Origin of the sequence: Rhodococcoides corynebacterioides (genome assembly GCF_019834675.1) — a bacterium.
In the GTDB taxonomy this organism is placed as follows: domain Bacteria; phylum Actinomycetota; class Actinomycetes; order Mycobacteriales; family Mycobacteriaceae; genus Rhodococcoides; species Rhodococcoides corynebacterioides_A.
This window is the reverse complement of record NZ_JABUBU010000005.1, coordinates 55,957-113,177: the sequence shown is the minus strand read 5'-3', so window position 1 is coordinate 113,177 and position 57,221 is coordinate 55,957. Positions and strand designations below refer to the sequence as shown.

The 57,221-nt window shown below is 67.8% G+C and carries 54 protein-coding genes and 2 pseudogenes (1 of these 56 running past the window's edge); 20 read left to right on the top strand and 36 right to left on the bottom strand.

Annotated features, from left to right (window positions below; translation table 11 throughout):
• Positions 1-320, bottom strand: partial view of a hypothetical protein gene (locus HQ603_RS18905; RefSeq protein ID WP_261773606.1) — the 5' portion only. Its footprint begins 202 nt before the window's first position; 320 of the gene's 522 nt are visible here — the first part of the coding sequence; the start codon lies at positions 318-320; its stop codon lies beyond the left edge, outside the window.
• 288 nt (positions 321-608) lie between these two features.
• Positions 609-773, bottom strand: a pseudogene (locus HQ603_RS19230) (DUF2510 domain-containing protein); the annotation flags it as partial.
• 291 nt (positions 774-1,064) lie between these two features.
• Between HQ603_RS19230 and nrdH the strand changes: the two are divergent.
• The 6 genes from nrdH to HQ603_RS09255 all read left to right on the top strand — a co-directional run bounded on the left by nrdH (position 1,065) and on the right by HQ603_RS09255 (position 3,288).
• A complete protein-coding gene (nrdH, locus tag HQ603_RS09280; protein WP_222684260.1) occupies positions 1,065-1,298 on the top strand; it encodes a glutaredoxin-like protein NrdH in 234 nt (77 codons plus the stop codon).
• Positions 1,299-1,324: 26 nt separating this feature from the next.
• Complete coding sequence (locus HQ603_RS09275) at positions 1,325-1,942, top strand: DnaB-like helicase N-terminal domain-containing protein (RefSeq protein ID WP_222684259.1); 618 nt, start codon at positions 1,325-1,327, stop codon at positions 1,940-1,942.
• Complete coding sequence (locus HQ603_RS09270; RefSeq protein ID WP_222684258.1) at positions 1,942-2,184, top strand: hypothetical protein; 243 nt, start codon at positions 1,942-1,944, stop codon at positions 2,182-2,184. Before HQ603_RS09275 ends, HQ603_RS09270 begins: the two co-directional genes overlap by 1 nt.
• 61 nt (positions 2,185-2,245) lie before the next feature.
• On the top strand, positions 2,246-2,449 hold the full coding sequence (locus HQ603_RS09265) for a type II toxin-antitoxin system HicA family toxin (RefSeq protein WP_222684257.1): 204 nt from the start codon (positions 2,246-2,248) through the stop codon (positions 2,447-2,449).
• Entirely contained in the window at positions 2,446-2,832 is a 387-nt protein-coding gene (locus HQ603_RS09260) for a HicB family toxin-antitoxin system (protein WP_308126433.1), read from the top strand. The genes HQ603_RS09265 and HQ603_RS09260 overlap by 4 nt, the downstream gene beginning before the upstream one ends.
• Positions 2,833-2,943: 111 nt before the next feature.
• Positions 2,944-3,288 (top strand): hypothetical protein, encoded by a 345-nt coding sequence (locus HQ603_RS09255; RefSeq protein ID WP_222684256.1) that lies wholly within the window; start codon positions 2,944-2,946, stop codon positions 3,286-3,288.
• Between the two features lie 735 nt (positions 3,289-4,023).
• Here the strand turns inward: HQ603_RS09255 and HQ603_RS09250 are convergent.
• Positions 4,024-5,367, bottom strand: coding sequence for a pentapeptide repeat-containing protein (locus HQ603_RS09250; protein WP_222684255.1), 1,344 nt, complete (start codon positions 5,365-5,367; stop codon positions 4,024-4,026).
• 1,126 nt (positions 5,368-6,493) lie between these two features.
• Here HQ603_RS09250 and HQ603_RS09245 point away from each other — a divergent pair.
• Entirely contained in the window at positions 6,494-6,874 is a 381-nt protein-coding gene (locus HQ603_RS09245; protein ID WP_222684254.1) for a hypothetical protein, read from the top strand.
• Between the two features lie 47 nt (positions 6,875-6,921).
• On the opposite strand, the gene HQ603_RS09240 is transcribed toward HQ603_RS09245, so the two are convergent.
• Together HQ603_RS09240 and HQ603_RS09235 are read right to left on the bottom strand one after the other, a co-directional pair.
• A complete protein-coding gene (locus tag HQ603_RS09240) occupies positions 6,922-7,329 on the bottom strand; it encodes a hypothetical protein (protein WP_222684253.1) in 408 nt (135 codons plus the stop codon).
• 631 nt (positions 7,330-7,960) lie between these two features.
• Positions 7,961-8,359 (bottom strand): hypothetical protein, encoded by a 399-nt coding sequence (locus tag HQ603_RS09235; protein ID WP_222684252.1) that lies wholly within the window; start codon positions 8,357-8,359, stop codon positions 7,961-7,963.
• A 213-nt stretch (positions 8,360-8,572) separates the two neighbouring features.
• Between HQ603_RS09235 and HQ603_RS09230 the strand changes: the two genes are divergently transcribed.
• Complete coding sequence (locus tag HQ603_RS09230; RefSeq protein ID WP_222684251.1) at positions 8,573-9,070, top strand: hypothetical protein; 498 nt, start codon at positions 8,573-8,575, stop codon at positions 9,068-9,070.
• Here HQ603_RS09230 and HQ603_RS09225 read toward each other — a convergent pair.
• A complete protein-coding gene (locus HQ603_RS09225) occupies positions 9,064-9,339 on the bottom strand; it encodes a hypothetical protein (protein WP_222684250.1) in 276 nt (91 codons plus the stop codon). The two genes, HQ603_RS09230 and HQ603_RS09225, sit on opposite strands and share 7 nt — an antisense overlap.
• 155 nt (positions 9,340-9,494) lie before the next feature.
• On the opposite strand from HQ603_RS09225, the gene HQ603_RS09220 reads away from it, so the two are divergent.
• Positions 9,495-9,866: a hypothetical protein gene (locus HQ603_RS09220; RefSeq protein ID WP_222684249.1), complete on the top strand. Its 372-nt coding sequence runs from the start codon at positions 9,495-9,497 to the stop codon at positions 9,864-9,866.
• The gene (locus HQ603_RS09215; protein ID WP_222684248.1) at positions 9,863-10,489 is read left to right on the top strand and encodes a DUF6308 family protein; all 627 of its coding nucleotides are present in this window, start codon (positions 9,863-9,865) and stop codon (positions 10,487-10,489) included. The genes HQ603_RS09220 and HQ603_RS09215 overlap by 4 nt, the downstream gene beginning before the upstream one ends.
• A 21-nt stretch (positions 10,490-10,510) precedes the next feature.
• Here HQ603_RS09215 and HQ603_RS09210 read toward each other — a convergent pair whose 3' ends face one another.
• Genes HQ603_RS09210 through HQ603_RS09195 form a run of 4 tightly spaced genes read right to left on the bottom strand, consistent with a single transcriptional unit; the run spans position 10,511 to position 12,636 of the window.
• The gene (locus tag HQ603_RS09210; protein WP_222684247.1) at positions 10,511-10,834 is read right to left on the bottom strand and encodes a hypothetical protein; all 324 of its coding nucleotides are present in this window, start codon (positions 10,832-10,834) and stop codon (positions 10,511-10,513) included.
• Between the two features lie 17 nt (positions 10,835-10,851).
• Entirely contained in the window at positions 10,852-11,397 is a 546-nt protein-coding gene (locus HQ603_RS09205; protein WP_222684246.1) for a hypothetical protein, read from the bottom strand.
• 47 nt (positions 11,398-11,444) lie between these two features.
• Positions 11,445-12,320: a pentapeptide repeat-containing protein gene (locus HQ603_RS09200; protein WP_222684245.1), complete on the bottom strand. Its 876-nt coding sequence runs from the start codon at positions 12,318-12,320 to the stop codon at positions 11,445-11,447.
• Positions 12,310-12,636 (bottom strand): hypothetical protein, encoded by a 327-nt coding sequence (locus HQ603_RS09195; RefSeq protein ID WP_222684244.1) that lies wholly within the window; start codon positions 12,634-12,636, stop codon positions 12,310-12,312. Before HQ603_RS09195 ends, HQ603_RS09200 begins: the two co-directional genes overlap by 11 nt.
• 192 nt (positions 12,637-12,828) lie before the next feature.
• On the opposite strand from HQ603_RS09195, the gene mobF reads away from it, so the two are divergent.
• Complete coding sequence (gene mobF, locus HQ603_RS09190) at positions 12,829-19,062, top strand: MobF family relaxase (RefSeq protein ID WP_261773624.1); 6,234 nt, start codon at positions 12,829-12,831, stop codon at positions 19,060-19,062.
• Between the two features lie 47 nt (positions 19,063-19,109).
• The gene (locus tag HQ603_RS09185) at positions 19,110-19,754 is read left to right on the top strand and encodes a hypothetical protein (RefSeq protein ID WP_222684242.1); all 645 of its coding nucleotides are present in this window, start codon (positions 19,110-19,112) and stop codon (positions 19,752-19,754) included.
• 26 nt (positions 19,755-19,780) lie between these two features.
• On the opposite strand, the gene HQ603_RS09180 is transcribed toward HQ603_RS09185, so the two are convergent.
• From HQ603_RS09180 to HQ603_RS09155, 6 genes are all read right to left on the bottom strand, one after another.
• Complete coding sequence (locus HQ603_RS09180) at positions 19,781-25,417, bottom strand: helicase-related protein (RefSeq protein ID WP_222684241.1); 5,637 nt, start codon at positions 25,415-25,417, stop codon at positions 19,781-19,783.
• A 113-nt stretch (positions 25,418-25,530) separates the two neighbouring features.
• On the bottom strand, positions 25,531-26,142 hold the full coding sequence (locus HQ603_RS09175; RefSeq protein WP_222684240.1) for a hypothetical protein: 612 nt from the start codon (positions 26,140-26,142) through the stop codon (positions 25,531-25,533).
• A gap of 238 nt (positions 26,143-26,380) precedes the next feature.
• Positions 26,381-26,788, bottom strand: a complete 408-nt coding sequence (locus tag HQ603_RS09170) for a DUF4913 domain-containing protein (RefSeq protein WP_222684239.1) — start codon at positions 26,786-26,788, stop codon at positions 26,381-26,383.
• Positions 26,785-28,701 carry a type IV secretory system conjugative DNA transfer family protein gene (locus HQ603_RS19100; RefSeq protein WP_222684238.1) on the bottom strand — a complete coding sequence of 639 codons (1,917 nt, stop codon included), beginning with the start codon at positions 28,699-28,701 and terminating at the stop codon, positions 26,785-26,787. The genes HQ603_RS09170 and HQ603_RS19100 overlap by 4 nt, the downstream gene beginning before the upstream one ends.
• Entirely contained in the window at positions 28,698-29,165 is a 468-nt protein-coding gene (locus HQ603_RS09160; RefSeq protein ID WP_222684237.1) for a hypothetical protein, read from the bottom strand. Before HQ603_RS09160 ends, HQ603_RS19100 begins: the two co-directional genes overlap by 4 nt.
• The gene (locus tag HQ603_RS09155) at positions 29,162-29,878 is read right to left on the bottom strand and encodes a hypothetical protein (protein WP_222684236.1); all 717 of its coding nucleotides are present in this window, start codon (positions 29,876-29,878) and stop codon (positions 29,162-29,164) included. The genes HQ603_RS09160 and HQ603_RS09155 overlap by 4 nt, the downstream gene beginning before the upstream one ends.
• Positions 29,879-30,538: 660 nt before the next feature.
• Here HQ603_RS09155 and rplL point away from each other — a divergent pair.
• Both rplL and HQ603_RS19225 read left to right on the top strand, forming a co-directional pair.
• Positions 30,539-30,934 (top strand): annotated as a pseudogene (gene rplL / locus HQ603_RS18895) (50S ribosomal protein L7/L12); the annotation flags it as partial.
• 365 nt (positions 30,935-31,299) lie between these two features.
• Entirely contained in the window at positions 31,300-31,863 is a 564-nt protein-coding gene (locus HQ603_RS19225) for an RES family NAD+ phosphorylase (RefSeq protein WP_222684234.1), read from the top strand.
• Between the two features lie 278 nt (positions 31,864-32,141).
• Here HQ603_RS19225 and HQ603_RS09140 read toward each other — a convergent pair whose 3' ends face one another.
• The 18 genes from HQ603_RS09140 to HQ603_RS09055 all read right to left on the bottom strand — a co-directional run bounded on the left by HQ603_RS09140 (position 32,142) and on the right by HQ603_RS09055 (position 49,347).
• The gene (locus HQ603_RS09140; RefSeq protein ID WP_222684233.1) at positions 32,142-32,768 is read right to left on the bottom strand and encodes a TetR/AcrR family transcriptional regulator; all 627 of its coding nucleotides are present in this window, start codon (positions 32,766-32,768) and stop codon (positions 32,142-32,144) included.
• Between the two features lie 9 nt (positions 32,769-32,777).
• On the bottom strand, positions 32,778-34,130 hold the full coding sequence (locus tag HQ603_RS09135) for a lipase family protein (RefSeq protein WP_222684232.1): 1,353 nt from the start codon (positions 34,128-34,130) through the stop codon (positions 32,778-32,780).
• 727 nt (positions 34,131-34,857) lie between these two features.
• Positions 34,858-35,460 (bottom strand): hypothetical protein, encoded by a 603-nt coding sequence (locus HQ603_RS09130; protein ID WP_222684231.1) that lies wholly within the window; start codon positions 35,458-35,460, stop codon positions 34,858-34,860.
• Complete coding sequence (locus tag HQ603_RS09125) at positions 35,457-37,127, bottom strand: peptidoglycan DD-metalloendopeptidase family protein (RefSeq protein WP_222684230.1); 1,671 nt, start codon at positions 37,125-37,127, stop codon at positions 35,457-35,459. The genes HQ603_RS09130 and HQ603_RS09125 overlap by 4 nt, the downstream gene beginning before the upstream one ends.
• Complete coding sequence (locus tag HQ603_RS09120) at positions 37,124-37,426, bottom strand: transposase (protein WP_222684229.1); 303 nt, start codon at positions 37,424-37,426, stop codon at positions 37,124-37,126. The genes HQ603_RS09125 and HQ603_RS09120 overlap by 4 nt, the downstream gene beginning before the upstream one ends.
• Positions 37,423-39,225, bottom strand: a complete 1,803-nt coding sequence (locus HQ603_RS09115) for an ATP/GTP-binding protein (protein WP_222684228.1) — start codon at positions 39,223-39,225, stop codon at positions 37,423-37,425. The genes HQ603_RS09120 and HQ603_RS09115 overlap by 4 nt, the downstream gene beginning before the upstream one ends.
• A 61-nt stretch (positions 39,226-39,286) precedes the next feature.
• Complete coding sequence (locus HQ603_RS09110; protein WP_222684227.1) at positions 39,287-40,786, bottom strand: SCO6880 family protein; 1,500 nt, start codon at positions 40,784-40,786, stop codon at positions 39,287-39,289.
• Positions 40,783-42,357, bottom strand: coding sequence for a hypothetical protein (locus HQ603_RS09105; RefSeq protein WP_222684226.1), 1,575 nt, complete (start codon positions 42,355-42,357; stop codon positions 40,783-40,785). Before HQ603_RS09105 ends, HQ603_RS09110 begins: the two co-directional genes overlap by 4 nt.
• A complete protein-coding gene (locus tag HQ603_RS09100) occupies positions 42,354-43,187 on the bottom strand; it encodes a hypothetical protein (protein ID WP_222684225.1) in 834 nt (277 codons plus the stop codon). Before HQ603_RS09100 ends, HQ603_RS09105 begins: the two co-directional genes overlap by 4 nt.
• Complete coding sequence (locus tag HQ603_RS09095) at positions 43,184-43,822, bottom strand: hypothetical protein (protein ID WP_222684224.1); 639 nt, start codon at positions 43,820-43,822, stop codon at positions 43,184-43,186. The genes HQ603_RS09100 and HQ603_RS09095 overlap by 4 nt, the downstream gene beginning before the upstream one ends.
• Before the next feature lie 27 nt (positions 43,823-43,849).
• Positions 43,850-44,143 carry a hypothetical protein gene (locus tag HQ603_RS09090; RefSeq protein WP_222684223.1) on the bottom strand — a complete coding sequence of 98 codons (294 nt, stop codon included), beginning with the start codon at positions 44,141-44,143 and terminating at the stop codon, positions 43,850-43,852.
• On the bottom strand, positions 44,140-44,424 hold the full coding sequence (locus HQ603_RS09085) for a hypothetical protein (RefSeq protein ID WP_222684222.1): 285 nt from the start codon (positions 44,422-44,424) through the stop codon (positions 44,140-44,142). Before HQ603_RS09085 ends, HQ603_RS09090 begins: the two co-directional genes overlap by 4 nt.
• A complete protein-coding gene (locus HQ603_RS09080) occupies positions 44,421-44,636 on the bottom strand; it encodes a hypothetical protein (RefSeq protein ID WP_222684221.1) in 216 nt (71 codons plus the stop codon). The genes HQ603_RS09085 and HQ603_RS09080 overlap by 4 nt, the downstream gene beginning before the upstream one ends.
• On the bottom strand, positions 44,633-44,917 hold the full coding sequence (locus HQ603_RS09075; RefSeq protein ID WP_222684220.1) for a hypothetical protein: 285 nt from the start codon (positions 44,915-44,917) through the stop codon (positions 44,633-44,635). The genes HQ603_RS09080 and HQ603_RS09075 overlap by 4 nt, the downstream gene beginning before the upstream one ends.
• A gap of 48 nt (positions 44,918-44,965) precedes the next feature.
• Entirely contained in the window at positions 44,966-45,613 is a 648-nt protein-coding gene (locus tag HQ603_RS09070; RefSeq protein ID WP_222684219.1) for a DUF6668 family protein, read from the bottom strand.
• A gap of 29 nt (positions 45,614-45,642) precedes the next feature.
• On the bottom strand, positions 45,643-47,283 hold the full coding sequence (locus HQ603_RS09065; protein WP_222684218.1) for a cutinase family protein: 1,641 nt from the start codon (positions 47,281-47,283) through the stop codon (positions 45,643-45,645).
• 20 nt (positions 47,284-47,303) lie between these two features.
• A complete protein-coding gene (locus HQ603_RS09060) occupies positions 47,304-48,158 on the bottom strand; it encodes a hypothetical protein (RefSeq protein ID WP_222684217.1) in 855 nt (284 codons plus the stop codon).
• 97 nt (positions 48,159-48,255) lie between these two features.
• Positions 48,256-49,347 carry a hypothetical protein gene (locus HQ603_RS09055; protein ID WP_222684216.1) on the bottom strand — a complete coding sequence of 364 codons (1,092 nt, stop codon included), beginning with the start codon at positions 49,345-49,347 and terminating at the stop codon, positions 48,256-48,258.
• Positions 49,348-49,926: 579 nt separating this feature from the next.
• Here HQ603_RS09055 and HQ603_RS09050 point away from each other — a divergent pair.
• From HQ603_RS09050 to HQ603_RS09030, 5 genes are read left to right on the top strand one after another with little or no spacing between them, the layout of a single operon-like run.
• Positions 49,927-50,559 (top strand): XRE family transcriptional regulator, encoded by a 633-nt coding sequence (locus tag HQ603_RS09050; protein ID WP_222684215.1) that lies wholly within the window; start codon positions 49,927-49,929, stop codon positions 50,557-50,559.
• Positions 50,556-50,981 (top strand): hypothetical protein, encoded by a 426-nt coding sequence (locus tag HQ603_RS09045; RefSeq protein WP_214504271.1) that lies wholly within the window; start codon positions 50,556-50,558, stop codon positions 50,979-50,981. The genes HQ603_RS09050 and HQ603_RS09045 overlap by 4 nt, the downstream gene beginning before the upstream one ends.
• A gap of 24 nt (positions 50,982-51,005) precedes the next feature.
• Complete coding sequence (locus HQ603_RS09040) at positions 51,006-51,488, top strand: hypothetical protein (RefSeq protein WP_261773605.1); 483 nt, start codon at positions 51,006-51,008, stop codon at positions 51,486-51,488.
• Complete coding sequence (locus HQ603_RS09035; RefSeq protein WP_222684214.1) at positions 51,485-52,606, top strand: DUF6545 domain-containing protein; 1,122 nt, start codon at positions 51,485-51,487, stop codon at positions 52,604-52,606. Before HQ603_RS09040 ends, HQ603_RS09035 begins: the two co-directional genes overlap by 4 nt.
• The gene (locus HQ603_RS09030; RefSeq protein WP_222684213.1) at positions 52,603-54,003 is read left to right on the top strand and encodes a cytochrome P450; all 1,401 of its coding nucleotides are present in this window, start codon (positions 52,603-52,605) and stop codon (positions 54,001-54,003) included. The genes HQ603_RS09035 and HQ603_RS09030 overlap by 4 nt, the downstream gene beginning before the upstream one ends.
• A 213-nt stretch (positions 54,004-54,216) precedes the next feature.
• Here HQ603_RS09030 and HQ603_RS09025 read toward each other — a convergent pair whose 3' ends face one another.
• Together HQ603_RS09025 and HQ603_RS09020 are read right to left on the bottom strand one after the other, a co-directional pair.
• Positions 54,217-55,164: a YncE family protein gene (locus tag HQ603_RS09025; protein ID WP_222684212.1), complete on the bottom strand. Its 948-nt coding sequence runs from the start codon at positions 55,162-55,164 to the stop codon at positions 54,217-54,219.
• A 433-nt stretch (positions 55,165-55,597) separates the two neighbouring features.
• Positions 55,598-56,140 carry a restriction endonuclease gene (locus tag HQ603_RS09020; protein ID WP_214504360.1) on the bottom strand — a complete coding sequence of 181 codons (543 nt, stop codon included), beginning with the start codon at positions 56,138-56,140 and terminating at the stop codon, positions 55,598-55,600.
• 612 nt (positions 56,141-56,752) lie between these two features.
• On the opposite strand from HQ603_RS09020, the gene HQ603_RS09015 reads away from it, so the two are divergent.
• Positions 56,753-56,959, top strand: a complete 207-nt coding sequence (locus tag HQ603_RS09015) for a hypothetical protein (protein ID WP_222677266.1) — start codon at positions 56,753-56,755, stop codon at positions 56,957-56,959.
• Positions 56,960-57,221 lie beyond the last annotated feature (262 nt).

Below are 57,221 nucleotides of genomic sequence, written 5' to 3'. Positions count from 1 at the left end.
AAATCGACGATGCTCCAACCATCGGTCCCGCGTATGACTGCGTACGGGTGGGTTTCCGGACGGTCCAGGTTTACGATGAAGCTATAGTTCAACCCGACTGTAACTGGGTTCTTGGCGGTGCCGGAGCTCGTCGGCAGGGGCGGTAGTGGACCGGTGAACTCCAGCTTCAGGAGCAGCTGGTTCTCGTCGATCAATTCCGCCGTGCCCCCTTTGGCCAGTATCGACGGCGGAACACCGTTGACGGTCGCGCGCTTGCTCAAGGGCTCGGACGTCGACTGGATCCGGCAACTCAGAACAGAGGGCAGGGCGCTGGTGTCCATAGCGTCACGTGAGCTTCGGACGAACACCACGAGTACAGCAATCACGGCGAGAACCACCAAGGCAGCGGCCCCCGTGATCCACCACATGTGCGCAGGCCGCCCGCGTCGAGGATTGGGTGTGACGCCAGAATCGACGGACCGGGCGAGATTGCTCGTCGAGTGTGCCTCCGGCGTCTGAGGAGGGCCGGTGTTTCCGACGGGTGGCCGAGGTGTCGGGACGGACGCGGTCGGTTTGCGCAGACCCATCGATTGCCGGCCGGGGGCTTTGGGTGCGGCAGGTGAGGTGGTCACCGGAGGGTCGACTCGATCGGTCCACTCTTGTCCATCCCACCAGCGCAACCGCGGTGACCGCGGAAGCTGCGACCCTGGTGGTTCCGGATCCGGGTACCAGCCGGCGGGGGGAGACCCATTTGAGAACGTCACAACGCGACCGTATCGCCCATCCGGGGGCATGGGCATGCAAGTCGCCAATTCCGTTTGCCGCGGTCTTGACGCGCGGAAAAGGACCGCCGCGTCACTACGCATTTCCGATAATCGTGATTGGCCGGTAGGGTAAACCGCTAACGTGCGGTATCGCCGCGACTTTTCCGCGCGAGTCCGCAAACGCGATCTGGTGAGAAGTATTGCGAACCAACGGTATGCGCAACAAAATCGTTACCGTGAAAAGGCCTCACATTATTGCTCGATAGAGAAATGGGGGATAGGATAGAAGTAATCTCAGTGAATACCGAAAGGGCCCGAGCTATGTCTGCGGTGACCGTCTACACCAAGCCGAATTGCTACCAATGCAAGGCCACCTTCCGTGCATTGGACAAGGCCGGCATCGACTACACCGCCGTCGACATCAGCCTCGACGCCGACGCCCGCGACTACGTGATGGCCCTCGGTTACCTCGCCGCCCCCGTCGTCGTGGTCGACGAGAGCACCCACTGGTCCGGATACCGCGACGGCCGCATCGCCGAACTCGCCGCCGCTTGACCACCACACGAGAGCAGGTGAGAGCCGTGAGCGCACTCCGAGCCGTCCCCACCGAAGGCCCCGACGACGATGCGGCCGGCCACGACGCTGCGGTCCGCGACCTCGCGCCCGACACTGCGCCCGTCGCCGCATCGGCCGGTGACACCACCGTCGACGAGCAGGGCGAACTGGACCCGCGGACCGACCCGGAATCGCTCACCCTCTGCGCCCTCATGTGGTCCACCGAGCCCGCCGACACGACCCGCGTCGCCACCGCGCTCACCCCCGGCGACTTCGAGAACCCGACGCACGCCGAACTGTTCACCGTCGTCGCCGCCCTCGTCACCGAGGACCGGCCGCACGACCCCGCCTCCGTCGCCGCGGTGATCCATCGCGCCGGGGGAGGGCAGAAGGACGCCCCGCTGCGGCGGGTGCTCGCCGACGTCGTCACCGCCGACGCCCCCGCCGTCTCCGCCGTGCACTACGCCGACATCGTGCTCTCCCAGTCCTACCGGCGGTCGTTCCACATCGCCGGACAGCGGATCACCCAGGCCGCCGAACAGGGACCGGAGGAGGAGTTGTTCGACTACATGGTTCAGCTCGGCCGCGAGCAGCGCGCCGCGTGGAACCGCCTGAATGCCTTTCGATCAGGAGGAATGCAGTGATGACGCAGCACCAGGACGCGGCCGTCGCGGATCCAGATCGGTACCTCACCGCCGACGGGACGCTCACCGCAGACGGAGTCGACGCCGGCCGCTGGCTCGGCACCGAACTCGCCCGCAACGCCGACTGGGCCACGCTCGCCGACGACCTCGGTGTGCACTCCCGCGTCGCCCGGCACCTGCATTCCCTGTGGTGCGCCGACCGCGACCGAGCCGCCGCCGACGCACAACACGTCCTGTTCTGACGTCGCCTGCATTCGTCTAGCGCGATTGACTAGAAACAGTCCAGTAGGCTAGACTAGAATCATGGTCGCGGATCAGCCCACTCGCAAAGTGCAGAAGGAACTCCGCGGCGCAGGGTTCTCCCCGCTCCGCACGGTCGGCTCGCACACGATGTGGGTGTCCGCCGACGGGTCGGTGAAGATCACCGTTCCGGATGGGCACCGCACCATCTCGCCGGGTGTGTACCGCAACATCGTCAAGGCCATGAAGGAGGCGCGAGAGCAGTGAGCACGACCTACACGGTGTCGGTGACCCGCGACGGCAAGTGGTGGATGGTCGCCGTGCCCGAACTGGACGCCCTCACCCAAGCCCGCCGACTCGGCGACGTCGACACCGCCGCCCGTGAACTGGTGGCCCTCGAGACCGGCACTGCGCTCGACGAGGTGAGTATCGACGTGCACGTCGAACTCGCCGCCGGGGACGGTGACCTCACCGCCCGCGTGGCCGACATTCGCGCCCGCCGCGATCGCCTCGAAGCCGAGGAGGCGAAGGTCCGCGCCGACACCGCCGCGTTCGCCCGCGAACTCGCCGCCGCCCAGGTCCCCGTCCGCGACATCGGAACCCTGCTCGGGGTGACCTTCCAACGCGTCAGCCAGCTCGTCAACACCTGACCAGCGCAGTTCTCCACCCCGACGGGCGACGTGCGCCGCCCACCGGCTGACGGCTTCGTGTTGGTGCCCCCTGGCGCCGTCCGACCCACCAGACAAAAGAGGTCCTTCCCTGTGCCCGACTTCCGTAAGGCCACCAGTTCGATGCCGCTGCTGACCAAGCTGACCCTCGCCCTGCTCGTCCTGGTGATCGCGATGTGCTCGGTAATGCTGATCGGTAACGCGACCGCCGACCGCGGATTCGCATCGGGGGGGAACCTCACCGCCGCCGACGGCGGACTGATGCTGACCGTGGTGTTCGCCCTCATCGCGATGACCATGCTGATCCGCGGACACAGCCAGTCGCAGCGACCAGCGGCCACCGACCGGCCGGAACAGTCGCAGCAACCGTGGTCGCTCACCACCGCCGTCGCCGACGACGACCGCGCCGACCGCCCCTGGACGACCGACCCCCGCTGAACCACACCGCGCACACACGCCGGCCGTCCCGGCCGACGACACCGGAATACCTTTGCCGCCCCCGTCGTTGGACAGGCCGACGGTGTTCGGTCCCAATGCCCCGGGTACCACCCCTTTCGCCGCTACGAGCGGCCACCTGCCGAGAGGCGCACTGGCGGGCACCGTCCCTTGCACGTCGAGAGCCGCAGACCACTGGTCTGCGGCTCTCGTCGTCTGACGGCCGCGGCACCAGAACCGGCAACTCACGACCGCAGCCTCGGTCCGTCACGCTCACGTCGTCGTCCACCCGAGAAGAGATGCGCGGAGACGGTCGAAATCGAGCAGACAAACCGCTTCGCAGGTACGTCGCCGCCGGGGTCACCGGCCGACGCGGTCCCGATACGAACGGTGTGCGGTGCGTTCGGCGTCAACGAACGCCTCGACGTCGGGCATCCCGCTGGTGTCGCGGTGCGGGTAGGTGGTGGGGGTGTACCCGCACCCCGGCAACGCGACGGTGGCGAAGGCGTAGTCGTAGAGCGGTTCGAGATGGGTGCGGACATGGAATGTGGCCTTTTGAGACGGTCGGTCCCGGTGAGTCACCGCACCCGGTTGCACGCTGACGCGGCACCGTTGCTCGACTCACCTGTGGAGTGCTGGGAACGACCGAGGCGACCCGCACGGCGTCTCGATCCGCTTGCGAATGTAGAAGACGCCTGCGGCAGCCGTCCAGCCCGAAACCGGGCGCGGTCTTACTGATTAGTTGTCAGTCTTCGGTTCGGTTGCTCCACGTGCAGCAGCGTCTCGCGCATCGCTCTTGGCAGCGCCGTCTGTCTCGGCGGGAATCGGCGGCGGCCACCCGGAGTCCATGAACGATGGCACTTCACCGTCTTCTGACCAAGGAAGGGTCGGCGGCACATCCCAGCTCTTCGGTGTGCGAAAGCTGAGCGTGCTGACCTCGGCAAAACTCGCCAGTGACAGCTCGACCGCGCCTTCGAACGTTCCGGACGTGAACCGAACTGCCCCCGCGAAGTCGGCCGCATTAAACGTTGTCCCGCTCCCGGTTTCGAAGGTCATCTCGTGGAAATTGGTCCGTAGACCACGGAACGAGGCCAGGTCGAATCTGAGCGTGCCCCGGTTCGTAGCCCGAGCGAAGTCCACGCTCACAAAGAACCTTGCCCACTCGAAGTCCGCCTCGGTGAACAGACAGTCCTGGAAGCGAACGGTAGTCGGCGAACCCTCTTGTTCGGAACCGAACCTCGCGTCTACGAACGAGACACGCTCGAAAACGCAACTGCTGAAATCTGCGCCAGAGATGAAGTGCGCACCCGACAGATCGAGAGCCCCGAGAAACTGGCAGTGACTCCAGTCTATGTTGGTCAGTCGAGCTCCCCTGAGGTCGAAGTCGCAGTTTTTCCACGGCGCTTTCAGCACTTGGGCTGTACGAGCTCCGACGCGGCGGGCATCGCGAGTGTGGTCGGCGATGACACGCACGATGGTTGATCGCACCTGCTCTTCTTGAGCATTCAGCCCGGCGGATGTGCCTGAATCTGCGTCAGTGGCTGACGCGAGATCCCTCCCCCCCCCGGTCGGTGTGCGGAGATACGCGCACAGCACGTCGATACAAACTTGTCTTTCCGAGGTGTTGCCGGCCTCCGCCCAGTCGTCGGCGAGGGATGCGAAGGCGTAGACACCGGCGAGCCGGATGGCGAACGAATCTGACCCTAGTTGCTCAGCTGCCGAGGTGTAGCGCTCTCGGAGTATGCGTACTTCATCGTGTGTGAACTGTTGGCGGCTGAGTGTCACTGCCTGACTGCTGAGCGCTGTGCTTCGCTCGGTTGTGCGCTGGCGGCGGTAGGCGAGCAGTGCCGCGCCGCCGAGTCCGATGACGCCAACGAGAGCGACCGTAGTGCGAGCCGAATCGAAAATTTGCTGACCAGTTGTCTCGCGTAGCGACCAGTTCCACACGTGACCGCCTTGCTGCCACGCGAACAGGTAGAAGAGCGCCGCGCCGATAACCGTGGTTGCGATGGTGCCGGCGATGACCCACCGCCATAAGTGTTCTGGTTTCGGTTCATCGACCGGTGCGTCGCCGCTGTTCATCCTGCTATTGCAGCAGTCCGCGGCGACCGGAGGCGGGAGGCTCACCAGACGGCTGCCCCCAGCCGTGGACCGACCGTGTTCCTCGTGTGGATGCCCAAGATTTCCCGGCCGCTGCGCTCGATCTCAGGCACCCACAACCGGGGTCGGACCCACCACCGGGGACAACCGCCGGCCGCGCAGCTCACGCGGCCGAACTCACCCCGAGCAGGCCCACCAGCAGCTCACCGCCGACACCGCCGAGGAGTAGCACCCCCTCACCCGGTGCGGGTGCCCCCACAACAGGGGGCGCCCGCACCACCCGAGGTGCACCGCACCGGAGGGCCGCACCAGTGGGGAGCCGTCCCCGACCGGGCCGAGGGGGAGGTCCCCCGTTATCTTCTTCGACCACGTCACCCACCCCGGTGACCTGGTCGTCTTCGGTCGGTATGGCTCCGAGTCCCCTGGCGTTTCTCACGTCTCCCCGAGTGTCGCCGCCGACAGGAGAAGGCGTCGGATCACCGCTGATAGAGGCATGGCCGAGCGCGACACCCGCCACGTCACCGCCGACGGCCGCGTCTTCAACGGTCATACCGGAACGTGGACACAGGTAGAACTGCACCCGGTGAGGCAAGATCGGGGTGGCAGGTGACTACTCGGCTGCATAAACCGAGGTCAGAGGCCTTGCGTCTAATGTGTTGCTCTTGTAAGCGGGGTGTGCGTAAAATCCTCTGATCGAGAGGCGAATAGTGCCCTGAGCACTTATGTTTCTCGTATAGGTCAGCCGCGAGGCGATCTATATATAAACGGTTCCTTGCCTGGGAGCCCATTGGGTGCGCGGTGTTGGCGCGCCACGTACTCCGCCACTGGCCGGACCCCACAGGGGCCCGGCTTTTGGTGACTCTCAACTATTGACGGCCCAGTCGGTCTGTATTAACTTCCCTTGTTACTGAATCGTTCAGGCCCCCTCCGCATCGGCGCCAACCGGCGCGGGAACCAGGGGGCGCTGTCGAGGAAGTCATCCCGCGAGTCAGATGCTCGCGAAGATGGGATCTCCCAGGCAAGTCCGCGGAAGCCAATCTCTCCGGTTCGATACCGGTGGCTTCCGCGGACATGAGGGCACAACGCCCTCGACGAACCGGAGGAACAGATGTCTCTCTTCGCTCTGAAACGAGCCGTCGGCACCGTTCTGGCGACACTCGCCATGGTCGCCGCAGGACTCACCGTCATCGCTCCCGCCGCCTCTGCCGGCCCTGTCCACAACGGCGGAGTAATCGAGTACTACCAGTACTGTTACGACCGCACTCCGGCCCAGCAGATGACTAGCCCGAGGGGTGCGTCGCCGAAGCACTACTACAAGACCGCTGTCGACAGGAAGAACGGCGTCGACTGCAAGTACCTCTACGCGGCGGGCAACATCAAGCCGACGGAGAAGACGATCTACCACTCGTACTCGCAGGTCTGCAAGAACATCGGGTTCAAGTCCGGCAAGTGGTACCGGACGCCCACGGGTCTCGCTGCTTGCCGCTGACGAGCCCCGCGCGAGGGCCCCACCCTGAGGGTGGGGCCCTCGTCGCGTTAGAAGGGGTTCCGAGGACGACGCTTCTGGATTGAGGGGGGTTCGCCTGCAGCACGCTCAACACCGGATTCGCGTCGACTGTGCTTGTTGCGAGCGCTGGCGGCGCGATCTCGATACGAGCGGCTTGCGGTGCGTTCGGCGTCGACGAACGCCTCGACGTCCGGCATCCCGCTGGCGTCGCGGTGCGGGTACGTGGTCGGGGTGTACCCGCACCCCGGCAACGCGACGGTAGCGAAGGCGTAGTCGTAGAGCGGTTCGAGATCCCCGTCGTCGTAACTCTCGGTGGCATCGGTCGACAGCAGCACCGGCACATCGTCGGGCAACCCGAGGTCGCGGGCCCGCGACGTCGCCGCCGCGATCCACGTCGCCACGTACGTCTCCACGTCTGCCTCGCAGAGCGTCTGCACCGCCGCCAGCTCCGCATCCAACTCCTCCCGCGGCGCACCGTCACGGTCGGCGGGCGCAGCTCCGCCCTAATCGCGACGGTGTCCCGCGTGCACAGTTCGCGGATGCCGTAGTCGTCGAGCTGTTGGTCGCGCGTTTCGGAATAGAGCACCACCGGTTCGGTGCGCCGCAGTAGCGGCAGTTCCGGATCGGTGCCCAGGCCGGCCAACGCGGACACGTGGTGCGCCGCCACTGATTCCGGTGAGGCTGCGAGCAGTAGGTCGGCGCCGCCGACGTTCGCCGCCGCGGTTGCCGCCGCCCGTTCGAGGACGGCGGCGACGTCGACGCGGCGACTGCGGGCGGCGCGGGTCAGTGTTGCGGCGAGGTCCCGTTCGACGGCCGGGGGAGTGTCGAACTCGGCCGCGACGGTGGCCACCGCGCCGAAGACGTCATGCAGCGGCCGCGCGGTGTCGTCTCCGCCGAGCGCGGTCAGGCTCACGTGCACGTCGGTGACCCCGCGAGCGGGGAGGGCGACGAGCTGGTTCCGCACGAAGCAGGTCGCTGCGGATTCGTCCGGGAACACCCCGTGTGTGTGCACACTGCGTGGGCCGCTGCCGTCGCCCCGCCGGTCGGTGATCACCGCCTCCACGACCGTCACTGGTGGACCTCCGCACCGCCCGCGGCGCGAGCGTCGACGGCGCCAGTCGAGCCGTCCCCGTCGCCGACCGCGGTGTCGGCGGGTGTATCGATGGCGGGGCGGATGCGTCGACCCGACGCGCGCCGCGACGGCTTACGCGGGGAGGCCGGTGCGGGCAGGCCGGCGGACTTCAGTTCGGCCGGCGTCCAGCCGGCGTCGACGGCGTCCTTGTACGCCTTCGCCAGTGCGGTGTCGGCGTCCGCCGCCGCACTGCGGGCGGCTTCGGCCGCGGTGTGTGCGGCGGAGGCGGCGGCTGCGGCGTCGAAAAGAAATTCGACGTAGCGGGTGCGGGTGTCGATCGCGGCGCGAGCGCGCGCGAGAACGGTGTCCTTGTCGAGCGTGGTGATCGAAGACATGAGGGCCTCTCGTGGGAGCGTCGACGGCCGCACAACAGGTACGCGAAAGGTGCACCCCCGCAGCAGCGGTGGTGTGCACACGCGGTGTGTGACGACCGGTGATGGACGCTCGACCGTGACCCTCATCGACGGTCGAACACCGACGACTGTAAAACACGACACCGACACACGCATCACCGACGACACCGCTCGGCGACGTGGGAGGCTCGAGGCGTGCCCGACCCCGACGACCCTCGCTATCGACGCACCGGGCTGAGCTGGCGGGTGCAGGCGATGCTCTGGCCGGCGCTCTGCACCATCGCCACCTGGGTCGTCGTAGTAGTCATTGACATCTCCCAGGATGGCCTCAACCTCTTGGGCCTCGTGGCGTGGATTCTCATCGGGGTTCCGATCACCGTGGTCGTGGTGTGCACGTTGCTCGGGGGAACGGCGGTTCTCGTGGCCCTGGCGGTGCGGGCGGTGATGCGTGTCCTGGCCCCGATCGCGCCGGGGTGGGTGCGGGCCGTGGTGGTGGCTGTCCCGACCGGGGCCGGTGTCGCGGCCACTTTCCTGACGTTCATGGCGTGGGTCGGTGTCGAGGAAACGGCGGTGGCCGACTACTGGCGGTTCGCCGCGGGTATCGGTGCGGTCGCGGTGATTGCATCCGCGATCTACTCATGGGACCTGTTCGACAAACGCCACCTGGTGGGGTGGCGGCGCGAGGGTCAGTAGTAGCGGCGCGGGTAGGTGCTCTTGCTGCCGTTGCCGACCGACCCGCCGAGCAACGCGAGCGGAATGGCGAACAGACACACGGCCGCGATCAACGCGAGCACGGCCGCGCCCGCGACGAGTGCGCCGATGACGACAGCACCGACGGCGAGCGCGCCGATCACGACGAGCGCGTTGGCGACGAACCCGACGACACCGCGGCGGGTATCGGCGAGATGGCGGACGAGGAGGATCAGCAGTCCTCCGCCGGCGATGGCGAGTGGAGTGAGCACGAGCGGTCTCCCGTCGGTCAGGTGATGCACCACGAACGGCGGATCAGCGCGGCGCCCACGAGGTGTGTGCCCGCTGTTTACACCGGGGGTACGACACGCGACCGTCGCGGCGCCGCAGCATGGTCGCACGTGTGGGTCGCTGGATTGTCGGCGTCGTGTGGGAGCCTCCCGCGATGGCAGATGACAGCGCATCAATCGAGCCGCGGATTCGGGTCCACGATGTGATCGACGGGAAAGCCGAGAACGGAACCCATGCCGTGTTGGTCGGGTCCTTTGTCGAGGTGATGGTCAGGCGGCACGAGCAGTCGGGACCGTGGGCGCGTGGACTGTTCGTCGACGCCACCGGTTCGATCCCGTTCTGGCTCTTTCCGCGTGCGTTCGCGCGCACCGACCGCGCCTGCCTCGACGGGGCGACACCGGTCGTCGTGAACGCCTGCGTGACGGTCTCGGAGTCGTTGACCGCGCTGGTGGTCAACGAAGTTTCGCGTTCCGAGTCCGCGCACGACCTGACAGAATTCGCATCGTGAGTGTCACCCTCCCACCACCTCTCACAGCCCCGACCGACGACGACGCGGTAGCGCTTCTGCGTGAGTATTACGGTCAGACGTACCTCGACAGCGGGTGCTACACCGGCGCATTCTTCGACAGCTGGGCGCCGCAGAATCGCCAGGCCGATGCAGATCGGTTCACCGCAGACGACCTCGTCGCGGTCACCTTCCTCTCGGTCGACATCGGTGCACGAGCTGCACGCGAGCTGCTCGTCACCCGTGCCGACGAGTTCGCGGAGCTGCTTGACGCTGTCGGTCCCGATCACGACCTCGTCGACGATGCCGACGCTCTGAACCGCGACTCGCCGCTGTGGCGTCTCGAGACGGAACTGTTGAGCATCAAAGACATCGGCCGGACCAAGGCGACGAAACTGATGGCCCGCAAACGTCCTCGCCTGGTTCCGATCTACGACGTCGTCGTCGGTGAGATTCTGGGTACGACGCTCTCGCATCACAACCCCATTCGCGAGGCGCTCCGCGCCGACGGCGGCGCTCTCGATGCCCGGCTGCGTTCGATCAGAACGCTGGCGGATCTACCCGACGACATCAGTGCGCTGCGCGTCCTCGACGTCATCAGCTGGATGTGGGGCAAATCCAACTGAAAGCGCCGGCGGCACGCCTCGTCAGATGCGCGGCGGCGCGGTCCAATCATGGTCGAACACGCGGCGCACTTCCGTATGCCATTCGACACCCACACCGTCGGTCCATCCGGAGCCCGGTCGACCGGTCTGGCCGTTGACGACCAGTGCGGCGAGCGACGGTTCATCCTCGCTGCGATTCTGCTCGGAGAGATGGTCGAGTATGTGGCGCGCCTGATTGCGAAGGTCGACACCCCGGACACCGATAGCGGCACCGAGCTCCCCGTAAGTCAGCAATGACTTGCGCAGTGCCGCCACCACCAACGCTGCACGTGCACGCGATACGTCCGGACCCCAGTCTTTGGCCATGCGAAGAACGCTAACGTTCAGAACAGCGTCGGGGCGGCAATCGCGTTCGCGTCGGTTCCACTGAGGGCGGCGCGTAGTCGGCCGGGGTCGTACCCATCGAGCAACGCGTCGCGGATGGCGACGGCACGCCCGTACCGGCCACGCGGGTCGCGATAGGCAGGGGTCGGTCCGAGGTGCCTGCCAATGGCGACGGCGTGCGCGAGGTTCGCCGCTTGGGTGCCGAGTTTGAGGTGCCCGTCGCCGACGCGCACGCACAATGACTCGTCGCAATCGTGCTCGCCGATGACACCGTCACCGAGGTCTCCATGCACGATAACCAACGCCACCCGATGCGCGGACAGCGTGCGAGGGGTGCCACCGTCGGTGAAGGTGAAGCGGCCGTAGCCGTCGGGGTAACTGACCGAGCCGCGCCAGAGGTGACACGTCGGCGTGACAACCACTTTCGCCCAGAACCGCGCTACGGTTCTCGCCGGCAGCGGTTCTCGCAGCGGCCGCCAGGCCCGTGTGGACGCGGGGACGGCGGTGTCATCACCGAACAACGCCAGTTGCGATATTTCGCTCACCTCGCCGTGCCTACAGGCCGTTTTCGTTCGTGCCGGTGCACTGTCGTTCACGCGCTCGGCGGAATGTGTGACCCGTCAGGCCACGTCGTCGTTTCGTCGTAGCGGGGGTCGAACGAGAGGTCACTCAAGTCGAGTGCAGCCCGAGTGAGATCAGAGCCGGTGAAGTCGGCGTACGTGATTTCGGCATCGGTCAGATCAGCTCGCCTCAATGTTGCGTCGCTGAAGTCTGCACGGGTGAGATCCGCACGGGTCAGGTCGGCGCCAGTGAGATCGGCGTCGGCGAGGCACGCGTCGGTGAGATCGGCACCGGTGAGGTCGGCGCCAGCGAGACGCGCGTCGGTGAGATCGGCGTCGGCGAGGCACGCGTCGGTGAGGTCGGCACCGACGAGAGTTGCCCGAAGGAGATCAGCCGCGAAGAGGCCGGCGCCGGCGAGATCGACACCGGTGAGGTCGGCGTCGGTGAGATCGGAATCGGAGAGGTCGCTGAGGCTGAGGTCGGAGTCGGCCAGGCTAGCGCCGGTGAGCCGGGCTCTCGTGAGATCGGCGCTGGCGAAGCACACGCCGGTGAGGTCGGCTCCGGTGAGGTACGCGCCAACGAGGTCGGCGCTGGTGAGGTCTGCGCCGGTGAGGTCGGCGTCGATGAGGTACGCGCCGTTGAGGGTGGCGTCCTGCAAGTTGGCGTCAGTGAGGTCGGCGCCGATCAAATCTGCACCTGAGAGATCAGAGCCGCTCAGATCGGTGTCCTTCAGCTCCGCGCCTCTGAGGTAGGCGCCGCGAAGGTCCGCGTCGACGAGGTTGTCGTCTTGATCATCCTCGCCTTCGAGAGCAGCGCTGGCGAGCAGCTCGACGAGCCAGTCGTCTTGTGCTCGATCGGTGTAGTGGTCATCGGCCGACGAATCGATCGACCGTGAGTCAGTTGACATATGCCGCTGCGTCGGAATCGTGGTTTCGAAAGCTCGTGTCTGGATCGGCGGAGAGCAGGGCGACAAGCTTGCGTGCTTCCCCGAGGGGGATCCCAGTCAGCGTCGCGGCCGCGGAGAGTGTTCCCTCTCGTGCGCGGATCTCGTCGAGCGCCCGGGCCATCGTCAGACGGGCCGCGTCGATTTGTTCGGCAGCAGCGAAGAACGTGGTCAACGTGACGATATTCGCCTCGTCTCGCCGCTTGCGATCCGCCAAGACCTTCTGTTGCGCCGCGCGCGCCCGGGCGCGCGCGGTCATCCGGGCCTGAGTCGCTGCCATGCCGACACCCTAGCCCCACGACCCGACAATCTCGCCATTCCTGACACAACCTCCTCCCACATCGCCGATCCGCCACCGTTACCCAGCCCAGCCGACCAACGTTTGTCCGTCGCCCCGAATCAGCCCAACCGCAGGCCCAAAATCCCACACACCTCATGCATTTAAGTCACCTGCGGTACGGTTCGGTCTGTGATGGGTCTGCACAAGCTCACTGCCGGGGACGGGTACACGTACCTGACCAGGCACGTTGCAGCAGCAGATTCCACCGAGCGAGGCGCCGCCACACTGTCGGAGTACTACTCGGAGAAGGGTGAATCGCCCGGCCGGTGGACCGGCACCGGTCTGGCCGAGCTGGGCTCGATCGCCGAGGGCTCCCGGGTGTCGGAGGCGCACATGAAGGCGCTGTTCGGCGACGGCCTGCACCCCGAGGCCGACACGATGTACGCCGAGACGTTCGCCGCCGAACTGACCGCGGGCGCATCGGCGAAGACCGCTGCGCGCACCGCGGCGGCGTCGATCCGGTTGGGGCGGGCGTTCAAGATCGACAACGGAGCCTCGGACTACCGCATCGCCTGCGCGAAGGCGTTCGTCGAGCACAACCTCGCCGGCGGCGAGAAGTGGAACGCCCCCATCGACGCGGACGAGCGCGCCACCATCCGCACCCGGGTGGCGACGGAGATGTTCGCCCGCGAGTACGGACGCGCACCCGCCGACGAGCGTGAACTGTCCGGGTGGGTCGCGAAGTCCGGCCGGCAGAACACCAAAGCCGTCGCCGGATTCGACCTGACCTTCACCCCCGTCAAGAGTGTGTCGGCGCTGTGGGCGGTCGCACCGCGAGAAGTGGCCGAGCAGATCGAAGCCGCCCACGACGCGGCGATCGGTGCGGCGCTCGAGTACCTCGAAGAGCACGCCTGCTTCACCCGGCTCGGCAACGGCGGTGTCGCCCAGGTCGACGCGAACGGCTTGATCGCGGCCGCGTTCACGCACCGCGACTCGCGTGCGGGGGATCCGAACCTGCACACCCACGTCGCGATCAGCAACAAGGTCTCCACCACGCTGCCGGACGGCACCGTCAAGTGGCTCGCACTCGACGGCGCGGCGCTCTACCGCAACAACGTGCCCGCCTCCGAGGTCTACAACACCGCACTCGAAGCGCACCTGCGTGAGCGCATCGGCGTCGAGTTCGCCGACCGCCCCAGCGAGGACCGCAGCAAACGTCCCGTGCGCGAGATCGTCGGGATGGACGACCGCCTCACCGAGCGGTGGTCCTCGCGGACCGCTGCGATCACCGCGCGCACCGCGGAGCTGTCGCGGCAGTTCCAGCTCGACCATCACCGCGAACCGACGGCCATCGAAGCGATCGGCCTCGCGCAGCGCGCCACCCTCGAAACCCGCGAGGCCAAGCACGAACCGCGCAGTCACGCCGAGCAGCGCGGTGGGTGGCGCGCCGAGGCGATCGAGGTCCTCGGGTCACCGGAGTCGCTGTCGGAGATGGTCGCCGGCGTCACCGGCCGCACCCGCACCTCGGCGAGCGTGGACGTCGACGATCCGCGGTGGGTCGAGCAGTGCGCCGCCGAGGTCGTCGAGGTCGTCTCCCGCGCACGCTCGCGGTACCGGCGGCACAACATCCGCGCCGAAGCGATCCGCCGTGTCCGGTCGGTGAACCCGCCGGCCGAGCGCATCACCGAACTCGTCGAGGCGGTCACCGACCGCGCGTGCAGTACCGATCTCGCGGTGTCGTTGGGGGAGGAGGTCGGCGACGACGTCGCCGCCGACCTCGCCCCTGCGGTGATGCGTCGCCGCGACGGACTCGACGTGCACACCCGCCACGAAGCGACGTTGTTCACCACCACCGACGTCCTCGACGCGGAAGCACGCATCGTCTCCCTCGCCGCACGCACCGACGGCGTCGCCATCGCCGACGAGCACGTGGAGATCGCGCTGCTCGAATCCGTCGCCAACGGCCGCGACCTCAACGCCGGACAACGCTCCCTGGTGCGCGCGATGGCCACCTCGGGGGCGAAGGTGCAACTCGCCCTCGCACCCGCCGGCACCGGCAAGACCACCGCGATGACAGCGCTGACGCGGTCGTGGCAGAACGCGGGCGGCCGCGTCGTCGGGTTCGCCCCGACCGCCGCCGCCGCCGCGGTGCTGCGCCAGGACATCGCCACCACGACGGACACGGTGGCGAAGTTCGTCGACATCACCCGACGCCTGCGCGACGGTGCACCGGTGTCGGTGCCGCAGTGGTACACCGACATCGGACCGGACAGCCTCATCATCGTCGACGAGGCCGGCATGACCGGCACCCGCGACCTCGACGAAGCGGTGTCCGCACTCGCCGCGCGCGGTGCGACGGTGCGGCTGATCGGCGACGACCAACAACTCGCCGCCGTCGCCTCCGGCGGTGTGCTCCGCGACATCGCCGACCGCGTCGGCGCGCTGACCCTCTCGCAGGTGGTGCGCTTCCGCGACCCGGTCACCGGCGCCGCCGAAGGCGCAGCCTCGCTGGCGTTGCGCGACGGCGACGACGCCGCGATCGGCTTCTACATCGACCACTCCCGGCTGCACGTCGGCTCCATCGCCGCCGTCACCGACGACGCCTACACCGCCTGGAGCGCCGACCGCGCCGCCGGCAAGGACGCACTCCTGCTCGCCCCGACACGCGAGTTGGTGGCCGAGCTGAACACCCGCGCCCGCACCGACCGCCTCAACGCCGCGGGCGGCCCCGTCGGACGCGAAGCGTTGCTGTCCGACGGACTGTTCGCCAGCGTCGGCGACGTCGTACGCACCCGCTCGAACGACCGCCGCAACCCGCTCTCGCAGACCGACTGGGTCCGCAACGGCGACCGCTGGCAGGTCGAGGACGTCACCGCCGCCGGTGACCTGGTGGTGCGGCACCTCGAACTCGGCCGCACCGTCACCCTCACCGCCGACTACGCCCGCCGCGCCACCGAACTCGGCTACGCCGGAACGGTGCACTCCGCGCAGGGCTCGACCGCCGACACCTGCCACGTCGTCGCCACCGGCGAGGAAACCCGCCAGCTCGCCTACGTCGCGCTCACCCGCGGCCGATTCGCCAACCACATGTACCTCGCGACAACGTCGGACGGTGACCTGCACACCGCGATGACCGAACGCGGCATGCTGCCCCCCACCGCCGTCGACGACTTCCGCGCCATCCTCCGCCGCGACGGCGCACAGATCTCCGCGCACTCCACCCTCGCCGCCGCCGCCGACCCGCACCGCGCACTCGCACCTGCCGCCGCCGCTTACGACCACTCCGTGGCCACCGCCTGCGAAGCACTCGCCGGACCGACGGTCATGGCCGAGATCGACGCCGCCGCTTTCGCCGCGGTCGACGGCCTCACCGACGACGCCGCCTGGCCCGTTCTGCGGGGGCACCTCGCGGTCCTCGCCGCCCGCGGCGACGATCCCGTCGCTGCGCTGAACGCCGCTGCCGCCGGCCGCGACCTCAGTGCCGCCGCCGACCGAGCCGCCGTACTCGACTGGCGACTCGACGCCACCGGACGCCACCACGGCGGCCGCGGACCGCTGCCCTGGTTGCCGTCGATCCCCGACGCGCTGGCCCGCGAACCGGAGTGGGCGAGCTACCTCGACGCCCGCGCGGCCGCGGTCACCGCGCACCGCGACGCCATCGCCGCCGACGTCGCCACCTGGACACCGACCACCGCACCGGTGTGGGCGCGCCCGTTCCTGAGCGCCGACGACACCGCCGAGCTGCTGACCGACCTCGCGGTGTTCCGCGCCGCCCACGAGGTCGACCCCGCCGACCGCCGTCCCACCGGTCCCGATCAGTACGCCGCCACCTCCGCCGCCGCCCAGCGCCGCCTGGACACCCGCGCCGACGCCGTGCTCGGCAGCGCCAACGACGCCGTGACACGGTGGCGTCCGTTCGTCGACGAGCTCGACCGCCACATCGCCCGCGACCCGTACTTCCCGGTCCTCGCCGATCGCCTCTCCGCCGCCGCCCGCGCCGGCATCGACGTGCACGCCCTGGTGCGGGACACCCTCACCCGGGCGCCGCTGCCGGACGAGTTGCCCGCCGCCGCACTGTGGTGGCGACTGTCGGGTGAGCTGTCGGCCGCTGCCCTCGACGCGGCCGACACGAGCGGTGACCTGACCCCGGTGTGGGCACCGCTGCTGGCCGAGCTGGTCGGCGAGAGCACCGCGCGGCGCATCGTCGCCGACGCGGCGTGGCCGGCGTTGGTGGCGACCGTCGACGCCGCCGACCCGAGCATGTGGACCCCCGGTGAGCTGCTCGGTACCGCCTACGAGTGCCTTCACGGCGGCATCGACCCGGTCGAGCACGGCCTCACCGTCCCCGCGCACGAGCTGACCCGAGCCTTGACGTGGCGCGCCGAGATGCTGGTACGCGAGAACCACCTCGCCCGCACCTATATCGGCCCCGACGTCGAACCCCTCTCCGTCGAGGACGAGGAAGCACTCGCCCCCGTCGACGACGCGGTCGGTGACCGCGCCGGTGATGTCCTGCCGTCCGAGTTCGCCGACCCCGACCGGCTCCCACCGCCGGTCGGCCCGCCCGCGGCCGCAGCGCAGACAGACGCCCGTGTTGCGGCGGTTCCTATCGAGCTGGACGCCGACTACCTCGCCTCCCTCGACGCGCTGGACGCGCCGGCCGAGTACGACGACGCACCGCCGCCCCCGGAGTACGACCACGGTGGCGACGACGTCGAGCACCGGGCCGAGCCGGATGCCGCGCAGAACGGCGACGACACCGCAGCCGGGGACGACGAGATCGACCCGTTCGAGGCGATGCTCACCGCCGCCGACCGCATCGCCCTGCCGTATCCGACGGTCACCCGCGACGAACGCGTCCGACTCCTGCGCGCCGACCTCGACGCTGCGCGCGCCCGTCGCCGCGAGCTGCGCGCCGCGATCACCGCCGGCACCAGCCCCGCGCTCTCCGCCGCCGCACCGATGATCGCCGAGATGAGTGTGCGCGCGGACCGGCAGAAGCCGGCGTTGGTGGCGATGCTCGACGCCCGCCAGGACTGGACCGACGCCGCCCTCGCCGCCGAAACGCAGTGGCACCACATCGACACCGTCCTGCGCCCCGCCGCCGCATCCGCAGCGGCAGCCGCCGAGGCGGGGGAGGACGACACCGTCGTCGACGCGCGCCGCGAGTTGGACTGGGCGATCTGGCAGGTCGGGTTCGCCGACGAGGCAGCGGATCGGGCGCGGGCTCGCGCTCACGACGCAGCACGGGCCTACGAGGACACCGTCGCCGCCGACGGGGGAGCTGTCACCCGCACCGACGTCGACGCCGCCCGCCTGGCAGCGGAAGAACTCGACACCGCGGCATGGTTCGAGCAGGACGCACTGTGCCGCACCCTCGACGGGCAACTCGTCCGCGCGGAGAACGCCGTCCGCCGCGCCGCCCTCACCACCGACACCCCCGCACCCACCGCAGCGACAGACGTGGACTCGGGCGACGTCGAGGCGGTGCCGACCGGCGTTGCCCCCGAGAACGCCGTGGGCATACCGGAGCACACCCTGTATCCCGCCGACCCGACGGAGACGGCCCAGTCGGTCGAGCCGCGGGTGTCGGCATCGCCGCCGGCCGATCCGGCGGCGACCGGCGACGTCGATGCCGAACTACGTGCGGCAATGCGCCGAGACTCGATTCGCCTACTTCCCGACGCGGATCTCCTCATGCTGGTCACTCGCGCCGGAAGCCGCACGGAACCCACCGTTGTCGCGGACACCGAGGCACTACACGCGCGTCTGCACGAGCAGGCCTCCGCGATAGCCGCCTGGCGCGACGTCGACAACGAACGTCGCCGCCTCGACACCGAACTCATTGACGCCCGGACTGATTTCGCTTCGCTCACCGCGCGCCTTGGTGGAGCCAAACGGCGAGATCGCAAACCCCTCGAAGTGGCTATCGCCGCCGCACGAGCGCGCACCGAGCAGCTTGCTCAGCAACTAGACGGCGCGCGCCGCGCCGCCGACGCAGCCGCCGGTCGAGTGCGCGCCGATCGCGCCGACTGGGCGAAGATCATCGACCGTGTCGCGGAGGGGCGCCGAACGAGCGACCTCACTACCGCCGCGATATTCGACGACGTCATCGCCGAACACGGCCGCCGGCGGCGCCTGATGCTGCTGCACCCCGAACGCGCGAGTGCCGAGCAGCGAGTCAGAGCGAGCGAGACCCGTATCTCCACGGTGAACGTGTCCTCGGTCGCAGGGGTCACCGACCTGAACCCCACCCGTACACCGGATACCGACGTGAAAGAGCGCGAGCGGATCCAGTCGGTCACTGGAGCCGGGGGCGCGACACCCAGCGGCGCGACCGAACACGGGCAGGAAACGAGTCGCCCATATGGGGTGCAGGCGGACTTCGACCGGGCACCTGACCAGGGCATCGACCCAACTAGCTGACGGCTGCTCTACTCCAAGACCGACTCGACTGTCGATACGCTGCCGCTATGGGTTCCGGCTTCTTCGATCAGTTCCAACCGACGGACCACCGCAGGCTGATCATGCGAATAGGTCGGGCCGGAATGTTCGAGTACTCCATGTTCTTCCGCGAGGCCGCTAATCGACTGGCTGCGTCGTTCACGGGTGTCCCGTTCGATGACACCATCCTGATTCCGTGGCTCTACCTGCATCGACACGCGGCGGAGCTGACGCTGAAAAGTGCCATCGTCGAAGCGACCCGACTGAGGCGCGCAGGGGGCGACCACGACCCATCGCTGTCGGCGGACGAGACGAAGGACCGACTCAGGAAGACGCTGGGCCACAAGTTGGTGCCACTACTCGATGAACTGGACGACCATCTTCTTGCCCTTGATCTCACCGTCACTGACGCCAAGACACGAAAGGCTCTCGCGCGCCTCGCGCAGCTCGACCCGGCAGGGGAATCATTTCGCTACGCCGGCACGCTCAGCGAAAGGGACGACCGCGCCGATTTCCTTGCCCTCGACGCGGCCATGCGCGAGATGTCTGACTTGCTGGCCGCGACGATGGACGTACTCGATCACTATGCGGACATGCAGCGAGACATGGCTGAGTTCTACTACGACTACAACGCTGATCTAGCCCCCGATCTCGCCGACTACATGGACCTGTAGGACCTCATCAGGGGCCCTTTCCGTCCTCACTCCACCTCCGGTCCGTTGTCGAGGTCCGGTCCGCTGGGGGCGTCGGGTCGAGATCGCGGTGGCTCTCGGTCTGATCTGCTGTCGGGGGCGGTGTCGGTCGGGGTCGGCGCGTGGTGACGGTACGTACTGCCAGCGCCGCTGTCAGGGTCGGTTCCGGGGGAGGCGCTGATACCGGTGAGTGCGTTTCGTTCCAGCTCGCGCATCATTGCTCGGACGGCGTCGGCACTGCCCAGGCCGGTTTCTTCGACTTTGGCCGGGGTCGGGTTGAGCAGCAGTGACCATCCGGGTTCGCGGCCTTTCGCGGCGGCTCGTTCGGCGCGGGCGTCGTTGCGTGCCAGCGCCTCCGGGCTCGTTTCGGCTTCTTTGATCTCCCGCCGGAGTTGCGAGACTTGGTCGGACAGGTCGGACAGTTGCGCGGCTTTCGGGAAGTCGGACAGTTCGGTCGCCTCCAGGGTTTCGAGTCGGTGTTCGTCGCGGTCGAGGGAGCTTTGGGCGCGGGCGAGGTCGGTGTCGACGGTGAGGGCCATGTTCTCGATGCGGGTGAGTAGTCCGAGTGCGTGCTGGGTGCGGTCGCCGTCGCCGATGCGCGGGTAGAGCGTGTGCGCGTCGAGGGCTTTGGTCGATGAACCCAACCCGGAGAAGGACAGGTAGAGCGCACTGTCGGACGCCGGTCTCGCCGCTTCGATGGTGAATCCGCTCATCTCGACCACGGTCAGTGTCTTGGTCAGCCCCGCCCCCTTGAGGGACTGGTAGGCGTTCTGCAGGGCCGCGGCGAGTGCGGGTCCGGCCTCGGCGCGGGTGGGGTGGAACTGGCCCCGCACGGTGATGCCGGGCCAGGTTTCCTGTTCGCGCCGTTGCCGCAGGACGGGTGCGGCGGCCGCGAGGGCCGCGATCCGAGCTCTCGTCAGGGGCACTTCTCGCCGTAGGCGGTCTCGGTCGCGTTCGATGGAGCGTTGCTCGGCGAAGTGCGAGTCGGCTTCCGATTGCAGCTCTTGCAGTTGCGCGTCGAGCTCGATCTGGCGGATGTACCGGTCGTCGCCCGTGGCGAGCGCTTTGGTCATCGCCGAGTTCTCCGCGAGGGAGTCCGAGTCGAGGTCGACGACCCGGCGCATGGAGCGGTCGGCTTTCTTGAGCTGTTCGATGAAGTGCGCTTTGCGGTGCACCGTCTGCCACATGACGGTGTCGAAGGTCCTCTCCGCGACGTAGTTGAACACCTGGACGCGGGCATTCTGGTTGCCCTGACGGATGATGCGACCTTCTCGTTGTTCGAGGTCGGCCGGTCGCCACGGCACGTCGACGTGGTGCAGGGCGATCGCCCGGTCCTGGATGTTGGTGCCGGTGCCCATCTTCTCGGTGGACCCGAAGATCACCGACACCCGTCCGGTGCGGCACCGCTCGAACAGTCGCGCCTTCTCCGACGGTTTCGGGTAGTCGTGGACGTAGGCGATGCGGGAGGGGTCCATTCCGCCGTCGATCAGCTCGTCGCGGATGCCGTCGTAGATCGACCAGGAGCCGTCGGTCTTCGGGGTGGAGCGGTCGCAGAACACGATCTGCAACGCCCCTGGTGTCGGATGCGGTTGACCGGCCGAGTCGAGGTAGACGGTGTCTCGGGATGCGCGGTGCACCGCGAGGATGCGGTCGGCGACGATGTGGGCGCGGGAGTGCTGCGGCGGCGCGGGGTCGAGGTGCGCCGCCCGCGGGTCGAGGGTGGCGTTGCGACCATCGCCGGCGATCTTGAGTGCGTTGTCGAGGTCCGCCCGGTCGCGTCGGAGGTTGTCGGCCCGGTACCCGAGGTCGGCGATGAAGTCCTGCACTTCCACGGCGGGGGTGAACAGGACGTCGGTGTTGCGTCCACCGTCTTTGACGGGCAGGTTCGCCGGCACCTGGTCACGGGTGACGGCGTCGGTGAAGACGCTGGTCATGCCGATCAGGTCGCCGACGTTGGTGAACTCTCCGACGCGGCTGACCGCTCGCAGACGCGAGCCGGAGGAGTTGAGTTCGACCCGTTCGACGGTGTCGGTGAACGTGGCGCCCCAGTCGTTGATCGACGCCACTCCGGCGTCGTCGAGCAGGTCCGGTCGCAGGTAGTGCTGCATCACCCACAGTTCGGCGAGCGAGTTCGCCACCGGGGTGCCGGTGGCGAACGTGGCCACCCGCTCGATGTAGTCGTCGGCGGGGATGCCGTTGGTGACGGCGTCCTCTCGGCGCATCGAGCGCAGGTAGGCCAGTTTGAGGTCCATGTCGCTGGCGCGGTTCGAGCCCAGGTTGGACAGCTCGACGATGCCCGAGGTGCGGGCGAGGTTCTTGAACTCGTGTGCTTCGTCGACGAACAGGTAGTCGCATCCGGACGCTTCGAAGGTCAGCCCGAGGTCTTTTCCGGCCTGATCGAGCGCGGCGTTCAGTTTTTCCTCGAGTCGCGCTTTTGCGGCCTCGATGCGCTTGCGGGTCGCGTCGCCTTCGACGGTGCTCAGTGCGGTGTCGAGTTCGGCTACCTGGTCGCGCATGTACTCGGCTTTGGTGCCGGGGTCGACGCCGATGGCGGAGAACGCCGATCGGGGGACGATGACCATGTCCCAGTCCTGCGAGGCGGATTGGGCGATGAGCAACCGCCGGCCCTCGGCGTCGGTGGCGGCGGATCCGGAGAGGATGCGCGCGGCCGGGTACCACTGCCCGGCCTCGCGGACGACCTGGTCGATGATGTGGTTGGGCACCACGATCCACGGTTTGGTGGCCAGTCCGAGCCGGCGCAGCTCCATCGCCCCCATGAGGATGGTGCCGGTCTTCCCGGCGCCGACGACGTGGTCGAGCAGCACCGTCGGCTCGGAGACGATGCGGGCTGCGGCGTTGCGCTGGTACGGGTACGGGGCGTACTTCTCCCCGAGGCCGGGGAAGCTCATGTGCGCCCCCGAATGCGTCGGCGCGACGAGGGAGTTGAACCGGTCGTTGTAGATGTCGAGCAACTGCTCCCGACGAGTTTCGTCGGCGTGCAGGGCCCACTGGGAGAACTCCTGCCCGAGCCGCCGCGCCTTCGACTGAGCGGCGCGGGTGGCGGCGTCGTGAATCGGTGGGGCACCGGCGGTATCGCGGAACTCCTTCGAGGTGGCGATTTCGATGGGGTCATGGTTGAGCAGGTCGGTCAGCAGGTCCTGCCAGTCGTAGTTGCCGGCGCGGACGCCGGCGTTGGAGATGCCGCGATCCTCGGCGGGGCGGTGCTCGAAGTTGTAGGACGTCGACCACGACCCCCGTTTGGGAACCAGTGCCCATTTGAGGGTTTGTTCGTGCTCGCCCTTGTAGGGGTCCACGTCGACCTCCCACCGGCCCTGGACGCGCTCGATGGTGACGGTGGTGTCCTCGGGCACCTCGAACGTCTCACGCACGAACTGGACGTAGGTCTCGATCGGCACCCACGGAGCCCCGAGTGCCACGTCGACGTCGGTCTTTCGTGGTGGCACCACCGCGGTGAGCGCGTCGACGTTGGCGCGGTAGCGCGGGTCCAGTGCGGCGACCTCCTCGGCTTCGGCGAGTTTGCGGCGCACGTTGCCCGACAGATACGTCGACGCGCCGACCCACCGGGTGGGGTCGGACAGGGTGCGGAAGGCGTGCCCCTCCATCGCGGTTTCCGCTTCCTCGGTGGTGACCGCGAGCAGCTCGGCGATCCGGGGGACGTCCAGGCGCGCCGACTCGTCGAGGCTGATCGCCATCGCTTCGACGACGGTGTCTGCGTGGGTGCGGACCTGCCGCGGATGGATCACGTCGGTGTGGAAGATGGCGGCCTTGCGCGCGGTCATGGTCTCGTCGTCGAAGTGTTCGAGCGCGAGGACCGGGGCGAACGTGGGATCGGTGCGCAGCGTGCGGCCGAGGTGGTTCTGCAGCTTGGTCGGGGTGCGGGGATTGACCCACGCCCGCTCGGAGAGCTGATCGAGGACGTCCTCGGGGACGTCGCCGGCGAACGGTGCACCGCCGGTGCCTTCGTCTCTGCGCCAGGCGTCGATCAGCGCGGCCAGGGCCTTCTCGTGCTGGTCGTCGGTGAGGTCCTTGGGCACGGTCATGGTGAACCGGTTGATCGGGCCGTAGCGGCCGACGTAGGCGTCGTACTGCTGCGCGAGGATCTCGCGCAGCGCCTGGCGCTGACCGGTAGTGGTGGCGGCGTCGCGTTGGGCGTCGATGAGGGCGTGGGTGGTGTCGCGCAGCTCAAGCAGTTGGGACCATTCGGCGACCTGCTTGGGGCCGCGGGTGTTCACCGTCTCCCACTCACCGTGGCCGTAGCGTTCGATGGTGCCGGCCGGCCGGTTGTGCCGCAGGGTGCCCACTGCCAGGTCGTCCTCCGCCGGCAGTCGTCCCGCGGCGAGGAGTCCGCGGTCGAAGTCCTCGCGGGTCGGGCCGAGGGTGTCGCGCCAGGACGCGGTGTGTCCGAGGCCGCGCGCTCTCGCGGTGTCGACGATTTCGGTCAGGCGCTCGGCGACCAACGCGGGGAGGTCGTCGCCGTCGCGGGCGTCGACGGACAGGGTGTCCTGCCCGTACATCCCGTGCCCGATGCGCAGGTCACCGAGCACCCAGTCGGGGTGTTCGGTGAAGACGGCGTTGATCGGGACTCCCTTGTCCTCTCCGGTGTCGTCTCGGGCCGTGGCGTTGGCGAGCTGGAGGAACTGCGTCGTCAGCGTCGACGGCTCGCGGCCCTCCTCCCGGCGCCGGAGAACGAGGACGTCGGTGACGACCTCGGTTCCGGCGACACGGCGGAACGCGGTGGAGGGCAGGCGCACGGCACCTACGAGGTCGCCGAGCGCGGCGATCTCGCGGCGCGCCCGCTGGTTCTGCGCATCGAGGGTGTACCGGGAGGTCAGCAGCACCGCGTACCCACCGGGGGCGGTCAGCGCCAGCGACTTGACGATGAAGTGGTTGTGGATGGAGTGCTTGGCCTGGTTGTGCACCGGGTCGTAGAGCCGGTAATCCCCGAACGGCACGTTCCCGATCACCGCGGTGAACGAACTCGCCGGGACGGAGGTCCGCTCGAACCCTTCGGCGCGGATCTGCGCCGACGGGGTCAGGGCCGCGGCGATCGCGGCGGTGGTGGCGTCGAGCTCGACACCGACCATCTGCGCCGACGGCGGCGCGTGAGTGATGAAGGTGCCCGACCCGCATCCGGGTTCGAGGACGCGGCCGCCGGAGAAGCCGGCGTTCTCCAGTGCCGCCCACATCGCGTCGGCGATCGCCGGATCGGTGTAGTGGGCATTGAGGATGGTGCGCTGTGCCTGCGCGTACGCGGTGTCGTCGAGCAACGCCCGAACCTGAGCCCGTTCGGGGGCCCAGTCGCTCTGCCGGGGGTCGAACACCTGCGGTGTCGCACCCCAGCTCGACCATCCCGCGAGAACGGCCTGCTCTGCCGGGGTGGCGTACCGGTTCTGCTCGGTGACCCGGGCGAGCACGCCGAGCGCGTCGATGTTCGCCCGCACGCGGGCCCGCGCCCCCGACGGCACCAGCACCTCGCGGCCGGGCCGGAAGTCCACCGGCTCGACCGCGCCGTGGATCGAATCGTCAGCGACATCGGCGGCGGGGGAGAGATCGGCGGACTCGACAGGACCGGTGGCGTCGGCGGGGCCGACGGCCTCGACGTTCTGCGGCGGGGTGGGGTCCACTGCGGGAGGGAGCGGAGCGCCGCCGATGTCGAGGGAGGCGGGGTCGATCGGCGCAGCGCCGTCGGCGTCGGCGGCGAACAGGTCCAGTTGCGCGTCGTGCGCCGCGCGGCGAGTTACGTGCCGCTTGCCTCGGCCACCCGCGCGTCGAGCTGGCTCGTGAACGAGGGAAACAGCGGGTGGTTCGGCGACGTCGGGTACGGCTGGTCGTCCTCGATCCGCGCCGCCAGCAGGTGCACCGCGTAGTACCGGAACGTCGGCGTCCGGTCCGCCCAGAGCTGCTTCATCAACTGCCGGGTCGGGCGATCCGGGTCCGCGCAGTTCAGCGGGTTGCGCCACCGTTCCGGGTCGGACCGGTGCACCTGAATCCTCGCCGCGTCCCGCTCCGCTTCGCGGTCCGGGCTCTCCTGATCCGGTGGGTACGCCTCCATCTCCTCCGGCAGATCCTGCCCGTAGATCTCCTCGGCGATCACGTAATCCGTCGCCTGCGCCCACGCCTGATTGATCAGACCGACCTGCTCCATGTACGGGGCCGGGTGTCCGTTCTCCCGCACGTACCGGGCCAGCACCTGCTCCTGCAGGTGGACCTTCATGTTGTCGATCCGCTCCGCGATCCGCTCGCTCTCCCGCTCCGCGAACTCCTGCTGATCTTCCGGGCTCAGCTCCGGCGGCAGCCCCACGTGCTCGAGGTAGAGCTTCATCACGTCCTGCACCGCTGGGTCGATCATGGCTGTCACTGTCCTCTGCGTCGGCGAACAAATCGAGTTGGTTGTCATCGGGTGTGGTGGCCACGGGGTGCGCTCCTGGGGGTCGGACGAGTCGACCGGGCCGCCCACGACGGGGCGGTGGTCGTTAACGTCGTCGTCGGCCGGAGCGCGAGTCCGGCCACATGGCCCTGGTGGGTCTTGCAGGACCCACCAGGGTCTCTCACGGTTGGTTTGTGTCAGGGACGGTGCGGCGGGTCTGTCAGTCGAGACCGTCGAACCATCCCGGCGGCGGGGCGACGAGAGTCGCCTGCAGGGGCCGGGTATCGACGTGGTTGTCGCGGGTGCACTGGTACATCGGGCCGGCTTCGGCGTCGAGCAGCACCCGCAGCGTCGGGTCGGCATCGTGGAGCCACCACGCCGACCCTGCGCCGCGGTCGTCGCTCGCCTTGGCTTTCTCCCAGGCCAACCACAGGTCACGCAGGCGTCCCACCACCTCGTCGTGACGCCACCACTGCGGGCAGAACACCCGACCCCGACCGGCGGTCCCCGACAGCCGGCGGGCAACGGTGACCGAGAACCATCGGTCGAACCACACCGCCATCGACTCGAACACCAGGGTCGGCGGTACGGCCGAGTCGTCGTTGTCGTGCTCGTGCTCAGTGGTCACAGGAACGGCTCCTTCGGCTCGTCGTTGCCCGAATGGTCGACCACCGCGTCCTCGTCGCCGCCGAGGGCGACGGGCAGGACACCGGGGATGCCGTAGCGGGTGTTGGAGTCGGCGATCCGGTCCTTGTAGGGGCCCTCGTTGCAGTAGAGCTTCTCCACCAGCACCGGGTGGTTCGCCGAAATCTGCACCAGCGCACGGGTGTTGGGCAGTGCTGCCAGGTCGTCGACGGGCAGGATCGGCTCACGCGACCAGGACTGGCTCTTCGAGCTGGACCCACCGCCGAGACCGCCGCCGCTGCGCGAGGTCGTCCAGCGTTCGACGTCGTGGTCACCGACCAGTGCGGACAGATCCGCGAGGGTGTTGCGTTCTTTGATGCCGCCGCCGTACCAGAGGAAGTTGGCGGCATCGAGGAGCTGCTTGACGCCCTCGGGGCCCCACACGTTCTGCGCTTGGGCGAGGTTCTGGATGACGGCCATCATGCAGATGCCCTGCGAGCCGAGGTGCGAGTACCAGGCGGGCAGCTCCGGCAGGCGGCACACGTTCGCGGCCTCGTCGAGCACCACCAGCATCGGCACCGGCAACCGTCCACCCCGACTTCCCCTCGCCCGCCGCTGCGCGGCGTCGACGATCGATCCGATCAGCGCCGTCGTCAATGCCGCCGAGGAGTCGGGCCCTTCTTTCGACAAGGCGTAGAGGGTGTCGGTGCCAGCGACGAAGTCGTCGATCACGAACTCGGGCATGGCATGCGGGTACTGCACCCGACCGATGTCGGTGTCGCGCAGGCCGGGCCGCGTGAGTTCCGCTCGCACGGGAGGGACCACGCTCATCGCGTAGGTGCGTTCTTCGAGCAGGCCGATGAACCGGCGGGCCATGTCGTACAGACCGTCACGCTGACGCTGGTTCAACCCGGCGGTGGCCCGCAGCCGCTTGGCGACGACGAGGTGGCCGTGTTCTTCCAGGATGCGTTGGGGCAGTTCGTTGTCTTCCTCCGACAGCCACCCGTAGACGTGGAGCAGATCGCCGCCTCCGGCCGCGGCAGCCAGGATCATCTGCGCCAGCAACTCCTGCGCGCCGCCGTCGAAGTAGGAATCGACCTTCGAGCCCGATTCCCGGCCGGCCGCAGCGAAGTACGAGGCGAGCTTGCGGGCGGTGACGATGCGGTCGATGCCGTGTAGCGGGTTCCACCAGAAGCCGTCTCCGGCTGCCCGGTCACTGTCGGCGATGTTCTGCAGGTCGTATCGCCACGCTCGCCCGACCTGCTCACGCACGCCGCGGGTGAGGTCGTGGCCGTCGCGTTTGTTCGAAGTGAACAAGGCGGGGCCGGGTGCCGAGCACAGGGCGTTGATCGCCAACGCCGCCGTCTTACCCATGCGAGGGCCGGCGACGGCGAGCAGGACGTCCTCCCACGACATGAACACGTCCTTGCGGCCGACGACCGTGCGTCCCACCACGACTCCGATGTCGCGGGCCTCGAGATTGCGGTCGGTGACCTCGGCCAGCTCGGGCCGCAGTCGCCGCGCCTTGTCGCGGGCCTGTTTGCCGGTCACCCCAGTCAACTGCGAGGGCGAAGCCATCAGCTTGGCTCGGGCGTCGATCGACGCACTCGGTCCGCGCCGTTGCCGGCGCAGGTACCCGGCGAGGAACACCAGAGCGAGGACAGCCAGCGTGCCGAGAACCAGCAGCACTGTGGACACGGTCGGCCACACCAGTTTCCCGGTGGCGACCTCGATCAGCGCTTGGAACGGGTTGCCTGGGATCGATGCGCCGGTGCTGGTGAGGGCGTGCCCGGCGCGCAATGCGCCGTAGGCGGCGGCGACCAGGGCGATGAACCCGAGGACGAGGGCCAACTGGATCGTCGACGAGCCGCCGGAGGTTCCGGCGCCTTTCGAGGTGGGGGTGCGGGTGGCGTTCACGCCGCATCACCGCCGTCGCGGCCCGCGGTCGGGGTCGCGTCGAGGGAGAAGACGGCACCCGGCGGGCGTGGAAAGGCGAACGTTTTACCGGTGACCGGTGCGGACAGGGCAACCGCTGGGCCGTCGATCAGCCACCGCTTGTTGGCAGTGGTCGTCGGTCGGGGCGCGCGTCGACGAGTCGGAGTCAGACCGATGAGAAACAAGACCAGGACGGCCGCGGCCGCGATCAGGACGAGGGTCGAGGCGAACGGCCACACCAGCGTGCCGTCGGCGACCTCGATCAGCGCCTGGAACGGATTGTCGGGGACCGGCGTTTCGGTGCCGCTGAGGGCATGCCCGGCGCGCAGTGCGCCGTAGGCGGCGCCGGCCAGGGCTGCGAAGCCGAAGACGAGGCTCAACTGCAGCGTTGCCGAAGCGCCGGGGGCTCCAGCGTCTGCCGAGGTGCGGGTGCGGGTGGCGTTCACAGCGACACCTCCTGGTCGATGTGGGTGGCGTGATCGAACGCAGGTGCCGGCAGGGAGCGGCCGTGGTTCGCGTTCTGCGCGGGTGCAGCGTCGGCGACCGGCCCTGGGGAGGCGAGCTCGGCGGTGGTGACGTCGGTACCGGGACGCACTCCGGCGACGGTGTCGGCTTGGGCGTCGGCCATCACTGCCGCTTCCTGCTCGGCGTCGACGGCGGGGTCGGAGACGAATGCATCGACGCCGGGATCGTCGGCGGTGTCGAGGTCGAGTTCCTCGTGCAGCTCGTCAAGGTCGATGCCGGCGTCCTCGAGAACCGAGTTCCAGGCGTCGGCGTGCGCGATCGCGGTGGTCCAGGCGTGCATGGCCTCGCCGGTGCCCTCCGCGTTGTAGTGGGCTGTGGCGGCGGCGGACACCTCGCTGGCGATGCCGGCCCGGATCGCGGCGCGCAGCAGACGATCCGAATCGAGGTCGCTCTCACGAGTGACGTCTCGACGAGCGCGTCGGTAGGCGGCAGCGGGGCGTTCGATGCGGTGTGCGGCGTAGCGGCCGGTCTCGGCGGCGCGGGCGTGTGCGAGGCGGTCACCGATGTCGCGGCGTGTCAGTGCGTCGATCGCAGCCTGCACGCCGATGCGGTAGCCGACCCGAGTCAGGGTGCGGCGCTGCGCCGCCGACAAGCGGGGCGAGGACGAAGGACGGTCGAGAAAGGGGAGCGTCATGAGACGGGGCCTTGTCTGGGAGCGTCGGCCAGCCCGCGACACCACACCGAACACGCAGCCCACGACAAAACCGTGGGCGGCGACGGTGGTCGCTGCTGGGTGGACGCTCGACCGTGACCCTCATCGACGGTCGAACGGTCAGAGCATAACGAACTGCGTCGCGGACCGCACGACTCGTTGGCGCCGGCTGTAGACCATCGGCGATCGACGTCAGAGCCCAGGCCTCAGGGCTGCTGCAACCGATGGTCTACACCGTTACAGATTCGCGGATGCTTTATGACCTGTGTTCACAGCTGCCGCGTACCGGACCGGAATGCGCTCTACCTGTTCACCAGCGCCACGTCCGGGGTCCTCGCAACCCGCCCAGTCAGCGAGTACGGCCAGCGACCGTCGAGTCATACGGCCGCGATGGTTCCGAATGGCGAGCACCAGCCGTCCAACCAGGTGCGACGGGCACCAACACCGGCTGATCTGTCGAACGGGCGCTTTCCGTGAGCCAAACCGACCGCTTCTCAAAGCCGCCTAAGGTCGTCTTCACTGAACGCGCCCTCGAATGCCATGGCCGGGTCGAGGAAGCCCGAATCGCCACCCAAGCCAACGTACCGGCCGTCGGATGGTGATTCCTCGGCCGCAGAGTCGACCCAACGCTATAATCTCGGAATGACGGACTGGCGTTCACGCATTCAGTCGGACGAACTAGTGGATCAGTTCAGGGAACTGACCCTCTTGGAGCTCAGCGAATTCGTGAAGGCATTCGAGGAGACCTTCGAGGTCACCGCAGCTGCCCCCGTCGCCGTTGCTGCTGCCGGCGGAGCTGTTGCTCCCGCCGACGCGGCTGAAGAGCAGGACCAGTTTGACCTCGTCCTCGAGGGCGCCGGCGACAGGAAGATCCAGGTCATCAAGGTCGTTCGTGAGGTCGTTTCTGGCCTGGGCATCAAAGAAGCCAAGGACATCGTCGAGAGCGCTCCGAAGGCCTTGTTTACGCGAGTCGATAGAAAGGCAGCCGAGGCCGCTAAGGTCAAACTTGCGGAAGCAGGCGCACTGGTCCGTGTAAAAAAATCTTCGCCCGCCAACAGGGCGGCAAGATCCGAGACGGTCAACGCGCAATTAACAGCTGTGCTGGGTCAATTTGTCGAATTGCTTGGAAGCCCCGCTGCCGCGGCGGCGAGCCTAGGCATCGAAAGCAGTCAATTATCACCAACAGGGATCCGGGCCGACCACGACCGCCTATCTCAACTGGGTCGGATCCAAATAGTAGGTTCCGAATTTACTAAGTACTGGAACCGTGCACTCTTCAGTGACTGGCTACGAACACCAAACGGCCATCTAAATTTTAGTTCACCATTGCAGATGCTCGATCTTGGCGAAACCGAAACGGTAATTGCCGCCATACGGTCAGACGCATATGGAGTCTACGCATAGTGCTACTCTATCGGATTGCACCTTACTCATCCGCTGCCGCGGACTCGTCGCAACCTGGGCACCCCTCTTACCTGCACAAACCAGCGCAAGGGTACGGGCGAGTGGACAATGCCGGAATTTACGACGTCTGGTACTTATCGCGCACCGAAGCTGGTGCGGTCGGCGAAGTATTTGCGAGGTATACAGAGTGGCAGGAGGTCATGTTCGACTTCCGGGCTATTGCTGGTGCTCGTTATGCACTACACACTTATTCAGTTCACGATGACTGCAAAATCATTGATCTAGATGATGCGCAGGCGCTAGTTGACGTCGGGCTTCGACCAACACAAGTAGTCACGCGCAACCGCACGGTAACCCAGCGGTGGGCTCAGAAACTATACAACCAAACGACAATGACAGGAATGGCTTGGGACGGAGTTCAATGGTGGTCGCGACACCATTCCGACTGGCCGGTTCTTGGCCTATGGCGAACAGCACCTACCTACGTGCGAACATCCGAACTATCTATGGCACATAGCGCCGTCGTGGACGCCGCCGGAACTCTTAACCGAAGAACCAAGTAGCTCTCTCGTTCAGTGGAACAACCAGAAAGCTGCTGACGGGGTCGGTTCGCTCGATAACCCGAAATACGGAGGTATGCGGAGGATTTACTAGAAGGTGGGCTTGTCCCGCGCGAGGTGGCGCGAATGCAGGCGATGAGCCGCCGGCACACATGTGCCTGCGCCCCGGGCTACGCGGCCCTCCCTCGGCGGTAGTTCGTCGACCAAGTAGTGCATTTATCGGGTCCGTACATTCCATGTTCGTCGACCGGCTCCTGCTATGTCGGTCCACAGGAAAGACGTCAGCTCAGCACCCCGGTGCGAGCAAGGCGTACCAGTTCGGACACCAAATCGTCCACGCTCGTGCGAGGTGACTTCGTGGTGCGGTGAACGACCAGGGCGTTCACGGAACCGATGTACCCGATCCAGGTCAATCGATAGTCGCGTGCGGGGAGTTCCCCCGTGTCGACTTCGGTAGCAATCAGAGAATTGAGCAGATCGATCCACGCATCGACCCTCGATTGTCGTTGCACTTCCATGCTGTCGCTGACCCCAATGACCTCGACGAAGGCTACTCGGGCGTGGCGTGGATCGCGGAGAATGTTCGTGAGGTAGGCCCGGATGATGGTGGTCAGGCGAGTTTCGAGCGGTTCCGCCGAGACGGTAGCGGCAGCTTCCGCCACTGCAGTCTCGGCGTTGCGGTTGACCTCACCGTAGGCCGCACTGAGGATGTCTTCTTTCCCCGTGAATTCCTCGTAGAACTGTCGGGTCGAGAGGTTCGCCTTGCTGCAAATCTCGGAGACGCTGCTGGCGGCAAACCCTGTAGTCGCGAAAACGGTGAAGGCCGCATCGATGAACTTCACTCTGCGTTCGATTCGCCGATCGTGGGCGGAAAGCCCGGCGTACGAACGTTGAGCGGTCTTGGCCATACATTCATTCTACGAGCCCCCGAATGTCCCGGCTCCGATGGCGCGCCCGCTCGCTGCTCCTGCGATGTCGCCGAGGACGTCGCCGACCTGCTGCAGTGCGCCGTCGGCGGTGAGCGTGGAGATGGGTGAAGTGATCGCGCACCCGTTCGGGGCCGGGTCACCGTTCATCCGCTGCTGGATCCACATGAAAGCGGTCGGCAACGATGAAATGAACCCACTGATGTGCTCGGCCAGGACCTCCCGCACGTACGTGATCTGAGCGTCGCCGTCCTGGCAGTACTTGTCGACCAGTCGGTCGGTACCTGCACTGGGAATGATCTCGTCGTTTTGTGCGTGGTAGATGAACACCGGCATCGTCGGTGTGTGATGACCCAGGCTGACCTCGGCAATAACCGACTTCACCTCCGGAATTTCCAATGGATCTTCGTCACCGATGTAGGTCCCGAGGTAGTCGTAACCCGGAAACAGATTCGTCCCCTGTGGGTGACACAACGCGCTCTTAACCGCATTGACGGTGCGCCCGAAGTCATTTGTTCGAGCGTCGAGTACACGTTGCACCTCGGGATACTCCCGGCCGATTCCGATCAACGTCGGCGATACCAGACCTGCCCACACGCCACCGGTGTTGTGCCGCACCACTCGTTCGACATCGGCAAGTGCGACACCGCCGCTGGCTGTGCCGACGATGTTGAGTTCGGGTGCATAAAGGTGAGCGTTCTCAGCGACCCATGAGGTGGGAATGGTTCCGCCGGAGTATCCCCACAGCGCCGTCGGCGTGGCAGTTCCGTTTAGCTGGGCCGGTTCGAAGCTTTGCACGGCACGGATGCCATCGAGCGTGGCCTGTCCGGCGATGACCGGTGCACCGTAGGCAGAGTTCGGGCCCTGATAGTCGGGCAGAGCCACAGTCCACCCCTGGGATACCCCGGCCGAGATCGCCGTCAGGGATTCCGCGGAGTTGACGAAGTCTGCCGGAATGGACCCGTGCTGGATCACGTAGGAGGGTGCGCAGTATTGAGCGGTCGAGTCCTCCTGGATTTGGTAGGACAGCAACTTCCGTCCTCCCGCAGGTGCATCGCCGCGCGGCCGTAAGACGGTCGTCACTGTGGCGATCGCATTGCCTTGACTGTCCGAGGTGCGGTAGAGCAGTTGCCACGCTTCGACGTTGATCGGCAACGCACTCAGGGCAGCAGGAGTGATCGTCCGGGCACGCAGAACCTGACCGAGCGCTGCATCGGCAACAATCCCGGACGGTGGTGAGTAGAACGGATCCAATTCCGGCGGCAATGTGACCGCGGCAGTTGGCTCGATCGGGACGACCGACAACGGTGAGGCGATCGCTACCGCATTCGATGCGAGTGCCATTCCGACTACGACAGCGCCGACACCGATTGCGGCAGAACAGCGACCGATCGCCGTTGCCCGTGGATTCAAGTGCACGTCAAACTCCCCTAAGTTAAGTGGCCGCCGTCACAGTATGTGAAACGACTGCACTTCACAACAGGCTGCGGCGTCCTCAAGTGGGCCCGACGGAGGCCGAGGGGTGTGAGCGCTCGAATGATTGCTGCCCGGGCACTGTCTTCAACGGGGCCCGCGCCGGCACCCGCACCAATCCCCCTCGACGATCAGCGTCGTAGACAACGCCCATGCAGCGCAACGGATGACGGGATACGCGCTCGCAATAACGACCCTTGACCCATATCGAGCTCGTCGGCATAGATCCCAGTTGAGTTTGAAACCGCGCCCCGCGGACACTGCTCAGTTGAAACGCTCTGTACAACAGGGACTTAGCTCCAAGCAGTCCAACCTCGGCAAGCCAGCGGGCGCACGTTCAGCGCGTACTCGACTCACCGTCATGTTCAGCTTGCATGCTCGCTGACCCGAACTCGTCGCTCTCTAATACGTCGCGTTACCAGTGATTATCGTTATCGTCAAGGTTTGGTGGCTAGCCCGTTGTTTCCTCGACGTCGACGAGGCGTACAACGCCGCTTGCTGACCGATAGGGCGAGACCCGTCAGTTCATCTGGTCGATGACGACGGACTATGCCACAGCTGACGGTCATGGCGCCGACGGACAGCTGCCACGGTGTTCTCATCGAACGGTCATCGCGGACACGGCCCAGCCGGTGAGGCGGTTGGCGCGGGTGGCAGTCATGTACAGCGCGATCGGTGTCAGCTCGCCGATGGTGGCGCCGCCGGCGTCGACGAGCGTCTGCTGCACGGCGACGACGCGGCGGACGAGGGTGTCCGTGTCGGCCGGGTGGTCGTCGGAGGTCACGTTCGCGTCGGCGTCGACGGTGATCCCGCTGGTGGCCCACCGGTCCCACTCGGCGCCGGTGACGGGCGCCAAAGCGGAGGAGGACTCCCCGACTTCTTGCACCCAGAGAGGGTTGAGAAGGGTCGCTGCGGCGTCGAGGTCCACACCTTTGCGGGGCTGCTCGGTGGGTCGGTAGGAGTACAGGGCGGCTGCGGCGGTGGACAGGACGGCCTCGACGTCGCAGGTGTCGACGCCGGTGGCCTCGTCAATGCGGTCGGTGCACACCGTCGGAGGCGGTGGCGCCGTGGACGTGGGCGGGGTGCCGCCGTCGGGGACAGCAGGTTCGGTTCCTCCGCAGCCGGTTAGAGCGAGTGCGGCCGCAGCCAGTGTCGCTGCAACGAGGGTGCTCAGACGGGCCGTGTGAGTGGTGGGTGTCATCCGAATCTCCTGACGTACATCTGTTCTCCGGCCCAGCCGGAGAGTGGTTGAACGGAGACCACGTCGCCCGATTGCGGTGCGTTGAGCAGCATTTCGGTGCCGTTCTCGACGCCGTAGTAGATGCCGACGTGGTGGGTATTGCCACCGGAGCCGAAGAAGATCAGGTCGCCGGGTTGTTTCTGGTCGAGCGGGATCTCCTGGCCTCGGGGGTCGTAGAGCTGTCCGGGGTTGGAGGTGTCGCCGGTGAAGTGCGGCAGGCTTATTGCGCCGCCGGAGGCTTGGAAGACCGCGTGCAGGGTCAACCCGGAGCAGTCGAAGCCGACTTTGCCGGTGTCTCCGTGCGCGTCAGCGGCGCCGCCGCCGTCGCTGATGCCGTTGGTGGGTCCGTTCTGGTCGCCGCCGCCCCAGGCGTAGGGGGTGCCGAGCCAGCGCATCGCGGCGGCGATGACGTTGGCCCCGAACGGGCCACCGGGGGTGAAGGTGGGGCCGTTGGTGTTCGGCGTCGCATCCGCGCAGTCGGCGGTGGCCGCTCCGCTCCCGACGGTGGCGGCGGCCGCGGCGCCGGCGAGGGCGGCGCGGTCCGCGGCGGGGAGGTCGCGGCCTGCGCCCTTGAACTGCGCATACAGGGTGCGGGCGAGGGGTTCGTGTTCGGCGTAGGCGCCGGGTAGGCCCGAGTTCTGCACGGCCTGCGCGGCGGCGGTGACGGGCATCGACTCCCACCCGGGGACGGCCAGGAGGTGCTCGTAGAACAGGCGGTTGGCGGTGACGGGGTTCATCAGGGTAGCGGTGTCGCCCCAGATGGTGACCTGCTGCTGGAACTGGTTGACCGACAGGTGATCCGAGCCGACGGCGTCGTGGGGGTAGTTCAGCGAGTCCGGGACGTTGGAGCTGGCGTACATCTGGAAAGTCGACTCCCGCGACACCGTTGCCAGGGCGACGACGATGCCCTGTTCGGGGACGTTCATCGCCTCGCCGATGGCGACGGTCTGCTTGGAGATGGCGAGCTGCTTGTCGTTCAGACCGCCGACGCTGCCACCGGGCCCGGTGGACCCTCCGACGGTGCTGCTGTTTCCGCTGCTGCCGGGTGCGGGCGGGGGCGGCGCGGTACCGGGCGCGCGGGCGCTGTCCACCCACGACGCGGGGTCGACCGCCGTGCCCGCTCCGTCCGGTAGTCGGCCACCGTCCCAGACCTCAAAATGCAGGTGCGCCCCGGTGGACTGACCGGCGTTGCCGATCCGGCCGATTTCCTGGCCGGCAGTGACCTGCTGGCCGGTCGTGACGAGTACTCCGTCGCTCTCCATGTGGCCATAGACGGTTGAGTAGGGCTTTCCGTCGATGACGTGGTCGACGATGATCCAGTTGCCGAAACCGTCGGCCGGTCCGGCTTCTCGCACGGTTCCGTCGGTGAAGGCGTAGATCGGTGTGCCGACCGGTCCGGCGTAGTCGACGCCGCGGTGCTCGGTGCCCCACCGCGGACCGAATCCGGACGTCAACGTGGTCGCAGCCGGGTCGGTCGGCTTGACGTGCGTACCAGCCGGGACCGGGGCACCGGGTGTCGAGCTCGTGGGACCGCAGTCGATCCGACCCCCGATGGTGGTGACGAACAGCACCACGAACAGTGCAACCGCGAGGGCGGCGACCAGCGCGATCGTCCCGCCCTTCTTCACTGCGCTGCGATCGTGCGAGGCGAGGCGGCGGCGAGCCGGTCGGACAGGTCACGGTTGACCCGCAGCAGGCGTTCGATCTCGGCTTCGGCGGCGCGGAGCTTGGCGACCACCTCGTCCGCCGCGGGCTCGCGGGAGGGCCCGAATTCGAGCTTGATCCACCGGTTCACGGTGTTGACGTGCGCGCCGATCTGACCGGCGATCGCGGTCACGCACTGATCCCGCGATGGGTAGTTCGGGCGGGAGGAGCGGTACGTCTCGAGCGCCCACTCCTTGACCTCGGCGGCGTATTCGGCCCTCATCGGAGCACCTGCCCGGTCGAAGCGTCGCCGGCGGCGGTGTCGAAGTAGTCGGCGAAGCGGGCGTTGGTGTCGTGGACTCCGGAGTCGATCTCGAGGTCGGTGAACACCGTCTGGATGGGGATGCCGGGGGTGTTGTCCTTGGCCACTTTGATCAGGAATTTCCCCCGCCCGATCGGTGAGCGGGCGGTCCGCCGCTCCGCCGACCGCAATGCTGCCCCGCGGGACCAGGAGGTCACCATGTCCTGCTCGGCCGAGGTGAACTTGAGCTCGCCGGAGAGTCGTTCGACCTCACCGATGGGAAGGCCGCCGCAGACGACCATGCCGGCGCGGTCGATGAACCCCTTGGCGGTCTTGATGTCCGCTTCGGTGGGCAGGGTTTCGAGGTCGCGGCCGGTGTGGGTGATCATCAGCAGCCCGGTGGCGTCGGTGCGGTTGAGGCGGGAGATCTCGTTGACGCGGGCGACCATGCCGGGTCCGGCGCCGATGACTTGCCACAGCTCGTCGAGGGCGAGCAGGAACAACCGCTGCCGGTCCAGGCCGGCGTCGGCCAGCAGGTGCGCCGCTTCCACGGTCCCGTAGGCATCGGCCCAGCAGGAGAGCATCACCGCGGCCTTGAGGGCGGTATCGCCCCGGTCGAGGGAGGAGACGTCGATGCAGATCATGGGGGCGTCGAGGTCGAGCGGTTGGGAGGTGTGGTCGGCGAAGATCGTCCCCAACGGCCCCGAGATCAGCGCCCCGAGCGCCTGCATCAGGTCGGTAATGTGCGTCCGGTAGCCCTCTCGGGTGGTTTGGTACGTCGCGCGCAGCATCGCCTCCGAGCCGGTATCGATGCGCTGGTAGAGGTCCCGGATCAGCGGCGGGTGCGCGTAGTTGAACCCGCCGTGTTCGGAGTAGAGCTCGTCGAGGGCGATACCGATGATGGAGTTCTCGAACGCCCGCACCGAGTGGGTGTCGTAGCGAATCAGCTCGATCAGCGCGCACACGGCGTTGACCTGCCGCGTTCGCACCGTCAGCTCCGCCGTGCCGAGCAGTTCGTCCAGGTGCTCGACCCGCGCGGCGTCGCCCGCTGCGGCGGCGTCGGTGCGGGCAGCCCGCAGCCGCACGACGGCTTGGCCGAGAGTGCCGGCGGCGAGGGGGTTGAGATGCCCACCACCGTGGCCGAGGGTGACGACCTGCCCGCCGAGCATCGTGGTCAGGGCGACGTATTCGGCTTTGATGTCCCCGGCGACGATCGGTGTCTGCCCCCACGCGGTGGCCCCAAGCAGGACCTTGCGGATGAGCGACGACTTCCCCAGCCCGGGGAGGGAGAGGACGAACATCGACGGGTTGGCGATGTGGTTGTCGCGGAAGTAGGCGAACGGATCGCACGCGACCGCTTCTCCGGTGACGGCGTGCTGGCCGACGATGGTGCCCGAGTTCGGGGCGGCCGCACCGATGGCCCACGGGTTGAGCCCGCAGAGCTGCACCGACGATGCCTCGTACTCGATCGGGGCGGGCACCGAGGTCATCCGCCCCCCGCCGGCGCCCCGCGCCCCGTCCGCCGTGGTCGCCAGCGCCGACCGCCAGTCCGGGTCCGCGCGGTGCTTCCCCTGCGGTGAGCCGGAACCGGCGGCGTCGCGGTGGGTGTTGCGCCAGCGGGCCAGTCCGATCCCGACACGGCTGAGCTTCGCCGGTTCGGCCGTCTCGCCGGTTTCGATGCGGGCAGCGAGGTCGGCGTAGTCGAGATCCGGGATGAACCCGCGCCGCCGCTGCGGCTGGTCGGAATCGGTGGAGGCTCTGCGGGTGTCGGTGGGTGTCACGAGGGCGGTCCCTTCGAGTCGGTGGAGCCGGGGGCGTCGGCCGAACGGGTCGTGGCCCGGTTCAGCTGCGGCGGACGAGGGCGGAGGTGGTGATGTGGTCGGGCAGCAGCACCCCGAGCCCGAGGCCGGCGGCGAACCCGGCGTCCTGGAAGCCGTGCGCGCGCCGCAGCCGCAGGCGGGCGCGGGCGGCGAGCGATTCGGTGACCGCCGCGGCGTTCCCCACCTCGGCCGGGTCTTGGGCGGTGATCGTGAGCAGCGCCGAGTACCGGAGCTGCCCGGCGCCGGAGACCATCTCCTTGCGGGCCTGGGAGGTGATCTCGAGACGCTTCTCCGCTTCGGCGGAGCTGATCTTGGCGCCGCGGGAGTTGATGGCGTGCAGGGCGTCTCGGTGTTGCTTCTCGACCTTCTTCGCTGCGTCCCCGGCCGAATAGGGCCGGTAGATCAGGGTGAGGCGTTTGCGGGGCAGGTCGTCGTGCGGGGCGAGCAGCGGTTTGAGGACGGTGTCGGTGAACACCGACTCCGGTGGTGCGGCCATCTCCCACACCACCGACGTCGCCCCGTCGTGCCGGTAGTGACCCCACTCGGTGCGGGCCCGGCCGGGTCCGGCGTCCTCCCACGCCACCCCGTGCGGCTGCCCGGCGATGTCGAGCTCTTCGAAGTCGTTCTCCGTCGACGGGTTGTAGGAGCGGTGCGCGGTGGCCACGATCTCCGCCGCCGTCATCGGTTGGGCGTCGACACCTGCGCCGGCGAGGTTGCCGTAGAGGTCCGGCAGCCGCCGCGCCAGCTCCGCGGCCATCTCCTCCGGTTCCTTCTGCCGCTCGCGGGTGGTGGCGCGGAAGGTGATCGACAGCCGCGCCAGGGTGCGGTGCCGACCCGAGGGCATCCGCACCGACGACTGCCGCACGAACTCCGCAGACAGTCCCGGCGCGGCCGCGGCCATCTCCCGTTCGACGAGGCGAGCCAGGCGCAGGCCGGTGGCGGGGATGTTCTCCACGACCACGGTCGCGCCGACGATGTCACTGGCCAGGCCCAGGTCGGCGAGGTAGACGCCCCAGTCGGCGGTGTAGAGGTCCTTCTCGCTGCGCACCACCGCTTCGTCGCCGCCGGGCAGGCAGTCCACGATCACGGTGTAGCGGTGATCGGCGGGGTGGTGGATCATCCCGAACTCGTTGCCGTGCCGGTCGGTGCCGACGTGCAGGGTGGTCGTGGCGAGCAGGCCGGGCAGGCGGTACCGGCCGCCGGGGATCTGCGAATGCGGTCCGGCGTGGTACTCGGTGGAGCGGGAGATGTGCTTGCGGTGAAACCACTGCATCGCGAACTGTCCTGTCTCGTAGAGGGATCGACCGTTCGGGGCCACCACCAGCGGCACCAGCAGCACGGCCATGACGGCCATGAGGGCCAGGCCGGGGATGACGCCGCCGAAGATCAGCACTGCGAACGAGACGGCGAATCCGGCGGCGGCGTAGCCGACGGCTTTGACCGACAACCCGAACGCGAACGTCGACTTCGGGCGGGTGCCGGCGGAGAAGATCGCCGGTTCGTCGTGCACCGTCGAGGTCATCGGGGGATCCGTCCGTGGTAGTTGCCGACCGCGCCTTCGGCGGCTGCGGTGAGCCGTCCCGCGGCCTGACCTGTCGCGCGAGCTCCGGACGCCGCCGTGCGCACTGCACCGGCCGCGCCGCCGAGCGTCGCGGCAGTGCCGCCTCGCACTGCCCCGGCGACGCTCGACCCGGCCCGAGTGGTTCGCCCCACCGCACCGGATGCGGTGTGCAACTTCCCGAGCACGGGTGCACCGCCGGTGTACTGACCGCGATACCCGGCCGGTGCCTTCGCTCCGGTCCCCGCCGCGCCCATCCCCGGGCCGGGACCGGACCCACCGCCGGTGCCGCCGAGCGCGCGGGCACCGGTCGACAGGGCGCGGGCACCGAGCGCCCCGGCTCCACCGGCGAGGGCGCCGCCCGCGGCGGCCAACCCGGCGGCCTGGCCACCGCCGGCGGCGATGGTCTCGGCCGCGGGGGCGATGATCCGCACCAACGTCGGGAGCGCGAACCCGACGACTGCGAGCAGGACCGAGCCGATGATGACCGAGGCCACCGGGTCACCGGAGGACGAGGACTGCGCCCAGAACGCGAACAGATACAGCAAGGTCGCGACGGGCTTGAACAGCAACGCCCCCAACGTGAAGGCGATCATCGACTTGTAGGACGAGCGCCCGGTGGCCGTCGCCGACGACGCCGCCGCCAGCGGGATCACCGCCACCACCACGCACAGCACCGCCTCGCGGATCAGGAGGGCGATCAACTGGGCGACGGAGCCGAGGAAGGCGAACCCGGCGCACGCGAGCGCGAACACCGGCCCCAGACCGGTCTTCTCGTCGAAGGCGGTGATCGCGGTGATCTTCTCGTTCAGATCACCCCCGACGAACCTCTCGAGCGCGTACGCCGAGGCGGCGTCGCCGCCCTGGTGGAACATCAGCACCAACACCGGCAGCAGGGCGACGGTGAACACCGTCCGCACCAGCATCGACGCCGTCTCCGTCGCTCCTTCCATCACCGCTTGTTTGCGGGCGACGGCGAGTTTGGTCGTCGCAATGACCAGTGAGGCGAACAGGGCGGCGACGGTGAAGCCGGTGACGATGTTCCGCAGTCCCGACATCGCCGTTTCAGCGCCGAGGCCGGGAATGCCCGCGGTCATCCAGAACGTCATCACCGTCCGGAACGCTTGGGCGTTGCCTTCCATGACCGCCTTGGCGAAGTCGCCGACCGAGTCCCCCCAGAACGCCGACGCCGCCGACGACGCGGCCGTGGCCAGGGCGTCACCGGGATGTTCCGTAACCGCAGTGTCCAGGCAAAGAATCTGATCGGCAGCTCCTCGACTGTTGAAGAAGTCGAGCAGCCTGTCGGCGGCGCTGCCATCGCGGATAACGTCCGACCCGTCGGCCAAGCACTCCCGACGGGTTTGTTGGAAGTCGTTGCCCTGGTCCACGATGCCGGTCACCGGTGATGGATTGGGCGCAGTCGGTTCCTGCGCGGCCGCGGGGCCGGCGCTGGTGACGAGGACTGCAAGTGTGGCCAGGACGGTCAGAACAGCTTGTCTCATCAGCGTGAAGGCGCTGGTGCCTCCGGCGCTCACAGCGCCCACCGCGTGAAGCCGTCGAGGGACGAGTACGGCCCAGTCGATCCGGGTCCTGTTGCCTCACGCCCCTTCCACGTCCCGTTGTCCCAGACCATATTCAGCCGCATGCCGTAGTACTGCGGTTGCTGCAATCGCTGCCCGGTGTCGTCGACATCGCGAATCAGTGCCAGCTCAACGACGACGAAGTTGCTGGTGCACGAGAGGATCTTGAAACCCATCGGCGCGCGCAATGCGACGATGTCGGTGTTGACCGGGCCGTCGACGTCCTCCTGACCAGCCTCGGAGTCGACCAAGGAACCACCGTCGAGAACGAGCTTGTTGACCGCTTCGAGAGCAACCGGGCCGCGGGCGAGAGTCCGCGGAAGAATGTTCGCGGCGGCCAGCGCGGCACCTTGTGGGGTGCGGCTGTAGCCGGCGAGGACCAGGCCGTCGAAGCGGGAGGGCCCGTCCGTCTCGGAGTACAGGGTGGAGACGCCGAAGTTGCGTTGGATCATCACCCCCTCCGGTGAGGTCACCGGTGCCCCGTCGGGGGTGCATTCGGTGCGCGGCCCGGCCGGGTCGCGCTGCGGGAGGGGTTGCCCGGCAGGGTTGTTCGGGACCATCACGGTGCGACCGGACAGGTCCGCGTCCGGGATGCCGAATCCGGTGGCGCCGGTGTTCAGCTCGCTCATCCCGGGGCCGGGGGTCGGTTCGGCCGAGGTCGGCGGGGCGGCGGTGTCGGTGTCCTCGTCGCCGCGCAGGTTCGGCACGACGAAGACAAATGCGCCGACGACGACCAGGACAACGAGCGCTGCGGCGGCGACGATCAGGGTGCGGGTGCGAGTCACGATGCCCCTTCCAGGGTGGTGTAGCCGGTGAGGTCGGCGATCTCGGCGGCGTCGATGTTGTCCTCCGGGGTGGGCAGAACGATGCGCCAGTCGTCGTCGATCCATTGCAGGGCAACGGGATAGGCGTAGAGCTGCGGGTCGGTGCCGATGGTTTGTGCCACCGACACCGCCGCGGTCGGTGGGTCGAGCTGGTAGTCGGTGACCTCGAACCCGACGAACCGCGGCGCGGCCGCGTCGGGGACGGTGCCGGCGACGGTGACACCGGCGCGGGCGACGGCGAACGCATCACGTCCCGGTCCCGGTGTGGTGACGGTGTTGACGACCTCCGGCCAGGTGCGGTCGTCCGCGACGGCGAGCGCGGTTTGCCCGTTGATCGCGGCGAGCACCGCGCCCTGCGGGGTGCGGTCGTACCCGTGCCGAGCCGCTCCGGTCCCGGCGGTGGGTCCGGCGGTGCGGGAGGTGGGCACGGAGACACCGGCGACGGTGCGCCACTGCAGGTCCTGCGGCGCGGAGGTGGTGTCGACCGCCGGGCTCGGGGCGGCGGTGTCGGAGGTGTCGTCGGTGCCGCATCCGGCGGCCGCGAGGATCACGGCGACCGCGGCGGCGGTGAGGCGGGCGGTGCGGGAGACGGTCACGGGCGGGGCACCTTTCGGATGGGTGGGTCAGGCGAGGACGGCTTGGGCGATGCCGGCGGCGCCGCCGATGACGGCGGCGCAGACGAGGATGCGGCCGAGTGTGGCGTCCTCGACGACCTGCGTTCCGGTGGATTTGCGCTGGTTGACGAACACCGCACCGCAGACGAACAGCGCGGCGATGCAGGTGCAGATGGCGAACCACAGCAGCCACGACAGGGCCGTCATGAGCGGTCCCCAGACCTCGGAGGGGAAGGTCACCGGGGAGGTCGGCGGCTGCGCCAGCACCATCGCCGCGGCCGCGAGGGTGACGGTGGTGCTCATGTGCCGACCCCCGCCAGCGAGGCGTGGCCGATGATCCAGTCGATGCCGCCGGAGAGTCCGACGGTGGCCAGGACGACGCCGGTGACGCTGCCGAGGATCGTGCCGATGGCGCGGGAGCTGCCCGAGACGAGCATGACCACTCCGACGGCGATGCCGATGGCGGAGACGATCAGTGCCCCGCGGGCGAGCAGTTCGAGCAGGCTCACCGCGGAGTCGAAGGCACCGGTGGCGGTCTCGTTCAGCTCGTCGACCCCGGCGGCGGTGTGCACGGCGGCGGTCACAGGACGAGTCCGTTCACCAGGCCGGCGAGCCCGCCGAGGACCACGGCGACCACCAGGATCAGCAGCAGGCGGGGCTCGGATACGTCGGAGAGTCTCGTGTGATGCACGATCAGCAAGGACGCGCCGCACGCGACGGCGGTGCTGGCGATGACGATTCCCCAGGTCGACCACCCCAGCACGGTGGTCCCCAGTGCTGATGCCGGGGCGGTCACAGGATGAGTCCGTTGACCAGGCCGGCGGCTCCGCCGATGATGACCGCGCCGACCAGGCCGCCGACGAGTTTGCCGGTGCTGTCTCCGCCGCCGCCGGTCATGCGCTGGTAGCCGAGGGTGGCGCCGCAGATCATGATCGCGGCGACGGAGGCGAAGATGCAGCCCCACATCAGCCAGGACATGAGCATGTTGATCTTGTCGCCGAACTCCCCGCTCGGCGCGGTGGGGTCGACGTCGCCGATGTTCTGGGCCAGGACGACGGTCGCGGTGGTGGTGAGCATGGGTTTCCTCCGGTGGTGTGAGCGGTGGGGTCGGGGTTGGGGTGTCGGTCAGCGTGTGGCGGCGGCGGTGCGGGCGGCGTCGAACGCGGCGTGCCCGGCGGCGACGAGTCCGGGGTGCGGGGATGCGGCGGAGGTGACCTGCGCGCGTAGTCGGCCCGGTGGGGTCGGGTCGGGTTCGGCGGGTGACCACGGCGCGAGGTCGTCGGCGGTGTGCACCCGTAGGTCCGGCACCCACGGCAGGTGCCACACCACGGGTGCGGCGGAGGCGACGACGTCGGCGCTGCGCCGCAGCGTCTTCGGGAGTTTGCCGGGGGCGTCGGGCACCAGTGCGAGTCCGATGACGGTGCACCCGCCGACGAGGCCGGCGGCGGCTTGCAGGAGGAGGTCGTGGGCGGCGGCGAGGCCGGTGCGGTGGGTGCGGGCGACGACGATCACCGACCGGTACCGGTCGGCGGCGGGCCACCCACCGAGCGCATCCGCCGCGGGTGCCCATACCCGGGCGAGGGTGGAGACTCCGGCGCCGCCGTGCGCGCCGAGCAGCCACATCACCGGCGGGCGTCCCGGCCCGGCGACCGGGTCAGGATGGATCGGTGCCTGCCGCTCGACTGGGGGGATGCGGAGTCCGGCGGGGACGGGGGTCGAGCCGGTGGTGTCGTCGGTGTAGAGCTGGTGGTCGTCGATCGGCTGTGCGGCCATCTCCGTCCCTCCTGAATCGTGTGTATCGGTCACCGGGTTCCGGTCGAGGACGCCCCGGCCGGTGTAGTGGTGGTGGTGGCCGACGGCGTTGTGGTCGACGAGGTGGCCGTGGTCGACCTCGCCCGTGCGGACGCGGTACCGGCGCTGAGGATCTGGCCGGCGGGGCGGACGGTGTCGGTGGTGGCGAGCAACTGGGCGCTGCGGGTCAGAACAGCCCCGACCTTCTCGGCGAGTGTGTTGTCGCCGGTGAGGTCGGCGGCGAGGGCGACGATCCACCGCACCGTGAGCTGCACCGGGGTCTCCCCGCGAGTCCCGACCGGGACGCTGTCGTAGGAGCCGTGCTTGGCCGCGGTGTTCCAGTACGAGGTGTCGGTGACCAGCTTCGCCAGGCCCGCGTTGTCGTCGACGGTGCGGGTGACCTCGTCGAACGCGGCGGTGACGGCGGAGTCGATCGTCGCCGGGGGTACCAGCTTCACCGCCGCGGCACCGACCTTGGTGGCGAGGACGGCGAGCGCAGCCGGAGGGTTCGCCAGCCCGACGGCGGCGAGCTGGCCGATGGTCTCGGGGGTGATGACGTCCTTGGCGACGGTGATCGCCGCCCCGATCGCCATGCCGGCGATCTTGGTGACCGCGCCGACCGCTTCGTCGACTGCCTCGCCGTCGGTGACGGCGGTGGGGTCGGAGTATTTCGCCATCTTCCCCAGCACCGTCTCCGATGCGGGGGTGACCTCGAACCGGCCTGCGCGGGAGTCGAAGTCGATGTTGTCGTTCACGACCGAGGCGCTGGTGAGCAGGGCGGATCGGCCGACGGCGGTGGAGACGTCGGTGAGGATGCGCACGGGGTCGCGGGTGTCCATCGAGGACTGTCCGGCGATGTTGGCGACCAGCTTCGCGGCGGGTGCGTCGGCGGGGGTGTCGCACGCGAGATCGCCTGCGGTGCAGTAGGAGGCGACGCGGTCGGCGACGGCGCCGAAGTCCGCGTCGGCGGGGTCGGGGGCGATGCCGCCTCCGGTCGGCGGTGACGCGGCGACCGCGGGGGCGAGCTGGACGGACTGCACCGCGTCCCCGGTGGTGCCGGGGGCCGGTGCCGGTGCGCGGTCACCGCCGCCGAGGACGGGTTCGCCCTGGCCGCGGGTGGGGTCGGAGAACAGGGCGCCGCCGGCGAACCGGTCGGCGTCGATGGGGCCGGTTCCGGCGCCGATCTCGCGGATGACCTCGGAGGCGATCTGCCCGCCCTGGGAGTAGCCGGAGACGAACACCCGCGTGCCGGGGCACTTCTTCGCGATGTCGCCGATCATGGCTTCGGCGTTGTCGATGCCGGTCTGCACCGACGTCGCGTAGGTGTCGGAGGATCGGTCACCGGGCTTGCCGCCGAACGAGGCCGGGTAGGGGACGTAGCTGCGCTCCAGGGCAGGGGTGTCGCCGGAGTTGGCGTCGCGCATCGCCGGGACGGTGAGGCGGGAGAAGAAGCCGGAGTCGGTGTCCGGTGAGCTGTTCTCGTCGATCTCGGTCGTGCCGGGGACGACCACCAGGTGCAGCGGCGCGCAGTCCGCCGCCGAGCTGGTCGTGGTGGTCGGGTCGGCGTGGGCGGTCGCGGCTGCGAGGAGCGTCGCGGCGACAGCGCTGGCGGCGACGGCGGTGCGTCCGGCGCGGCGGGTGGTGGTGGTCATCGGTGGTGCCTCTCGTCGAGTCAGCGGCGGGTGATGGCGGTGATGGAGGTGGTGCCGCCGGACTCGGCGGTGGTGAACCGTTGCGTGGTGGTGCGGGGGTCGATGCCGGGGCCGCGTTCGGCCACGGTCACGTCGTAGACACCGGGCGAGACGGGGTCGGCGAGGACGCAGAACTCCACCGAGGGCTCGAGGGCGTCGATGCCCAGGCGCAGCCGGTCGGCCGAGGCCATGACGGCGTCGGGGGTGGCGGCGGCGCGGGCGGCGACGGGGTCGCGGTCGAAGTAGAACGCCTTCTCGAACCGCCAGATCGCGGCCATGCCGGGGTCGGTGGTGTCCCCGGTGACCGGTTCACCGGGGGCTTGGCCGGCGCACCAGGTGAAGTCGGCCGCGGCGACCTCGCCGGTGGCGGGCTGCGCCGGGGCGGCAGCGGTGGTGGTGTCGACGGTGCTGGTGGGCAGCAACGGTGCTGCGGTGGCCGGTTCCGGCCCCCCGATGCCGGTCAGCACGAGTGCCGCTCCGCCGACGACGCCGACCAGGGCGGTGAGGGCGGCGGCGACGGCGACCGAGCTGCGATGCCGACGCCACCACGACGCACCGGTTGCGGGTGCGGTGTGGTCGGCGTGCGCGCGCAGCGTGTCGGTGCGGGTGCCGAACTCGTCGACCGGACCACCGGCCGGTGCAGCGGTGTCGTGGTCGGCGAACCAGTCCTCGACGTCGTGATCGCTGTCGACGCTGTCCGTGTCGAGTGGCCGGGCGGCCAGGCTCAGCCGGCGCCCGCTCTCCCCCGCCGCAGGCTCCGCTGCGGGGGCGGTATCAGCGGCGGTGAACCAGTCGTCCGCCCCGTCGTCGGGGTGCGGGTCCTCGGAATGGGCCACGGCAGTGCGCCTTTCGGTGGAGGGGGTGGGGAGGTCGGTGTCGAACCTTCGGATGCAGCCGGGCCCCGGGTAGTGCGGGTCCGGCTGCACCCGGCGATCAGACCGCGACGCCCAACGGGGCCAGCGCGGCGTTCAGCGCGGCGGTGCCCTGCTCGATCACCGGGGTCGCGTCGGCGACGGCGGTGTCGACCGCGTCCAGCACGGCTGCGCCGCCGGGCTGTTCGGCGACCGCGGTGCGGGCCTGCTCGACGTAGGCCGGGGCGGAGTCGACGACCGGGGCGAGATCCTGCGGCGGCGTCCACACCGGGGCCGGTTCGGCAGCCCCCGCCGGAGCGGCGGGGGCGGATTCGGTGATGGTGGTCTGCTCGCCGCCCAACGCGGTCGCGCCGATGGCACCACCGATCGCACCGCCGATACCCGCACCGACGAAGGCCGCGGGCACACCGAGCGCGGCGGCACCGACACCGGCACCGATGGCGGCACCGACGCCGGGGCCGAAGACCCAACCGATGCCCGGTGCCCACCACACGAACGGCACCGTGGCAGAACCGATTCCGAGTCCGACCAGGCCACCGCCGACAGCGCCGACGGCGGTGGCAGGGATACCGAGGGCGGCGGCACCGATTGCGCCGCCGACGACGATGCCGGTCGCGGCGCCGGCTGCGACACGGTCGGCCTGCGGTGCGTCGGCCAGTCCGGCGTTCACCAGGGCGTTCGCGCCGTCGGCTTGGAGTGCGGAAGCGGAGTTGTTGAACTGCTCGGCCGTGCGGGCGTCGATGAAGTCCGGGCGTGCGACGGCCTGGCTGCCGATCAGGATGGTGCCTTCCGGTGCGTCGATCGGGGAGATGACGGTGCGCTGCACCGTCGGCGGAGGCGGCGGGGTCGGCGGGGTCGGCGGGACGAATGGTGCGGGCGCGGCCGGGGCGGACTGCTGCGGGGCCGGGGCGTAGCAGACCGGCGCGGTGGTGGTCGAGGACTGCTGGCGGCCGGACTGGTAGTCGTCGTAGCTGCGCCACTGCGACTGCTGGACCTGCGGTGACGGGGTGAACCCGGGCAGGAACTCACGCTGGGACGTCGGAGCCGGGACCGGGGTGGCGTTCGTGGTGCCGCTCTGCGCGGTGTCCGGTGCGGTCACGAAGTCCTGCGGCGCTGCATGCGCGATGTCGCCGTACCCACCGGAGGTGAGCACGACGCAACCGATGACAACTGGCGCAGCGGTTGCTGCGCTTCGTGATCTCCGTGACCGCCCGGGACTGTGCTTGGACATGACTGATCTCCACTCATTAGGAATTGGTTGTCGAACAATCGATTGCGCGCCATCGTGTGGCGATGAGCGAGTCCGGAACTGAGGGCCGGTTCCGGACCGGAATGCGCGCTGCTGTGGTGACGACGTCGGGGTCGCTACGGGGCGGACGAGAGTGCCGGCGGTGCCTCCCACTGTGCGATGACCTCTCCGTCGCCGGACCAGGCTTCGTGGCGGTGATGCTCACCTTCGCCGGTGATGGAGCAGCGAAGGCGTTGCCCTGTTCGCACGTCGACGACGATCTCGTTGCACTCTCCGACGCCACCGCCGCCGTATGTCTGATGTGTGGACACTTCGCCTCCCCAGTCCGGACCACCACCTGCAGAGTAACAACGCGCCGCTACAAAAAGATAGAGAAACGCAAATAAACATAAGTACGCCGCCCCGTCGACGAGCATCAACACTGTTCACGCGTCTAGTTGTTTTTCTTGCTCGTGACTTCAGCGACGCTCTACTGTTCTGGACGTGGACGGTCCTGGACGATTAGCCGAGTACGTGTGGAAACGCCGTACCGAACTCGGTCTGTCGCGTCCACAGGTGCGTGACCGGGGCGGGCCCTCGATACCTACGCTGAAGGACATCGAGGAGGGCACAACCCGCACCGTGTCCGCCACGACATTGGGGAAACTCGACGCCGCGTTGGAATGGGAACCGGGTTCGGCGTCCGACGTGCTTCGCGGCGGGACGCCGAAGCCGAGGCGAGCAAACGACGGGGTTGCCTCGCTCGGACCGGACGGCGTCGCCGTCGCCCTTCGCGTCGTTCTCGACTTACTCGGCATCTCGCGCGAGCTCGACACGATCGCCCGGGAGATGAAGGACGCACGTCTCGAGGACCTGGCCCGACGGCTGGCGGTGTCGCTGCGGCCAATGTACGGCGAATACGTCACGCGCCTCTTCGAAGAGAACAAGCGTGAAAACGGTGCACTCTCTCCGGTGTACGCGGTTTTCAGCGAACTGCTCGACGAACCCGCGGGGTCAGACGACGACGAGGACGGGAAAGAGCGGCTGTACCGGCGGTGGTTGGCGGGCCGGGAGATCGACGCTGATCAGGGTCTGCTCGCCGAATTCGAGGCCAGGTTCTCTAGGAGGCAACAATGATCGACGATCGAACGCGGCACGTTATTCCGCTGTCCAGGCGACTCGACCTTCTCTTTCGTGTCTGGCGAGCATCCGACGGCACCGAGCGGAGTCACGACGACGTCGCTCGCGCAGTCAGTATTGCCACGGCGACCACCGTGAGTGCTGACGACATGGCGAGCTTCAGACGAGGCACCAGGCCGATCCCGGCCAACGTCGTCGAGGCTTTGGCGGAGATTTTTCCGTCCAGTCGCGAGTACCTTCTCGACGAGACCGCAGCCCCCAGGCTTCACACCCAACTGACTCTGATCGACGAGCTGGTGTCGGGCGGCATTCGGGGCGTCAGGCTACGCGGGGGAGACGAAGACACCGATCCCGAGCGATTGACCGCAGTGCTGCGGGAGCTTCGCGAACGCCGAGAGCGATCTGTCGGCCTGAACTAGCAACAAACATTGTCCGGGGGGGACATGAACGACACGGCGAGGAATGTTCTCGCGGCGGCGCGCCAGATCGAACACTTGGTGCCGAGTCCGTGGAACCGGAGCGCGTTTCTGCTCGAATTGTCTCGCCATCGCAACCGACGGCTCGACCTCGTCGCCGTCGACACACCGGACTTCACCGATTTCGCATGTGGCCTGTGGCTGGAGTTCGAGGACCGAGACGAGATCGTGTACCAACGGGGAGCGCCGGACTATCAGGTGGACCAGACCGTGTTGCACGAAGTCGGGCACATGCTGCTGGGCCACCATGGATCCGTGGGGCACGAGCCGGCGCTGGCCGCTCTGCTCCCTGACATCGACTTGATCACGTTGACGTCGGTGATGAATAGGTCCTCCTTCGACGACGACCAAGAGGGCGACGCCGAGATGTTCGCCGATCTCGTGATGTCGGCGCGTGTCTCTCGTTACCGGCGGTCCTCGGCCATGGACGATTTCATGGGCATCTCGTGACGTCGTCGGTGCCGGCGCCGATCACCTTTTGCGTCGTGGCCGCAGGGGTGGTGGTTTTGGTGGCTCGGCGTGCAGCAGTTCGGGAGACCGTGACTGCACGCCTCGTCAATGTTGCGCTGGTGCTGGCCATCCTCTCAGCATTGGCTCGCGAGTCCTCCGTTCAAACGGCCCTCGATGCCGGAAGCGTCGGCTCGCTCCCTGTGCCGTTCACACAACAACTCGGAACCGTATTGATGCTGTGGGCTGGTGCACCACTGACTGCGGTAGCTGCGCGGTGGCGGTCCCCATCGTGGTCGACGCGACAGACCGGGTTCCTCCTTGCCGCTGCGGTGGCGTCAGGGCTTGTGATGCTGGTCGTCGGTACGTCCGCTCGTTCCTCCGGCACCTACATCGACCTGCTCCCGGGTTGGGCTACCGCCGTCTACTTCGGGCTGTTCTCGGCATGGGCGGGCGCGATGCCGCTGATCGTTCTGATCGTCTCGGTCGGAGAGCTGCGTCACGGCCAGCTGTCGGTACCGGTGATGGCGTCGTTCGGCTTGTTCGTATTGCTCGCAGTGTGGGGCTTGGAGGAGGCCGCATCCATCCTCGCAATGGGCCTGCTGTCAGCGGTGAGTCGGTCCCGCGATTTCGTCGAGCTCCGTGTCGAACTCAACGAAGCGAGCTACTCCTACCTGCTGATTCTCGCCACGGTGTGTGCTGCGCTCCCGGTGGTGGAGCGCGCCGTCGAAACCCTAGGCATCGACTACTGGTCTCGTTCGTGCCGGAGGCTTCGTCCGATGTGGGCCGACCTCGTTGCGTCATGCCCGGAGGTTGTTCTGGGTCAGTCGGGGAGGCGAACCTCCCCAAAAGCACGTGCTCACCGAATGTGCATCGAGGTCCGAGACTCGATCAGCCTCCTGGGTCGGCATCTCGACGCCGATGTGTCCGCCGACGGCGCGGCCGTTGCTTTAGCCGATGCTGCGCACCGGCGACGCTGCGGGTGTCCAGCCCGAGCGTTCACCCGCCTCCCGGTTGCATCGAGCGGCGATCTGAAGAGCGAGCTCGGCATTCTGGCCGAGCTCAGCAAAGACTGGCCCTCTTCGACGAACCCGACTCGAGTGAGCGAGCATGCCCGATGACCACCCCGCACGAGAGCGTGATCAAGTCTGCCGACCGGGTACTCCCGCACCCGCCGCGCCGACTTCCCCTCCTGGGGGACATCCTCGATTTGCATGTCACGGAATCGAGCCAATGGGCCATGCGAGACGCTCAACGGTACGGGACCATGTTCGAGCGGAATGTCCTCGGCACGCGCGTGACGTACGTATCCGGCCCGGAGGAAGTCGCCGCGGTCAACGACGAGGCGGTGTGGACGCGCCTCCTCGGTGTGCCGCTGCGCGACCTCAGATCGGTCGCAGGAGACGGCTTGTTCACCGCCCACAACTCCGAGCCCTCGTGGGCGACGGCACACGCGATTCTCGCGCCCGCGTTCACACAATCGTCGATGCGTCGCTACCACGAATCGATGATCGCCAAAACCGCTCTCCTCATCGACTATTGGACCGCAGCAGGGCCAGACGCCTGGCTCAACATCCCGGCCGATACGAACAAGCTGACCCTCGAGATCATCGGCGACGTAGCCTTCGGTCACAGCTTTCAGTCGTTCGACGAGGTCGCCCCGCACGAGCTGATCGTCCGGATCTCGCGCATGTTGAAATACATCAACAGAGCGGCCTATTCGCATCCTGCCCTGGAGGCCACGGTGTTTCGGCGCGCACGGAACCAGCACCGCGACGATACGGCAGAGGCCCGAGGGCTGGTGGATGACATCGTGCGTGCCCGCCGAGTGGACTCGACAGCGGGACGCGGTGACCTTCTGGACCTGATGCTGTCGACCGCCGATCCGGCCACCGGGAAGCGGCTCTCGAACGACAACATCCGGAACCAGATTCTGACGTTCCTCGTCGCTGGTCAGGAGACATCCGCCGGAGTGTTGGCGTTCGCGCTGCACTTCCTGTCGCTGCGACCGGACGTGGTGGAACGGATGCGCTCCGAATTCGCCGCAGTGTGCCCGACCGGAGACCTGCAGTTCGAGGATGTGGGCAGACTGCGATACGTCCGACGGGTAGTTGACGAAACGTTGCGGTTGTGGCCCGTGGCGCCTGGTTACTTCCGGAAAGCGAGGCAAAACACCAGAGTAGCGGGGCATCCCTTCGAGAAAGGGGAGTGGGTTTTTGTCGTGTTGCTGCAACTGCACCGCCACGCCGACTGGGGAGATAACGGCCATGAGTTCGATCCGGATCGGTTCGAGCGTGGCCGAGTCCCACACAACCTCGCCCATCTGTATAAGCCGTTCGGAACGGGCATGCGTGCCTGTATCGGCAGGCAGTTTGCGTACCACGAGATTGTCGTCGCGCTTGCCTCGATCGTTTGGGCTTTCGATCTGAAGCCGGACCCGTCGTACACGCTTCAGGTGGAAGAGACTATCACCCTCAAACCGCTAGCACTGCGGCTCAAGGCGAAGCGCAAACGATAACCACACCTCGTTGATCCGCTCTAGAAGCTTGCCACAGTCGGCAGCGTAAGAAGCCATCAAACTAGCCGACTAAAGCGCTTACAGTAATGCATCGGAAAAGACAGGCCCCAATGCAATCTCCTGAGGTGCAGCACCGTTGCAAATTCTAGCAAGCGAGCCGGCGTCCGTACATTGTGGCGCAGTGATTAGAACATCACTGGTTCAGGCACGCTCTCAGCTACCGAATCCTGAACCGGACCCCGTGGTGGGCGGCATCGGTGTCGGCGTCGGTGCGGTGATATCAGTAATTACTGAGATGGTGGATGCTTGACTGGTGACATAGGCGGCTCGACTGTCAGGGGCCACAGCAACAACTTGGCTTGAGAACGGAACGGGGACTGTGTCGATGACTTGAAGAGAGCGGGCATCGACGACATCCACGGCGTCGCCCTTCAAAACGAATACAACGGAGCCGTCGGGTGCTACGTCGAGGAGGCCCGCGTACTGACTGTCGAGCGTCAACTTCTGCGCAGTGCCCGACACAATGTCGATCTTCTGTAACTGATAGCCTTCGGACCCGCCGGATGTTGCGAAGAGGGTTCGGCCGCCATCTGCGACCTCGATTGAGAAAGCTGTCTCGCGTCCAGTTGGGATGCGACGGGTAACTTCAGTTGTAGCGAGATCGATTACCGCGATCGAGTAGTCGCCAAGCAGATCTGTGGTGTATGCCGTTTTCCCGTCTGGCGACAGCGCGACGAAGAGGCTCCTCTCGCCGGCCCGGACCTGCGCAACGTCTTTGGTGCGGGTGTCGTAGACCAGCACATTCCCGTCGAACTGGCAGGCCACGACCACCTTCGAACCGTCAGGGGTGAGCGCCAGCCCCAACGGGCCCTCACAGGTCGGGACAATCTCTCGCGTGACGAGCGTTCGCGCGTCAACGATGGAAAGCGTGTTGGCCCCGTTGTTTCCCATGTACAGCGTTTCGCCGTCCCGTGACACAGCGAGTCCTATCGGGAATCCCTCAGCGGTAACTGACTGGACAACAGCCCGGGTGGCAGTGTCAATCTTGAACAACGTGCCGTCCGTGCTTTCATCTGTGTGACGGGTAACGAAGGCAGTTTTGCCGTCCGGCGACAGAGCAACACCTTCAAGCCTCCCAGGGATGTCAATCGTGGCGCTCACGGCGTAGTCGACCGTTGGTTGTGCTCCAGCCGAGCCGGGTGACAGAGGTGAGAGCAAGGCGGCTGCTGCGACTACTGGAAGCATTTTGGCGCCGCAGCGTCGGTACGCTGACGTGTGCATATGTTGTCCCCACTGAATCGACTTCCGGCTAGCTCGCCTGCAGACACTACCGTTGGCGGCGTCTCTCGTCACTGACAGGCTGGATTCAACGAGACGAAACTGCACCCCGGCAGACCGCTCAAGGCCGGCCGCTACAAGCAAGACGGCGTTTGTCTGCGGCCGCATCACGTGCAGCGATCAGGTGCCGGCAGCAATCACAGCGCCCCGCAGTTCGCCGGGAGCGGTTAGGCCGACGGTGTCCCTGAGGCGTGGGGATGGTTGGTGGCGCGTACAGGGTGCGCCCACCTGAGGTTCGAACTACGGAGCCACAGGCTCATACCTTCACTCGCGTCACCTTCGGGTACGTGTAGCACTCAATTCTGTGTTTTTTGGCCCATGCCAGCGCCTTGGGCGTGAATCCGGAGGCGGAGAAGAACAGAGCCTTCTTCCGAGTCGATGCGGCGATACCGTGAATGCGTTGCATCTCGGAGATACCCACAGGTTTCGCGTGATGCTTGACCTGCGCCACAGCTCTTCGGGACAGCACGTCGATCCCACCGTCAGCGCCGCCGGCCGTCAACTTCGCATCGGTGTATCCGTGGCGGCGCATCCACTTGCACGCCAGCTCTTCTGCTGCCTGCCACGTCATGCCGTGGAGGACGTTCGGAGGACTCGCCACGTACTCGAAGCCGTAGCTGTTACCGACCGCGCGTTCGGCCTTCTCCATCTTGCGGTGCATGTCCTTGATCGCGCCCCGCTGGGTCAGAGTCTGCGTCGCGCCCATCTGGCGGAAGAACCCCGCTTGCTTGCCGCATGTTCTGCATTTTCCCGTCCACGTCGTATACAGCGGCATGCGGCAGTACTTGCAATCGACCATGTGTTGAATGGTAGGAGAACAATGAAGCACACCCATGACGCACCGGCGGATCGGCCCGGAGAGCATCGGAGGCGTCCGCAGCCGCGGTCGACCTGCTGGTCCGTTGGGGCCCGCCCGCTCGCAGCTTTAGGTGGGTCTGCGACTGCCAAAAGTTGTGGTCACTGGTGGCGTCGGCGAACGCCACCGACGGAGGGGTGCCACCTTCGAGTGCTGCGCGATCTGCGGGGGTTCGTACATGAGACCAAGGATTCGAGAAGTCGCTCGACATTCCTCTCGATGCCACGACAGTGACACATGTCGGTACGAACGGTCATGAATCGCGGTGAACTGGCACGGACGATTTCCGCAGTTCAGGCGGTGTTTCACAACCTCAGGTGAACCCTCCTGAACGGCTGTCGTCGTTCTCGTAATGAAAAGGTCTGGGGTTCGATTCCCCAAGGCGGCTCCACGCATCGTTCGTCGTCTCTCGACGGTGTCCCGTTCGAGACCGGACATCCCCGGCACTCGGGACGGCTCGTCCGAAACCCCATGCGGCACATCGCCCACACTCGTACCGTGGTGTCCGGGCTTCTCGTCCGAGGGGCCCGAACACCACGTTCTCGGAGGTGCACGATGGCCGGAATCGCCGACAAGTTCGACAAGGCGTACGAGGAGAAGCCGATCACGGAGCTCGCCGATGCCCCGGTGGCGTCGCTGCAGGGTGTGAGCGACAGCGACGCCGAGCATCTGAAGGCGGCGTTCAACATCAAGACGGTGCGTGACCTGGGCACCAACAAGTACTTCCTGTGGGCGCAGGCGGTGGCGAAGCTCGCCGAGTAGGCGGTCGCGGGTCACCTGCGGCTCGATCCGCGCGCCTGTCGGCTGTCCGCGTCAGATGCAGCGGGGGCGGGGGCGGGGGCGGATCGCTGGAACGCGCGCGGATCGGCCGCTCAGTGGCGCCGACGAGGTCAGCGGCGACCGCGTGGACAGCACGGCGAGCCCGCGCAACTGTGAGCGCACCGGGTCCGCGTTGTGACCGGTGACCAGGGCGGCGCCGGCCACCACGGTGCCACCCCTTCCCGCGGATCGTTCCCGCGTGTAC

Excerpts from the sequence above, each read along its gene's own strand:
- HQ603_RS09065 (WP_222684218.1), bottom strand. The coding sequence starts at position 47,283 with ATGACCACCACCACCCGCCGCGCCGGACGCACCGCCGTCGCCGCCAGC.
- HQ603_RS09015 (WP_222677266.1), top strand. The coding sequence starts at position 56,753 with ATGGCCGGAATCGCCGACAAGTTCGACAAGGCGTACGAGGAGAAGCCG.
- HQ603_RS09090 (WP_222684223.1), bottom strand. The coding sequence starts at position 44,143 with ATGAGCACCACCGTCACCCTCGCGGCCGCGGCGATGGTGCTGGCGCAG.
- mobF (WP_261773624.1), top strand. The coding sequence starts at position 12,829 with ATGGGTCTGCACAAGCTCACTGCCGGGGACGGGTACACGTACCTGACC.
- HQ603_RS09235 (WP_222684252.1), bottom strand. The coding sequence starts at position 8,359 with ATGTCTTCGATCACCACGCTCGACAAGGACACCGTTCTCGCGCGCGCT.
- HQ603_RS09140 (WP_222684233.1), bottom strand. The coding sequence starts at position 32,768 with ATGGCCAAGACCGCTCAACGTTCGTACGCCGGGCTTTCCGCCCACGAT.
- HQ603_RS09250 (WP_222684255.1), bottom strand. The coding sequence starts at position 5,367 with ATGAACAGCGGCGACGCACCGGTCGATGAACCGAAACCAGAACACTTA.
- HQ603_RS09185 (WP_222684242.1), top strand. The coding sequence starts at position 19,110 with ATGGGTTCCGGCTTCTTCGATCAGTTCCAACCGACGGACCACCGCAGG.
- HQ603_RS09265 (WP_222684257.1), top strand. The coding sequence starts at position 2,246 with ATGGTCGCGGATCAGCCCACTCGCAAAGTGCAGAAGGAACTCCGCGGC.
- HQ603_RS09245 (WP_222684254.1), top strand. The coding sequence starts at position 6,494 with ATGTCTCTCTTCGCTCTGAAACGAGCCGTCGGCACCGTTCTGGCGACA.
- HQ603_RS09120 (WP_222684229.1), bottom strand. The coding sequence starts at position 37,426 with ATGAGGGCCGAATACGCCGCCGAGGTCAAGGAGTGGGCGCTCGAGACG.
- HQ603_RS09030 (WP_222684213.1), top strand. The coding sequence starts at position 52,603 with ATGACCACCCCGCACGAGAGCGTGATCAAGTCTGCCGACCGGGTACTC.
- HQ603_RS09040 (WP_261773605.1), top strand. The coding sequence starts at position 51,006 with ATGAACGACACGGCGAGGAATGTTCTCGCGGCGGCGCGCCAGATCGAA.
- HQ603_RS09045 (WP_214504271.1), top strand. The coding sequence starts at position 50,556 with ATGATCGACGATCGAACGCGGCACGTTATTCCGCTGTCCAGGCGACTC.
- nrdH (WP_222684260.1), top strand. The coding sequence starts at position 1,065 with ATGTCTGCGGTGACCGTCTACACCAAGCCGAATTGCTACCAATGCAAG.
- HQ603_RS09195 (WP_222684244.1), bottom strand. The coding sequence starts at position 12,636 with ATGGCAGCGACTCAGGCCCGGATGACCGCGCGCGCCCGGGCGCGCGCG.
- HQ603_RS09200 (WP_222684245.1), bottom strand. The coding sequence starts at position 12,320 with ATGTCAACTGACTCACGGTCGATCGATTCGTCGGCCGATGACCACTAC.
- HQ603_RS09075 (WP_222684220.1), bottom strand. The coding sequence starts at position 44,917 with ATGCTCACCACCACCGCGACCGTCGTCCTGGCCCAGAACATCGGCGAC.
- HQ603_RS09155 (WP_222684236.1), bottom strand. The coding sequence starts at position 29,878 with ATGACGCTCCCCTTTCTCGACCGTCCTTCGTCCTCGCCCCGCTTGTCG.
- HQ603_RS09130 (WP_222684231.1), bottom strand. The coding sequence starts at position 35,460 with ATGACACCCACCACTCACACGGCCCGTCTGAGCACCCTCGTTGCAGCG.
- HQ603_RS09210 (WP_222684247.1), bottom strand. The coding sequence starts at position 10,834 with ATGGCCAAAGACTGGGGTCCGGACGTATCGCGTGCACGTGCAGCGTTG.
- HQ603_RS09135 (WP_222684232.1), bottom strand. The coding sequence starts at position 34,130 with ATGGCACTCGCATCGAATGCGGTAGCGATCGCCTCACCGTTGTCGGTC.
- HQ603_RS09175 (WP_222684240.1), bottom strand. The coding sequence starts at position 26,142 with ATGATCGACCCAGCGGTGCAGGACGTGATGAAGCTCTACCTCGAGCAC.
- HQ603_RS09020 (WP_214504360.1), bottom strand. The coding sequence starts at position 56,140 with ATGGTCGATTGCAAGTACTGCCGCATGCCGCTGTATACGACGTGGACG.
- HQ603_RS09270 (WP_222684258.1), top strand. The coding sequence starts at position 1,942 with ATGACGCAGCACCAGGACGCGGCCGTCGCGGATCCAGATCGGTACCTC.
- HQ603_RS09070 (WP_222684219.1), bottom strand. The coding sequence starts at position 45,613 with ATGGCCGCACAGCCGATCGACGACCACCAGCTCTACACCGACGACACC.
- HQ603_RS09110 (WP_222684227.1), bottom strand. The coding sequence starts at position 40,786 with ATGACCTCGACGGTGCACGACGAACCGGCGATCTTCTCCGCCGGCACC.